Source organism: Streptacidiphilus cavernicola, assembly GCF_042510955.1.
In the GTDB taxonomy this organism is placed as follows: domain Bacteria; phylum Actinomycetota; class Actinomycetes; order Streptomycetales; family Streptomycetaceae; genus Streptacidiphilus; species Streptacidiphilus cavernicola.
This window is the reverse complement of sequence record NZ_JBHFAB010000002.1, coordinates 359,780-415,453: the sequence shown is the minus strand read 5'-3', so window position 1 is coordinate 415,453 and position 55,674 is coordinate 359,780. Positions and strand designations below refer to the sequence as shown.

Genomic DNA, 55,674 nt, shown 5'->3' with positions numbered 1-55,674 from the left:
CGTCCACGGCCAGGGCGCGGGCGCCGGCCTTCGTGACGTCGGCAACTCCGTCGGACCCGTCCGCCAACCGGAGCAGGCGCAGGACCTCGGCCATCCGGTCGCTGATCACCGGGCATCGAGATCCGGGCAGTTCTGAGGGACCGCGAGCGCAGTTCGGACCGGCGGCGCAGGCGCGAGCAGGGCGTTGGCTGTTCCGGTGAGGGCGAACAGACGCGCCACCGCCGGGGTCGGGTTCTCCAACCGCAGGCGTCCGCCCGCCGCGCCGGCCGACCCGGCGGCGGCCAGGAAAGCATTCAGCCCACCGATGTCGCAGAACGTGAGAGCTGACAGATCGACGGTGATGACGCGCGCTCCTGACCGCAGACAGGTCCCGACGGAGCCGATGAGCAGCGCCGTCGCGTCCAGGTCGAGTTCCCCGACCAGAGCGATGACTGTACCCCGCTCGCTGCTGTCGTGCCGGTACGCGCGCAACCGTGACGACCGCTCCCGGTGGGGCGGTGCCTCGGGAGGCACGGCGCTGGTCTGCCTGGTGCTGAACATCCAGATCTCCTCAGCCGTCGTCTGCGACGCAGCCGGGTCTGGGGCAGCGGGAACAGCACCGCGAGCGGCACTGGCACGTGGTTCTACGGACACAATAGTCCCGTATCCGCCCAACGGACCCGGTCCTGGACACGGTCAGGTGGGGATCGTGTCCGAGGGGGCCGGCGTGCTCCGTCCCACACGGTCGGCCGTCGGGCCGCCGACGTCCGTGCCGGGGTACGGTGTCCGCGGAAGCGCGTCAGTTCGGGTGCTGAGCACCGCGGCGGCGAGCAGGACGAGCAGGGGTCCGGTGCCGGGGTCGGTGGACTGGCCGCTGGTGAGCAGGCCGAGGCCCTGGCCGACCGTCCAGAAGAGCACGGCGAGGACGATGCCGCCGCACGCGGCCGCGGTGCGCCAGGGCCGGGGTGCCAGGGCCGCCAGGCCCACCGCTGCCATCGCCAGGGCCAGGGTGACGGTCACGGCGGTGCTGTTCGCAGCCAGGGCGGAGGTGAGCGCGCGGTCCAGTGAGGCCAGTGGGCCCGGTGCCTCCTCGGCCGCGGAGGTGACGGCCGGAAGGGCACCGTTGCCCGGCAGGACCTGCAGCAGGGCTCCGCCGATCCACAGCACGGCCCAGGCCGTTGCCGCCCAGGCGGAGGGTGCGACGTTGCTACGCCACCGTCTGGCTGGTCCGTCCTGCTGGGTCAGGCGTTCGGGCCAGGCCAGGAGCGCGGCCAGGGCGTAGAGCAGTACGGCTCCGGGCGCCCCGGTGAGCAGGAGCGTGTGGCCGCCGGCCAGGCCGCCCAGCCCCTCCCCGAAGAGCCACACCGCCAGGGCCCAGGCGATGGAGGCGGCCAGTGCCCAGCGTGCCGTGCGTGCCCACAGCAGTGCGGCCCCGAGCAGGAGCTGGCCGAGGGCGAATCCCGTGTTCAGTAGGACGGGTGCGGCGGCGATCATGTGCGCGGCCCAGTGCACGGCGGCGGCGACGGCGGCGGGCTGTCCGGTGGCGGCGGGGTCGAGGATCTGGTGGGCGAAGCCTTCGGTGAACATGTATGGCTGCAGTTGGAGTGCTCCGTCCAGCAGCCAGAGCACGCCCAGGGCGATCTGGAGGTGTCGGCGGGTCACGGTCGCGGGGCGGCCGTTCAGGGCGGCCATCACTTTCGCCTGGTGCTGGCGGGCGGTGCCGGGTGCCCGTCGGGGGCGTGGCGCGCCAGGAGGAGTCGCGGCACGACGACCAGTGGCGTCAGCGCGGCCAGAGCGGCGGCCTGGCCGATCACGGCCCAGACCTTGTCGGCGAACCAGACGGGTTCGTACATGTCCGGTAGCGGGCCGAGGGCTCCGGGGTCGGCGTAGCGGTAGAGCAGGATTGCCGCGAGGCCCGCGGCGGCGGTCACCCAGGCGAAGGCGTCGCCGGCCCGGTGCCGCCAGAACACCACGAGCAGCGCCGCGAGAACGGCGGCGACGGCCTCGACGCGGAACAGTGCGCCCTCGCTGACGACCGAGGAGGCGACTGGGGAGTACCGGTGGGCCAGAGCCAGATGGATGGAGGCGTCGACCGCGAGGCCCGCGGCCGCGGGGCTCCGCAACACGACGGGTGCGGTAGCCATGAGGGGGCCTACCCGACCGTCAGCGTGCCGTGCATGGACGCGTGGATGGTGCACACGTAGGGGTAGGCGCCGGCGGTGGCGGGTGCGGTGAACGTCGCGGACTTGCCGGGACTGACGGGTCCGGTGTCGAACTTTCCGCCGGAGCTGGTCAGGGTGTGGGTGGTGGAGTCGTGGTTGACGACGGTCACGGTCTGCCCGGGGCGGACGGTGAGGTCCGTCGGGCTGAAGGCGAAGCCGTGGATCACGATCTGTGCGGCAGCCGGGGCGGGGGTGGAGCTCGGGGCGCTCTGGGTACCCGCGGCCGTCGTCGGGGCGGGTGCGGTTGTGGTGGCCGTTGAGGAGCAGCCGCCGACGGCCAGCAGGAGTACGGCTGCCGGGAGCACGATTCGGGTCGGGAGTCTGGGCATGTCGCTGTCCTTGTCTGCGCGGTGGCTCGGGCTGTGCGGCTATTCGCTCCAGCAGCCGAGGATGTCGGTGGCGATCTCGTAGGACAGGTCGGAGCGGGAGAGCTGGTTCGGGCCGGAGGCGGCTGGCATGCCGGTGGCGTCGACCCGCAGGGTCTTGCCGTCCTTGAGGACGACGGTGGTGCCGCCTGCGGACTCGTACCCGGGGTTGCCCAGGGACTGGGCGGGGGTCAGCGGCGTGGTGACGCCCAACTGCTTGCGGAGCGCGTCGAAGTAGGCGGTCGCGGTCGCAGTGTCGGGGGATTCCTTCACCGACAGCACCAAGGGGCCGGTCGGGAGGTGGTAGGTGCAGGTGTAGAGGTGGTCGGCCCAGCTGCTGGTCGTGGCCGGCTTGGAACCCAGGGCGAGGATCTTCGTGACGTCCTGCTGGATCTCGGTCCCGCAGACCATCACGGCGGTCGCCGACGGGCCGGCAGCCTGCGTCGCCGTGCCGGGCATCTGCATGCCCGGCGACATCGACATGCCGGGGGGCATGGCGGTGCCCGGCGCCGACGGCGCGCTGGTGGGAGCCGGCGCACCGGTCGTGGCGGGGGTCGGGGTGTTCGTCGAGGCGCAGCCGGCCGCCGCCAGCGCCGTGAGTGCGGATGCGGCTACGAGGCTTCGCACGCGGTGGTTCCGTCGGGGGCCCTGCGGTCGGGCTCGGGTGTTCGCCCGTTGGCGGGTGCTCATCGTCTCCTCCTCGCGAAGGCGTGATCAGGCCGGGTGGGTGCCGGTGAGGGTGGCGTAGACGACGGTGTCGTCGAGGTAGTGCTGGGTGGCGTGATCGAACGGGCCGCTGCAGGTGATCAGGCGGAGCTGGGCATTGGTGGTGTTGCCGTAGACGGTCAGGGTGGGGAAGGCGTCCTTGGGGTACCGGTTGACGCCGTCGATCCGGAACACCGCCACCGTGCCGTCGCTGCGGCTGATGCTCACGGTGTCGCCGGGGCGTAGCGCACCGAGGTCGTAGAAGACGCCCCTGACTCCACCGGTGCCGTCGATGTGGCCGACGACGACTGCGGGGCCGATCTGGCCGGGCGCCGGTGAGTTGCGGTACCAGCCGGGGAAGGCGACGTTGGTCAGCGGCGGTACCTCCAGGGTGCCGTCGGGGTTCTGACCGAGTTTCAGCAGCGTGTGGTGCACGCCGATCGCCGGGATGCTGATCGCGACGGGAGTCGCTGCCGGGGCGGTCGGCACAGCCGACGAAGGCGGCACGGGTACTGCCGGAACGCCGGACGGGCCGGTTGTCGTGCTCGGCGTGCCGGCGGTGGCCGCGGGCGCTGTGGTCGGATCGGGAGCGGGGAGGCTGGTGGCTGGGAGCCCGGCCGAGGCCGGCGGCTGGGGCGCGGGCTGCTGGCTGGAGAAGCCGACGGCCAGCGTCCCTCCCGATGCCAGCAGGAGGACGGCGGCCGCCGACGCCAGCAGGCGCCGGCGGCCGCTACCGAACAGTCGTGTCAAACGAGACATGACTGTCTACTTCTCTACGCTGATCCGTCGACGCAGGACCAGGGCTCCACCGGCTGCCACCGCGAGGCCCGCACCGGCCGCGAACAGCCATGGGTCCTGGAGGCCGGAGGTCCCGCCGCCGCCGGTGTTCACCGAGCCGCCGGGAACCGAGGTCATCTGCGAGACGGCCAGCGGCCCGCACAGGGCCGGGGAGGTCGCGGCCAGCGGCAGCGAGGGGACGAGGTCGCTGGGCTCGGCCTGGGCCTTGGCACTCAGCGTCGTCGGGTCCAGCCCGTGGACGACGATGACGGCCTTGCCGGCCTTGATCGAGGCCACGGTCGCCGCGTCCAGGGTGATGGTGCGGGAGTAGTGGAAGGCCGCGCCGGACGGCGCGATCTTGATGTCGGTGCCGGCGGCCGGGCTGGTGTCACCGGTCAGGCTCAGCGTGGTGCCGATCCCACCGTAGGCGGCCCCGCCCTCGGTCGTGCTGATGACGCCGTCGCCGTTCTTGTCCGCCGCGGTGGTCGGGCACATGCCCATGCCGTTGATGTGGATGTGCTGCACGTGCGGGAACGGCGCCTTCATGAAGGTCGCCGCCAGTCCCTTGACGTCCTCGGTGACCACGGCCTTGTTCCCGGTCAGCTGGAGCATCAGCATGCCCGAGCCGCTGGCGTGGTTGAGCGGGTTCAGCGTCGCCATGTACGTGGTACCGCCGGCGGTCTGCGCGCTCGCGGTCGAGGCGGTGAACGCCAGCGGGATGGCCAGCAGCACTGCCGGGGCCGCCATCGCCAGGGCCCTGGTGGATATCTTCGTCTTGTTCGTCATCGTGCTCTCCTCCGGACGTGCAGGTGGTCGGACTTCTGATGACGACTCCGTATGCCGCTCCCTGGTGATCACCGCCCCTCGGCTCCGAGGATCGAAGCCGGGCGCTGTAGTGAGGGTGCGTCGTGTGCCGGAGTCAGCGACGGAAGAAGCCGGGCGCCGGGGTCCGGGGCGCGGGGGATCAAGCCTCTGTAAGGGCATTCGGATCCGATGGGGTGGCGGTTTGGTCGAGAGTTTCGGAGAGTGGTCCGGATCGCTGCGTGCCTGATCCGTGGTCGGGCACGCTGCCGCTGCGGTGGACGTGTCGGGGTCCGTGGATCGCGAGGCCGACGGGCGTCAGCGGGTGGTGCTGGCGAGTGCGGTCGTGAGGTCGGGCAGGATGGTGAAGAACACCTCTGTGCCGGTGGTGGCCAGGCGGCCGGCGAAGGAGCGGGGCAGCGGGCCCACCAGGGCGAGGCCGTGGGTCCCGACCCTGGTCAGGAGCAGGCCGAGGAGGGTCTAGGCGCCGTGCCCAGGTCAGGGAGGTCCACGACCAGTGGGCAGCCGCAGGTCCCGTGCGCCGCGGGCCGGCCGGTCAGCCGGCGAGGGGTGCGCGCATGGCCAGGAGCGCGGTGTCGTCGCTGGCCCAGCCGTTGCTGTGGGCGGACAGGGCGGCGGCGATGTGGGCGATGGTGTCGGCCGGGTCGAGACCGTGGGTGGCTGACAGGGCGCGTGCGAGTCCGTCCTCTCCGAACATCCCGCGCGGTCCCCGGGCCTCGGGTCGGGGGTGGGCCTCGGTGGCACCGTCGGTGTAGAGCAGGACCAGGTCGCCGGGGGCCAGATGAAATCCCGTGTCGGTCAGGTGCACCTCGGGCAGCACTCCCAACAGGGTCCCGGGGACGCCGAGCGGTTCGACCTGACCGTCCGCGCGGCGCACCAGGGCCGGGGGGTGGCCGCCCAAGCACAGGGTGCCGCTGACGCCGGTGGGGGTGGTGCGGAAGGTGGCGTAGGCGGCGGTCAGGAACCGGGTGCTGCGCTGGTCGATCATCGCGCTGTTGAGCCGGTCCAGGATCACCGCGGGGGAGAGGTGGTCGCCGGCGTCGGCGCGCAGGGTGTAGCGGGCCAGCGAGGTGACCTTGGCGGCTTCCACGCCCTTGCCGCAGACGTCGCCCATCACGACGGCCCACCAGGGGCCGGTGGCGTGGTGGAGGTCGTAGAAGTCGCCGACCACCGTGCCCTTGCCGACGCTGGTGGCGGCCAGGTAGGAGGCGGCGGCCTCCAGGCCCGGGACCGGGCGCAGGGCCGGGGGCAGGAAGCTGTCCTGCAGGCTGCGCGCGAGCTGGTCCGAGACGTGGAGGGCCGCTTGGGAGGTGGCCAGGGACTGGCGCAGGTGGATCTCGTTGCCGACCGACCGGGCCAGGGTCCCCAGGGTCGCCAGCTCGGCCGGCTCCCAGGGGTGCGGGGTTTCGTCGATGACGCAGAAGCTGCCCAGCACCTCGCCGCCGGGTGCCAGGATCGGGCACCCGGCCCAGGCGCCGATCTTCATCGGTCCCACCGAGGGGTGCTCACGGGTACGCGGGTCGTTTGCCACGTCGGCGACCACGAAGCGGTCGCCCAGGCCGACGACGAAGTAGCAGAAGCTCTCGTGGGCGGGGTTCTGCCGGTCGGCCAGGTCGGTGGCGTCCACTCCGACGCAGGACTTCCAGAACGAGCGGCGGTCGTCGACCAGGGTGATGAAGGCCCGGTCCACTCCGGCGACGGCGGCCGCGACCTGGGCCAGGTCGTCGAACGCGTCCTCTGGCCCGGTGTCCAGCAACCCGGTGGCCCGTACCGCCGCCAGACGGCGGGCGTCGGAGAGCACCGCGGGCAGGCCGTCGCCGCGCGTACCGCCGGGGAAATCCACCACCGCGCTCACCCTCACCCTCGCCCTTCCCATCCGGCCTGCTCTGGCGGCGCCTCTCGTGGCGCCGCCGGGTCAAGATACCCGAGCCCGATGACGCGAAGCGTCTCCTGGTACCCGGGAGTGACGTCCAGCCGCCGCGGGGAGTCCCCGTCAGGCGCTCATGGCGGTCGGACCGGACAACGCGAGTCCGGTGACGCTGCCTTGCATCGGGACCTCCCGGCCGACAGTCACCCGAGGTGACGTCCGCCCCACCCGCGGCACAGCCGTGACGGCGGCATGACGTCGGCAGGCACGATCGACGCTCCGTTGGGGTGAGCGCGAGTCCCGGTCAGGTCCAGGAGGCGGATCACGGCCGGTCCCGGGTCGTGCAGGCGCAGTTCGGCGCCCGCGGTGCGGTCCCGGGCAGCAAGGAGGAAGTTGAGTCCGATGACGTCGCAGAAGGTCAGCGCGGACACGTCCGCATCGATCACGCGTATTCCCGCGCGAAGACAGTCCTGTATCAGCGATCGCAGCGCGGGCAGGTCGTCCATGTCGATCTCGCCGGACAAGGTGACCACCGTGCGGTCGCCCTGGTCGACGCGGTCAACGACAAGTGTCCGGGCAGGGCATGGGAGCCTCGGTTCCTGCTGTGGCCAGGGAACCGTTACGCCGGGCCCACAAGGGCAGCACCCAGCGCGCGCCCCCGGCTGACGGAGTCGAGCGGGTCCCGCCGGGTCTGGGGCGTTACCCGGAGCATAACTCTGTCTTCTACCCAGCAACAGGAGGAAAGGTGGTCACATGCATGGCCGTTGTCGCACGACCGATGTGGGCTCCTGCCATTTGCCCAGTCCGGCGGCATCCTCGGAGCAGTCGAGGTGGCGGTGGGTAAGAGTGAGGAGGCTACGAGCGACGCGGGTCTCTGGTTGGGGGGTCTGTGCATCGCCTTGTAGGCGGGCCAGGGTCCTCTCGGCGGACTTCTGACCTGCCAGGCCCCGGAGCGAGGGCTGCAAACCAGTGGCCCAGGCTCCGCGGTGGGTTTACGCACCGCCGAGTGCTTCGGTGTCTGCTGACGGAGTTGTTCCGCCTGAGGACACTGCCGGTCGCGCCCTGGGCGACTCCTTCTCAGCCAGCTGGCGACGTAGCTGACTCAGACTGTCCCGGACACGGGATTTGAACGTGCCCACCGGGATGCCGAGAAGATCCGCGGCCTGGGCGTGGGTGCGCTCCTGATAGAAGGCCAGCTCCAGGGACTGGCGCCGGCAAGGGGACAGCTCCACCAGGCATCGGCGCACCTCCTGGTGCTCTAGGTGCTCCTCTACCTGTTCCAGGACGCTGTCGTGGGCCGGGCGGTGATCCCGGCTTGCGGCGAGCAGATCGCGCCGTACACCGGCCTGGTGCTGGCGCAGCCGGTCCACGGCGCGGCGGTGCGCGATGAGCAGAGCCCACCCGATCATGCTGCCGCGCTCGGGGCGGTAGCGCTCCGCCGTCGTCCACAGTTCCGCTATCACCTCCTGCGCGACTTCCTCAGCGAGGCCCCGGTCACGCATCACGCGCACCGCGCCCGCTCGTACCAATGGGAAAACGGTGGTGTAGAGCTCTGCGAACGCGTCACGGTCGCCCAGGGCCACGGCAGCCATCAGGCACTCCAAGCCGCCCGTGCCGCCGGTACCTCGGAGCCGTTCGTTCTGTCTTTCCATGTCCATCGACTCCAAGGACATCACAACCAGCCGGTTTCGGTGCCCGTCCGGGGCGCGGCACGCCGAGGAGACGGTGCGGTGTGCCAGCCGGTTAGCGCCCGCTGCAGGGTGAACGCGGGCGGCCCGGCGTAGATGCTCACCGGGTGGCGTCAGGTGAGGGGACCGGTGCGGGGGTGCGCTGGATGTCAGTGGTGCGTGGGAGGGTGACGAGTGGGGTACGAGTGGCGGCTTCCAGGGCGTGGGCGCGGTCGGTGTAGTCGCGGATGTGGGCGATCTGGCCGCCGTGCAGGTGGAACACCCGGTAGTAGAGGTCGGGCTGGGCGTCCCCGGTGGTGGGGTCGGTGATGTGCAGGGCCAGGATGATGGCGGCGGGCAGGCTGAGGGTTTCCTGGGCGCGGGTGCGCACTCCTTGGTCGTAGCGCACTCGGTACCAGGTCAGGGCGGAGGCGCGGCCGTGGCGGGCGAGTTCGCCGGGGCCGGTGGAGGCCCAGTGGACCCGGGGGTGGAACAGGTCCCGCAGCCGGGGGATGTCGGCGGTGTGCAGGGCCTCGCGCAGGTCGGCGGCGATGTCGGGGACGGGACGCGGGAGCATGGGCGGACTCCGGGGGCAGGCGGGAAGGAGCGGAGCGACAGGGTGGTGCGGGCCGGGTACGAGGTTGCGCGGCCGGTCCGGGACGAACCGGACGGACGGAGGGACCGGGCGTACCGGCCCGGCGGCTACGCCACGCTGCCGGCTCCGGACGTGCTGCTGGTCGCTGTGGAGGCGGAGTCGGGAGGCAGGGTGGGGTTGGGCAGCAGGCGCTGGCGGTGGTGTTCCTCGGTGAGGTCGTGTCGGCGGGCGTGAAGCAGGTCGGGCAGGGCGATCAGGCCCACGACCCGTCCCTCCGCGTCGACGACGGGTGCGCTGGTGAGGCGGTGTTCGGCGAACAGGTAGGCGACCTGCCGCAGAGTGTTGTGGGTGCGGGCGGTGGCCTGCAGCGGTCGGGCGGTGTGCCCGGCCACCGCGACCAGGGCGCTGTCGGCGTGCACGTGCAGGCGGCGCATGGTGGTCACCCCGATCGGTCCGTCGGGGCCCAGGACCGGGATGTGGGCCTGCCGCCGGGCAGCCGGGTTCCGGGCCAGCCGGTCCAGGAGCGCGCTGTCGAGGACCTGGTCGGCGCCCAGGGTGACGGGGGAGCGGTGCATGACCTCGTGGACGAAGAAGGTCTCCAGCGGGTCGGTGGAGTATTCGCGGGTCAGGTGCAGGCCGCGGCGGGCGATCTTCTCGGTCAGGACGGAGCGTTTGAGGACCAGGGCGGACAGCGCGTAGGCGGCGGTGGAGGCGATCAGCAGGGGCAGCATCGCGCCCCAGGCGTGGGTGAGTTCGAGGGTGAAGACGACGCCGGTCAACGGTGAGCGCATGACGCCGCCGACGACGGCGGCCAGTCCGCACATGGCCCAGAAGCCGGGAATCACGGTGGGGAAGAGCATGCCCTCCCAGGCGCCGAGCGCCCCGCCGATCATGAAGACGGGGGCCAGGACCCCGCCGGAGGTGCCCGAGCCCAGGGACAGGGACCAGATCAGGGTCTTGACCACGAGGATGCCGATGATCAGGGAGAGTGCGGCGCGCCCGGTCAGGAGCTGGTCGATGACGTCGTAGCCGACGCCCAGTGCGCGGGGTTCGACCAGTCCGCCCAGACCGATGACCGCGCCTCCGATGGCGGGCCACCACATCCAGTGGAAGGGGATTTTCGCGAAGGCGTCCTCGGCCCGGTAGACCAGCCAGGTCGCACCGACCGCCAGCGCCCCGCCGGTCAGCCCGACCACCGCGGCCAGGACCTCGACCGGGGCGGTCAGGTGCAGGCCGGTCGTGGTCACCGGGAAGACGGGTGCGGTGCCGAGCAGGAGCCCCCGGCACACGGTGGCCACGGCGACCGAGGCGGCCACGGGGACGAAGCTGCGCGGGCGCCACTCGAACAACAGCAGCTCGACCGCGAGCAGTACCGCGGCCAGGGGCGAGTTGAAGGTGGCGGCCATCCCGGCGGAGGCGCCGGCGACCAGCAGGGTCTTGCGTTCGTCCGCGGTCAGGTGCAGCAGTTGGGCGAGCATGGAGCCGATCGCGCCGCCGGTCATGATGATCGGGCCCTCGGCGCCGAACGGACCTCCCGTGCCGATGCTGATCGCGGCGGATATCGGTTTCAGGACGGCGACCTTGGGGGCGACGCGGCTGCCGCCGGTCAGGATGGCCTCGATCGCCTCGGGCATGCCGTGGCCGCGGATCTTCTCCGACCCGTAGCGGGCCATCAGCCCCACCGCCAGACCGCCGGCGACCGGGGCGGACAGCACCAGCCACCACGGGTGGTGCACCAGCCCCGGTGCGACCAGCGAGGCGTTCCACCGCTGGTAGAACACCAGGTTGGTGACCAGGCCGATCAGCCGCAACAGTCCCAGGGCCGCGACCGCTCCGGCCGCGCCGACCGGCAGCGCCAAGGCGGCGATCTTCAGCATCCGCGGGGTCACGGTGAAGTCCCCGAGGTGCGCGACGCTGTGCGCCGCCTTCCCGCTCACAGCGGCATCGGTCCGGGGAGCTCGGAGGCGTACGCCTCGCCGACCACCGTGTGGAACTGGCTCAGGGCCCGGGCGGCGTGCTCGCGCAGCACCGGGTCGATCTGCGACAGGATCCGTGCGAATTCCGCGTGCCGCCACGCCAGGACACCCTGCACCACGGTGGTGCCCCGGTCGGTCAGTTCCAGGGTGACCATGCTGCGGTGGTGCGCGTCCGTGCCGCGTACCACATGCCCCGAGGCGACCAGCCGCTCGGCCAGGCGCGTGACCGACGAGGGGCCCAGGCCGAGGGCGCGAGCGACCTTCGAGGAGGGGCAGCGTCCCAGATCGCGCAGGGCCAGCAGCACCCGCATCTGCGCCAACGACACGCCCTGCCCGGCCGCGTCCAGGCTGTGCAGGGCGACACCGATCAGGTCCCGTGTCGCCCGCTGGAAGGCCTGTATCTCCTCTTCGGTGGGCCCAGGCTCCTGAGCTGCAGTGTTTGGCATGACCGAAAGTATTGCATACGACAACACTTGTCAGGAGGTAGACTTGGGGGAGCATGGAAGCACGGAGCGCACCAGCTGTACGCCCCACGATTCGAGGGAGCCGCGCTATGGCCACGACCATCGCTGATCACCACGTGCCAGGTCCGGGGGACGAGCGCCGGATCCGGAGTATTCTGTTGGCCGAGGTCACCCACGGGGGCCTGCCCGCCTTGGCGTTGATCCTGATCCACGCCCGGCAGGGCGACCGGGCCGCGGCCGCCCTGCCGTTGGGCGCGCTGCTGCGCGCCGTACCCCAGGTGGACTGGCTCACCTGTCACGACCTGTTGCGCCAGGTCGGCCTGCACGACGACCAACTCCTGGGCGATCTCACCCCTGCCCAGCGCCGAGCCCTGGGCGAGGCTCTGAACCACGCCCCACGCCCACATCAGCCGGCCTGACCGCATTTCGTCCGTCAACGATCACAACGAGGGAGGCGGACCTGGTGAAGGTTCTTGTGGCGGGTGCCAGCGGATACCTGGGCCAGTACGTCGTACGGGCACTCCAGGCACGCGGCCACCAGGTCCGGGCGTTGGCCCGCAACCGCGAACGGCTGCGCCTGGTGGTTCCGGCGCTGGACGAGGTCGTCGTGGCCGACGCCACCGACCCCTCCCAACTGGTCGGCTGCTGCGAGGGCATCGACGTGGTGTTCAGCTCAATCGGACTGGTCGGCAGGCGGAGCGGTAAAACCTGCTGGGACGTGGACTACAACGCCAACCGCAACCTGCTCTACGAAGCCCGCAGAGCTGGCGTTGGCAAGTTCATCTACACCTCCGTGGTGCGCTCACCCGGACTGGAGAAGGTCCAGCTCGTCCGAGCCAAACGAGCCTTCGAGGTCGAACTCGAAAGCTCCGGACTGGACTTTACGATCCTGTACCCCAACGGCTTCTTTTCCGACATGACCGACTTCCTCGCCATGGCCCGCAGGGGCCGCGTCTATCTCTTCGGCAACGGCGGCTTCCGGATCAACCCGATCGACGGAAGCGACGTGGCCGGCGCCGCGGCCGACGCGCTCACCGCCGACATCCGGCACCTCGAACTCGGCGGCCCGCAACTGCTCACCCACGAGCGCATCGCCCAGGAAGCCTTCCACGCCGCGGGCAACCCCGAACGCATCACCCATATCCCTGCCTGGGCCCTGAAAGCCGTCCTGTCGCTGCTCCGCCGCACGACACCCGTGCGCACCTACGGGCCGATCGAATTCCCCCTGACCGTGCTCACCCAGGACGTCATCGCCCCTGCCTGCGGGCACCGGGAGCTAGCCGACTACTTCCGCTACGCCGTCGGGGCAGACACTGCGTCACGCTGATGACCGCGGGTCCTGAGGGCCGGCCCTTCTGGGGTACGGCTCGGACAAATCCCAGATGGGTCCGGGTGGCAGCCCGTCGGCGGGGTAGCCGCCTGTCAGCGTCCCAGGACGAACGGTGCGATTCGGGCGCAACTATTGATCGGACGATTCCATGACCAACGGCACCCTCCCCCCGGACACGGCCCGCTTCCCCCTGCACGTGCTGCGGGAGTACGCGCTGATCGCGGACGGGGAGCGCGGTGCGCTGATCGGTCCGCGCGGCGACATCGCGTGGCTCTGCGCTCCGCGATGGGACGCGGAGGCCGTCTTCTCCACGCTGATCGGAGGCGACGGCGCCTACGCGGTCACCCCGGCGCAGGAGCCGTTCGTGTGGGGCGGCTCCTACGAGGACGGGTCGCTGATCTGGCGCAACCGCTGGGTCACCACCTCCCAGGTGGTGGAATGCCGCGACGCCCTCGCCTTCCCCGGAGACCCCGCGGTCACCAGGATCCTGCGGCGCGTCCACGCCGTGGACGGTGAGACCCAGGTGCGCGTGATCCTGGATCCGCGCGCCGGTTTCGGTCGTTCCAAGCTGAGCAGGCTGCGGCGCCGGGACGGGCTATGGACGGCGCGCTGCGGACCGCTGCACCTGCGCTGGACCGGCGCCCCGGACGCGGCCGAGCGGGCGGAAGGCGGCCTGGAGACGGTCGTCACCGTCGCGCACGGCCGCTGTCACGACCTGGTCCTGGAGCTCTCCGAGCAGCCGTTGCCGCACGAGCCGCCGGATCCGGACGCCCTGTGGGCCGCTACGGCGGAGGCATGGAGGCGGGAGGTGCCGGTGATCTCGGGGACGATCGCGGACCGCGACGCCCGGCACGCCTACACCGTCATGCGCGGGCTGACCGCCGGCGGTGGCGGCATGGTCGCCGGGGCCACCACCAGCCTGCCCGAGCGGGCCGAACAGGGCCGCAACTACGACTACCGGTACGCCTGGATCCGGGACCAGTGCTACGCCGGGCAGGCCGTCGCCGCGGTGGGCCCGCATCCGCTGCTGGACAACGCGGTCGCCTTCGTCGCCGAGCGGGTCCTGGCGGACGGGCCCGGTCTCAAACCGGCCTACACCGCGGCCGGCGGCCCGGTCCCCGACGAGCGCAGCCTCGACCTGGCCGGCTACCCCGGGGGTGCGGACAAGGTCGGGAACTGGGTCAACGGGCAGTTCCAGCTCGACGCCCTGGGGGAGGCGCTGTCCCTGTTCGCCGCCGCAGCCGCCCACGACCGGCTGGACGGCGAGGACTGGCGGGCGGTGGAGACCGCGGTGGCAGCGATCGTCGAACGCGGCCAGGACCCCGACGCCGGCATCTGGGAACTGGAGGACCGGCGCTGGGCCCACTCCCGGCTGGCCTGCGTGGCCGGCCTGCGGGCGATCTCCGCGCACGCGCCCGCGACGCAGGGCGCGCAGTGGAGCGCGCTGGCTGACCAAGTCCTGGCGGACACCACCAAGGACTGCCTGCACCGCACGGGGCGCTGGCAGCGCGCCCCGGGCGACGAGCGCGTGGACGCGGCGCTGCTGATCCCCGCCGTCCGCGGAGCTGTTCCGGCCGAGGACCCGCGCACCCGCGCCACCCTGGCCGCGGTGCTGGACGAGTTGGGCGACGACGGCTTCGTCTACCGCTTCCGCCAGGACGAACGCCCGCTGGAGCAGGCCGAGGGAGCGTTCCTGCTATGCGGCTTCATGACCAGCCTGGCGCTGCACCAGCAGGGCCGCGAGGTCGAGGCCAACCGCTGGTTCGAACGCAACCGCGCAGCCTGCGGAACCCCCGGCCTGTTCGCGGAGGAGTACGACATCACCCAGCGCCAACTGCGCGGCAACCTGCCCCAGGCCTTCGTCCACGCCCTGCTGCTGGAAACCGCGCAACGCCTGGCCGCCCCGTGGCCCGGTCACTGACCACCCAAGGAGATTCCATGAGCAGTACACCCCAGGCCGCCCAGGTCGTCGTCGTCACCGGTGCCAGCGGCGGCATCGGACGTGCCACCGCGCAGGCCTTCGCCGCCCGGGGCGCGAAGGTCGCGTTGCTCGCCCGGGGCGAGGCGGGCCTGGCCGGCGCCTGCGCCGACGTCGAGCGCCTAGGCGGCCAGGCCCTGGCCATCTCGACCGACATGGCCGACCCCGACCAGGTCGAAGCCGCCGCCTCGCACGTCGAGGACGTGTTCGGCCCGATCGACGTGTGGGTCAACGTCGCCTTCACCTCCGTGTTCGCGCCGTTCACCGAGATCACGGCGGAGGAGTACAAGCGGGTGACCGAGGTCAACTACCTCGGCTACGTCTACGGCACCATGGCCGCCCTCAAGCGCATGAAGCCGCGCGACGCCGGGACGATCGTCCAGGTCGGCTCGGCCCTGGCCTACCGGGGCATCCCGCTGCAGACCGCCTACTGCGGTTCCAAGCACGCCGTCCAGGGCTTCCACGAAGCCCTGCGCTGCGAACTGCTCCACGACAAGAGCGGGATCCGCACCACGATGGTGCAGATGCCCGCGGTCAACACCCCGCAGTTCGACTGGGTGCTGTCCCGTCTGCCCAAGCCAGCCCAGCCCGTCCCGCCCATCTACGAGCCCGAGGTCGCCGCCCGCGCCGTCCTCTACGCCGCCGACCACCCCGGCCGCCGTGAGTACTGGGTCGGCGGAAGCACCATGGGCACCCTGATCGCCAACGCCGTCGCGCCGGGCCTGCTGGACCGCTACCTGGCCAGGACCGGCTTCTCCTCCCAGCAGGACGACCGGCCCCAGGACCCCGGCCACCCCACCAACCTCTGGGAGCCCGCCGACGGCAAGGGCGGACACGACTACACCGCCCACGGCAGCTTCGACGACCGCGCCACCAACCGCAGCCCCCAACTCTGGGCCTCCCAGCACCACGGCGTCCTCGCCCTTGGCGCGGCCGGACTCGTGGTCGCGGCGACGGTGCTCGCCGGTGCGCGAGGCCGACGGTGAGCGTCCTGGCCGCAGTGCGTGCCGGATACGGCTCCACCCAGCTGATCGCTCCCCAGCAGCTGTCTGCGCGGGTGACCGGCTACCAGCTCGATGAACGCGGCCTACTGGTCGCCCGCGTGCTGGGCGGACGCCATCTGATGCAGGCCGCGCTGTCCGCGCGCGCCCACAGCGGCCGTCCTCGCCCTCGGCGTCGAAGTCGACCTGCTGCACGCCGCAAGCATGATCGCTCTCGCCCTGGCTGATCCGCCCAGGCGCCGGACAGCGCTCACCGATGCCGCCGTCGCCATGGCCTTCGCCACCGCAGGCGCGCTGGCCGCACGCCAGACACCCCAGCCCCCGGTGACGCCGGCGGACAGACGCAGGCTGATCCCGCTCCGTGATCGCTGGGCACACTCCCTGGCCCGGTTCGTGGTCCCTGACGTGCTCCGGCCCGTCGACTGACCGGCACCTCTCCCTGCCCAGGACGTCACATCCTGGGCCAAACGGATGACCGTCCCATCCTGCCCCCCGGCGTCCCGCGTGCCGCGTCCGCCAACAGGACTCAGGATCGGATGGGACAAGGACGCCGACGGCACCAACGGCTACCTGCGCACCTGATCCCACCACACCCGATCGACCCGAAAAGGAGAGCATCCGTGACCGAGGAAATCTGGGGCTACGACCCGGCGCACTACACCGAGGGCACTGACCTGACCGGCTACACGGTGGAGGCCACCGACGGGCCCATCGGCAAGGTCGACGAGGCCACCTACGAGGTCGGCACCGCCCACCTCGTGGTCAACTGCAAGCCGTGGCTGATCGGCAAGCACGTCCTTCTGCCCGCTGGCCTCGTCACCGGCATCGATGCGAAGGACGAGACCATCCGCGTGGGCCGGAGCAAGGCCCAGATCAAGGGCGCGCCCGAATACCACCACCACAGTGCCCCGCCGCGCGACGTCATGGGAGGCCCGGACGCATCCCAATCTGATGTCATGGGCGGACCGGACGCCGCCTACCGTGATGCCCTGGGCACCTACTACGGACCCAACGTGTGACCTGCGGGCACGTCCCGGGGGACCGGCAGTGCTTCTGCGGGCGTCGTGACCGTTCGCCGCAGCCGGACCAGCCTGGCGTCGTGAGAGCGTGGCTACGATGTCCAGGACGCCCGGTCCACGGCTGCGGGAGGACGGATGCCCGGCGAGGACGCCTGTCCCCACGCCGACGGCGTCGGGACGTACAGGTTCTACGGCATGGACGGCCTGTTCGCAGCCCAGTTGATCGGTGTCCACCCCTCGTGCGACACAGTCGCCCGAGCCGCCGCCGATGAGATGGAGCGCCGCAGCGGCGGATCGCTCCTCATCGTCGAGATCCGTCGCCGCGACCCGGACGGCTGGGTCACCATCCAGCGCTGACCCGTCCACCTGGTGCTCTTGCCCTGCGCCCGGACCCGGGCTCGCCGGTGCGTAGCCGTCCCGTCGGCGGGGTCGACCACGGTCGAGTGCATGGTGGAACAGGCCTGGACGCTGGTGGTCCGGGTGTCCGGCGACGTGGACTGCGACTCCGCCCACACGGTCGCCGACGCGCTGGCGGCGTTCCCCGCCTCGCGGGCGATCGTGGACCTCAGCGGTATCGGCTTCGCCGACTGCGCGCTGGTGAACCTTCTACTCAAAGCCCGCCGGACGATCAATCACCTGGTGCTGGCCGGCCCGATTCCCGAGCAGGTCCACCGGCTGTTCCAGCTCAGCGGAACCGAGTCCGCCTTCACCGTCGCCCCCGACCTCGCCGCTGCGCGCACCCTGCTCATGGGCAGCGCCTACGACAGCGAGGGGCAGCCCCTGCGCCTGACGACCGACCCGTCGCCTGCGGCGTAGCGGCAAACGACCCCCTGGGGGCGGTGGTTGTGACCGAGACGGTCACAACCGGCCCCAGCCGCTGCCCAGAAGGCAACAATCGTGGGCAGCACGCCATGGTTGCCGGGTCCTACTAGGCCCAATACCGGTGACGTTGGTGTGGTTCGGTCGTTGTGCTGGGTGTGCCAAGACCTGGACAGGTGAAGTCGCGGGCGGACGATCGGTTCTCTGACCGGATCGCGTTGGGGGTGCTGACGCGTGCGTTCCCGCCGGAGTTGATTGACGAGGTCGTCGCCGATTGCGGGCGGGTCGAGCGGCGCAGTCGGCTGCTGCCCGCGCGGGTGGTGGTGTACTTCGTGCTCGCGATGTGCCTGTTCTTCGGTCAGGGCTATGAGGAAGTGGCCCGGCTTCTCGTGCAGGGGCTGGAGCGGGAGGGCCGGTGGGCCGGGGCCTGGCGGGTGCCGACGAGCGCGGCGATCGGCCGGGCCCGTCTGCGACTGGGGCCCGAGCCCTTACGCATGCTGTTCGGCCGGGTCTGTCGGCCGGTGGCAACCGCGGGGACCCGGGGCGCCTGGTACCGCCACTGGCGGCTGGTCGCAGTGGACGGCACAGTGTTCGACATTCCCGACACGGCCGCGAACGCGGAGCTGTTCGGGCGCCCGGCCACCAGCCGCGGCCAAGGAAGGAGCGCGTACCCCCAGGCCAGGGTGGCGGCCCTGGTCGAGTGCGGCACCCACGCGGTCTTCGCGGCCGACATCGGCCCGTTGTCCACGCACGAGACCGTGCTGGCCCAGCGGCTGTTCCCGGCACTGGAACTGGACATGCTGATGCTCGCCGACCGGGGCTTTTGCGGCGTGGACCTGTGGCGGGCCGCCAGGGCCGGCGGGGCAGCCCTGCTGTGGCGCATCAGAAGCGTGTGCGTGCTGCCGGTCCTGGACACCTTCGACGACGGCTCCTACCTCTCGGAGATCGTCGCCACCAGGGACAGGCACCGGCGGGCGGACACCGAGCGGGTACGGGTCATCGAGTACGCCCTGGGCCCACGCGGCAGCGACGGAACCGTCTACCGCCTGATCACCAGCATCCTGGATCCCGCCCAGGCCCCGGCCCACGAACTCGCCGCCCTCTACGCCGAACGGTGGGAGATCGAGACCACACTGGACGAACTCAAGAACCACCAGGGCAGACCCGGACTCGTACTGCGCTCCCAGCACCCCGCCGGGGTCGAGCAGGAACTCTTCGCGTTCCTGCTGGTCCACCACGCCCTACGCGACCTGATGCACCAAGCCGCCCTGCAAACCGGACACGACCCCGACCGGCTCTCCTTCACCCGAACCCTTCGCATCGTCCGCCGCCACGTCACCGGGCAGGCGGCACTTTCCCCCCTCCCGACTCACCCGATCCACCGCCCGAAGCCTGCGTGAGATCACCGAACGACTGCTGCCCACAAGGCGGTTGCGCTCCAACCCCCGCGTGGTGAAACGCAAAATGTCGAACTGGCCACTCAAACGCGCCCATCACGGCAACCCACCCCCGCCACACGCTCCCACCGTCCAACTCGTCGACCCAACCAGACCCAACCCCATTCACCGGAAAAGCACCTAAATCACCGGTATTGCTACTAGGCCGTGTTTCATAAGCGGCACTCAGCCTGCCGATGTCAGACCCGTACAGTCGCCCTCATGACGGCACCGGCGCTGCGGGCGATCGAATGGGACGGGACGTCGTGGGACGACCCGTCCGACGATCAGCTACACGACCTACTGGCCGACATGAGCTTGACCTGGCGGTTGGTCGTGGTCGAGCGACTCGACCTCGAACCGGCGGGTCAGCACTATATGCAGGGCTATCTCAACGATGATCTCAGCTGCCAGGTCGAATACCGCGACGGTGGCCCGGACAGGCACTTTTATGCTCATGCGCCACGCACGCACGAGGTGTTCGCCATGGATCCCGTTGCCGAGGTGCTTCAGGACTGGGCCCGCGGGCGGCCTGGCTGGCGTCAGGCACTTGCCTGGTCCCCGCTGCCCCACGGGGAACCAGTGCGATGACCCGCGTGCTGCGCGACGTCCGCACCGTGAGCGTCACAGTGCGCAGCATCCTCGTTGAGCTCAGGCTGCCCACCAGCGAGGGGGACCAGCGGCGGGTCCTGGCAGTCCTGACCTACCTCGACGCCCTCTGAGAGGTGCCGGGGTCGGCTGTGGACCGCAGATCCGGAACTCCGGGCCGACCCGGCAAGACCGAAACCCGCCCCCGCTCGCTGCAGCAGCGGCTGTGAGCGTTGAGACGGCGAGGGCCGCACCGCCCTGGGAGGGTGGCGCGGCCCCGCTTCCAGCGTGGTCGGCCGCCGTGTACGGCGGCCACCGGCACGCTCAGTTGTTCGCGTAGTACCCGAACACGTCGAAGACGACGTCGGCGGTCCCGGTCGAGCCGTTAAAGACGGCGACCTCCTGATGGGTATAGGAGGTCGGCAGGATCGCCAGGTTCGCGATCGTCTGCCAGGTGTTGAAGTTGAGGTTGGAGACGGTGGGCCGGCCGGAGCCGTCCGTCCCGTAGGGGTAGACGGTCAGGTATCCGGTGCCCTTGGTGTTCGTGACCGTGGTGTTGAGGACCAGAGTCGCGTTCGCCGGGAACGGGCTCTGGGGGGCGTCGCCGTTGTCGCCCTCCAGGAACGCCCGATCGGTCCCGCCGGCCGGGATCGTCCAGCCGAGCAGTCGTGTGTCCCACACGCGCGTCGGGGCGATGGGCACGTAGGCGCCGGGTGCGGTGGCGGTGAAGTAGCCGGAGACGTCGGCGAGCAGGTCGACCGGCGTGTGGCCGCCGCCGTTGTAGAGTTCGATCTTGCCGTCGGACGCCACGGGGACGATGACGGTGTTGGAGGCGACCTGGCCCTTGCCGTAGTCGAGGATCGAGGTGCCTGGGGTGCCGGCGCCGTTCGCCTCGGCCGCGATCCAGCCGCTCCCGGTGGTGTCGGCGACGGTGACGTGCACTGCCACGGCGGTCACCCCGGACGGGATCGCGTCGACCCCGGCCACGGTGACCGGGATACCGGTGGTCGCAGCGACCTGCGCCACCGGCGCGCCGATGCCCTTGCGGGTGTCGAGGATTCGCTTGAGGGTCGCGTCCGCGTATCCGTCGCCCGCGCTCTGCGCGAAGTAGCCGGAGATGTCCGCGATCATGTCGGTGGAACCGGTGCCCTTGTTGTAGATCGTGATTGACCCGTTCTTCAACGGCACGATCGCGCTGTTCGCCACCACCCGGCCGGCGGTGTAGTTCACGTTCGAGGTCGAGGTGCTGTTCCCGCCCGGGGCCGCGGCGAGGTAGCCGTTGCCGGTGTCGTCGGCGACCGTCAGGTTCACAGCCGCGGCGGTGGCGTCCGCCGGGATGCCATCGAGCCCGGCGATCTTGACCGTCACGTTCTTGCCCGCGGGCACCTTCGCCACCGGCGCCCCGATGCCCTTACGCGTGTCAAGCAGCCGGACCGGATTGAGCGGTATGTAGTCGGACCCGACCGTGGTGAACGAAGTCGTGGTGCTCATGCTCCCGCCGATGGTCAGGTGCGCGGTCTGGGTGATCGTGTAGGTGCCGGGCTCCGCGTAGGTGTGAAGCGTCACCGTGCTGCCGTAGGCGCTCGAGGCCGGAACGTTCTGTGAGAGGCCGTCGCCCCAGCTGATGGTGTAAGACACCGCGGGCGTCGGCCCACTGGACACGATGCCGGGATCGGTCCCGTCGGTCAACGTCTCGCCCAGGTAGTTGCCAAGGTTGATGCCGCGCGCGCCGATGGCCTCGGGGGGCAGATGCCCATAGGTGACGGTGTAGTTCGGCTGGAAGGCGCCGCGCGCGCAGTAGGCGGGCGTCCCGCTGCCGGTGACGGCGAGAAGGGGGTTTCCGGTGCACAGATCGCCGTACAGGTCGGTGGGGAGCATCCCGGGAGCGGAACCGTTCGCCGAGTTCCACTGCGGGACCGCGAAGGCTTTCACGGAGAGATTGCTCAAGGTCTCCGGATCGGTGTTGAGGTCGTGCTGTCCCTGCCCGGTGGCCTGGAACAACGCCGAAGCGCTGGAGTAGGTCGCCCCGCCCCACGAGTAAGCGTTCTGCATCACGCCCACGTCGTCCCAGTTGCCTGGGTAGACGAGGTTGTAGTCGAGGACGGTGCCGGAGCGCGAGTCGGCGGCCACGGCGATCGACGACGTGGTCGTCGATGCGGTGCCGGACAGGCCGGAGACGATGTTGTTCTCGATCGTCGCTCCGGTGGCGCCGGAGGCGAGACTGATCGGGTCCTCGTCGGCGTTCTGAGCGTAGAGGCTGTTCGAGGTGATGGCGGTTCCGGTTGCGCCGTTGACCGAGATCCCGAACGCGTTCGCCTGGATCGAGTTCGTCGAGAACACATCCCCGGAGCCGCCCCCGTCGACGAGGATGCCGCCGTTGGTGGCTCCGGTCATGATGCTTCGGCTCACCGTGATGTGGCTCGACCCCCCGGTCACGTGCACGGCGCCGGACGTGGAGTTCGACGCGCCGACGACTGCGGCGCCGTCGAGCGTGATGTGGTCGGAGGCCGTGATCTGCACCCCGCTCACACCCAGTTCCTGGGAGTGGGTCGAGCCGACGCCCTCGAAGCCTTCGAAGGTGACGTAGGAGGCGCCGTCGACGGTCAGGGCGGGGCCGGTCTGTCCCGTGCCGTCGACGATCGAGGCCAGCCCCCCGACCGCCTGGAAGACGATGGACGCCGCGGCGCTGCCGGTGGAGGTGATGTCCAGCGCGTTGCGGTAGGCGCCTTTGGAGATCTCCACGGTGTCGCCGGGCACGGCGGCGTCGGCCGCGGGCTGGATGGTGCAGAAGGGCGTGGCGGCACCGCCCGCGCCCGCGCCGGTGTCGGTGCAGCTCGTGTTCGAACCGTCGACATAGAGAACGGATGAGGAATCGGTCGGACTGTCCGCGTGCGCGGCGGCCGTACCGGAGACCAGCAAGGCCGAGGTCGCCAGCGTCACGGATATGACGCGGCCTGGTCGGAGCATCGCAACCCCCCTTGAAAATAAGGCTGCTGACTGAACGCAGCAACGACGCAAGGCTAGTGCTCCGACCGCAGAGGTTCACCTGGTTTGCTACGCACCGGCAGGCGGCCATGGCGAAGATTTGACAAACCAGGCGCTGGATTCGCGGCACCTGTACAGAATTCTCCCCGGGGAGCGGACGGAACTTGACCACGCGAGGCTGACACGAACACGAAACCTTCTCCTCACAGCAATGGAGGTTGTCCGTTTAGCCACGAATGGTGCAGCCGGCTGCGGCTGTCCGCAGCCGACGCTCAGGGCGGGTCGGGGACGTCGTCCAGGAGCTACGAGCCGTCGTTGCGGACGTTGTTCACGGCCAGCGAGACCGGACTGATCATCGAACCCCGATGACGCCAGCGCACGCCATCGCACTTTCAACGTCAGTGATCGGCGGGGACTTCTGTGCACAGCGCAGCGACCGTACCTGCGGAGCGGGGAGCAGGTCCCGGAATGAAGCCCACCGGGTGACCAACCGGCCGGAGGTCATCGACGGCTGCTTCGCGGGTACCGGCCTGACCCTGTCGGAGTGATCGTCAGAAACTGCCGAAGAAGCGATGCCACCAGCTGGGCCGCTGAACGTGCCAGGGCAGTCGGCTCGGCCCGTCGTAGTCGCTCTCCAACAGCTCATCGGCGACCACAACGTAGTCGAGTTCGACCAGCGCCCGGTTGACCTTGGCCAGGTCAGCGCCGTCCAACTCGCCCTCAGCCTGCGCCTTCTCGGTGCCGAGGAAGGCGCCGGGGTTGTCCGCGCACACCAGAGCCAGTGAGCCGAACTTGCTTACACAGACAACGATCCGGGTCCCGCACACAGTCGCGTCCCCAGGCACGACGACACGTCCGTACTCGCTGGAGTCCTGAGTGTCCCGCTCAGCCGAACAGCGAGTTGCGAAATCACCTTCGAGTCGGGCAACAAGACCGCCGATCCGGACGGCGCTCTCGCCACGGTCGTAGTTCTGCGGCCACTCCAGCCACTGCGGATCATCGAGCTCACGCAGCAATGCCAACAGATCCGCTTCGCTCTCGGTCATCTGGTTATCTTGCCGCGACACCCGCCCACCGAGCGGGTCGGGGCACCAACGCGCTCACCGTTCGTTCGCCCGACAACACCCATCCAAGTTCAGTATGTGCCTCACTGATATCTACGGGTCATCGAGGCACGTCAGGCACGTTCGGTAGTTCCGGCTGACGCTCAATGGTCGCTAGATCGGGTGTAGCAGGGGGACTTCCCCGAAGCTCCCTATAGCAGAGTGCGTGCGGCCCCCGTCGACGGTATCCCGACGGGGGCCGCACTGGTCCCTACCGTGGCGACCTTGATCCGGCGGATCTCGTTGCGGCCGTGGCCGGCGGTCCGGAGCCGGCCCTGCCGGGCTTGGACTGCCTGGGCCCGGGCGACGCTGGTCGGACTCCGTGGCTGCCCTTAGGCGCCCTGCGGGAGCAAATCGCTTTCACGGCAGGGTGGTTGGGATCCTCGCTGGTCAGAGCGCGAGTCGTCGCCTTGCGATCATCGAACTACTGTTCGATGATCGCAAGGTGAGCGATGTGCGGTCAGTGGCGGTAGGGGTAGCTGAGGCGGGTATGGACGGAGATCGTCCGGTGGCGCCCGCTTTGCGCCCGTTGCTGCCCTCCGGGGTGTTGCGGGCGGGAACCGTGGTCAGCGTGGACGATGCCGACCTACCGCTGCTGCTGGCGCTGGCCGCTGGGGGTGCGGCGGAGGATCCCTGGGCCGTAGTGGGCCTGCCGCACCTGGGGGCGCTGGCCGCCGCCGATTCCGGCCTGGACCTGCGGTCGGGGCTATGGGTGCCCCACCCGGGCCGGGACTGGCCGCAAGTCCTGGGGGTGCTGCTGGAGGCTGTCCCGCTGGTCCTGCTGGGCCCCTTGGGCCGGCTGGCCGACCGGACCGCGCGCAGGCTCGCCGCCCTCCAGCGGCGTACCGGCTCGGTGCTGCTGGTGGCCGGTCCGTGGCCCGGTGCGCATACCCGGCTGCGCGTGACCAAGTCCGCTTGGGAGGGTGTCGGTGCAGGTCATGGTGTGCTGAGCCGGCGACGGGTGACCGTGGCGGCCACCGGCCGCGGTCAGTCGGCGGCTGGGCGGTCCGCGGCGATGTGGCTGCCGGGACCGAACGGCGCTCCGGTTCCCGTCTCCGCTGCGGGAAGCCTGTTGGTCGAGCCGGTTGCCGGGGATCTGTCCGGCGTCGGGTGAAACGATCATGATCTTGTGTTGTTGGGTGCCCGACTGGCCCGTCCTGTCCGTTGGACGCCCTGCCGAGGTGCCGGTGGCCGTTGTGGCTGGTGGTCTGGTGGTGGCGTGCTCGGCGAGTGCCCGCGCCCGCGGTGTTCGGCGGCGGATGCGGGTGCGGGTGGCTCAGTCGCGGTGCTCGGATCTGCTGCTGGTCGACCGTGATGTTGAGCGGGAGGTGCGGTTGTTCGAGCCGGTGGTGCGCCGTCTGGAGCGCGACGCGGTACCGCAGCTGGAGGTGCTCCGGCCCGGTCTGGTTGCAATGGGTGCCCGCGGTCCGGCCCGGTACTGGGGCGGACTGCCGCAGGCGGCCGAGCGCCTGGTCCAGGTGGTGGCCGAGGTGGGTTACCCCGCGCAGGTCGGCGCCGCCGAGACCCTCTTCGCCGCCGCGCTGGCCGTCCGCCGCCCCTCCGGAGTCCTGGTCCCGGCCGGGGCCACCGCCTCCTTCTTGTCGCCCTTCCCGGTCACGGTGCTGGGACGCGGCACGCTGACCGACCTGCTGATGCAGGTGGGCATCGCCACCCTGGGAGACCTGGCCGCGCTGCCGGCCAGCCGGATCCAGGCCCGGTTCGGCAGCCAGGGTGTGTCGGCCCAATGCACAGCCCTGGGCCTGGAGGTCCGCCCCATCAGCGCCCGCGGCACCGAGGAGCACCAGGTCGCGGTGGAGTTCGAGGAGCCCGAGACGAGGGTGGACGCGTTGGTGTTCGGCGCGCTGGGGCTGGCCGACCGGCTGCACGGGCAGTTGGAGGCGAGCGGGCTGGTGTGTGCCCGGGTCGAGGTGCGGGTCGACCTGGCTGATCAGCGCAGTCTGACCCGGCTGTGGCGGCACGAGGGCCGACTGTCGGCCCTGGCCCTGGCGGAGCGGGTCCGCGGGCAGGTGCGGGCCTGGGCCGAGGGCGGCGACCTGGACACCGCCACCCCCGCGGCCGGGGTCACCGCTCTGGTCCTGCGCCCCGCTGGCCTGAGCGCTGCGATCGGCACCCAGACCGCGCTGTTCGGCGGGCAGTCCAGTCCAGTGGAATTGGAGCGGGCCGCCGCCCGGGTCCAAGCGCTGCTGGGACACCACGCGGTGGTGCGCCAGCAGGTAGGCGGCGGGCGTGGACCGGGGGAGCGGGTGACCCGGATCCCGTTCGGCGACGTGCCCGCCCGCCGCCTCCCGGAGGGGCCCTGGCCCGGCCGTCTGCCAGCCCCGCACCCGGCGACGGTGTTCGAGACCCCGCTCGCAGCCCAACTGCTCGACGCTGCTGGACGCAGTGTGCGGGTCTCGGGCCGGGTAGTGCTGTCGGCGCCACCGATACGGCTGGGGGTGCAGGGGTTCGAAGGTGCGGTGGTGACTGGGTGGGCGGGTCCATGGCCGGTCCTGGAGGGCTGGTGGGACAGGGACACGACCAGGAGGGTCGCCCGGGTGCAGGTCACCACCGCGGCCGGGAGGGCGTGGCTGGTGCTGGTCCAGGACGGGCGCTGGTGGGCGGAGGCCCACTATGGGTGAACCCCGTCCGGGCCGCCGCCTCCACCTGGCACCACCACCAGGACCGGACCCGGCTGCGGAGCCGGTGGAGTGGACCGAACTCCATGTGCACTCCGTCTTCTCCTTCCTTCAAGGCAGCAGCGATCCGCACCAACTGGTGGCGGAGGCCACCCGACTCGGCATCTCAGTCCTGGGTCTGACCGACCGCGACGGGCTGTACGGGGCGAGGCGGCTGGCCGAGTCCGCCCGCGCGGCCGGAATCGGCACAGTCTTCGGGGCGGAGCTGTCCCTGCCCGCGGACAGCGGTCTGGGGACCCCGGTGGTCCTGGCCCGTACCCTGGCCGGCTTCAGGTTGCTGTCCGCGGCGATCAGCTCCGCGCAGTTGGCCGGGTCCAAGGGCAACCCGGTCTACGACCTCGACGAACTCGCCTCGGCCGCCCGGGCCGGGCACTGGGCCGTGCTGACCGGCTGCCCCTCTGCCGAACATGCCGGTGCCGAACCGGACCTCGCCGCGGCCATAAGCCACCTGCGCGCCCTGGGTGAGGTCTTCGGTCCGGGCAGCGTGTACGCCGAGTTGGTCCACCACCACCTGCCCGCGGAGTCAGTGCGCAACGACGTGCAGTACGTCGCCGCCCGCAGAGTCGGCACCCCCGTGGTGGCCACCGGGGCGGTCCACTACGCCGCCCCCGCTCAGGCCCGCCTGGCTCAGGCCCTGGCAGCCCTGCGCCGCCGCCAAGACCTGGCGACGGCCGCCGGGCACCTGATGCCCGCACCCACCGCCCACCTGCGCTCCGGCACTGAGATGGCCGCCCTGCTCACCCGCTACCCAGGGGTAATGGAGACCACCACCGCCTTGGCGCGCTCCAGCGTGTGCGACTTGGCCGACCTCCATCCCGACTTGCCGGGATTCCCCGTCCCACCGGGCCACACCGAGGCATCTTGGCTGCGGCAGCTGGCCGAGGAAGGCTGCGCCCGCCGCTACGGCGACCGCGGCGACCGGGCCGCCCGCCCGGCCTGGACCCAGCTTCGGCACGAGCTGGACGTCATCGAACGCATGGAGATGACCGGCTATTTCTTGATCGTCCACGACATCTGCCAGGTCGCGGCCGACCGGGACATCTGGTTCCAAGGCCGCGGCAGCGCCGCCTCCTCGGTGGTCTGCTACACCCTGGGTATTACCGCCGTGGAACCGCTACCGCCTGATCGTCCTCGACGCCCCCGCTGTCCTGGTGCACGGGCACATCGAACGAACTGGCGACGTCGTCAACCTCATCGCCGAACACGTCCACCCCCTGGCCGCCCCGTCGGCACGTCGCCCACACCGCCGAGGGTAGGCCGGAGTTGACGCAACCTGCGACCAACCGGCAGGTGCGGTGGTGCCGCGGCGCACGCCAGTCAGCCGGAAAAGGGTGCTGCGCTCCCCCACCTGTAGCGTTGTCCGTGCCCGGCAACTGATTTCTGAGAGGGACGGCAACGTGGCACCCGAAATCTCCCCCTACGGCGCTCTGATCCTGGACTTCGCAGGGGTGCTGACTGAAGGAATCCACGAATCGCAGGTTGCCTGGTGTCGAGCCGAAGGGCTGGACGACGATGCCTGGCGAAGGACCCTGAACGATCATCCCCAGGGTCGTCAGCTGTACACCGAGCTGGAAATCGGCCGTATGGATCAGGTGCAGTGGAATGAGGCCACGGCCCCGCTGCTCGGGGTCGCCCCGGACAATCTGATGGGCCGGGCATGGGCCGAGGTCCGGCCAGCGCGGGCGATGATCGAGCTTGCCAAGGCAGCACGGGAAGCTGGCTTGAAGGTGGCCCTTCTGTCGAACTCTTTCGGGCTTTCTCCATACAACCCGTACGAGCATGTGGAGGTCTGGAACCTCTTCGACGTGCGGGTGGTGTCGGAGCTGGTAGGTCTGGCGAAGCCTGACCCGGCGATCTACCGGTTGACCCTGGATCGCCTGGACCTGCCTGCGGGCGAGTGCGTGTTCGTGGACGATCACCCCAAAAATCTCCCGCCAGCCGCGGCCCTGGGCATTACCACCGTTCTCGGAGACGGGTCACCCGAAGTGGTCGAGAGGTTGCGGACCCTGCTCGGGGTACAGACTCCGGTGGCCTGATCGGTTTCGCCCACCCCAGGACGGGCATCGCCGTGGTCTGGCTGACGAGTTCCAGCAGGAGGGGCGGCCGTGCAGGGCGACGCAGACTTCACCATCGGTAAGCGCATCAAGTTCTACCGCGAACGTCTCGGCATGAAGCAGAGGACGTTTGGCGAGTTGGTGGGCAAGTCTGCCAACTGGGCCTACAAGGTGGAGAACGACCTCCTGCCGATCGACCGTCTCTCCGTGATCATTGATGTCGCTCGGGCGCTCAAGGTCCGGGACCTCTCGGACCTCACCGGCGGCGTGTTCAGTGGGGCGGTCTCCGGACCCCACGATCAGCATGAGGCTGTGCCAGCGATCCGGGCAGCACTCTCTATGCCGACCTCGCTGCTGTCCGCCGGCTTAGACGACCTCGACCCGGGCAGCTTCGGCGAGGGGGTGGCCGATGCCTGGAGGGTCTACGAGACTGAGGAGAAGGACCGGTACGCCGAAGTCGGAAACCGGCTGCCCACTCTCCTCCGGCAAGGCTACGCAACGCTCCGGCGAGCGGGTGCGCAGAAGGAAGTGCAGCAGGTCACCCGGGAGATGCTGGACCTGTACGGGCTCCACCAGCTGTGGCTTCGCAGGGTGGGGGAACCCGTCCTGGCGCGGGTCGTCGCTGACCGCGGTGTCGTGCTCGCGGACGGGGTGGGTGAACCGGCCCTGCTGGCGGTGCCCACCTGGAATCTGGCGTGTGTCCTCACCTCGACCGGCCAGGTAGGCGACTGTGTTGACCTTGTACGGGAAACCATCGCCAGGTGTGCGCCCGGCGACGATGCCACGCCCGAACATCTGTCCGCCATCGGTGCCCGAGGCCGCCGTACCAGCCGGTCCAGGTCGTAGAAGATCACGCCGTCGATGACCCCGCTGGCCAGGTCTGCTAGTAGTTGGCGGAACTCGGGCCGCACCACGATCCAGTCGATGGAGCCGTCCTCCCTGAGCACCTTCCGCTTCTTGAAGGCCGAGGTGTCGTTCTCTTTGTAGACCTTGGCGAACTCGGGCCAGCGCAGTCGGCGCCGGGTGTCCTCGGCGTCCTCCTGCTGCCGGTCCACGCCCGCCTCCAACCCGAAGCGGTCAGAGGAGATGCGCAGGTACGCGCCCGGCCGCTGGGGGATGAATGCAACGAGATGGTCATGGAGGTTGAGGGTGACCTGGCCCTTGCGGGCCTCGACGGGCACTTCGAAGTCGTCCCAGACGCTGGTGGGTATGGACATGCGGTGTCGGCTCCAGTGACTCGGCTCCTTGCGTTACCGGGCACTCTCTGCGGACCTCCGGGGTTTGGTTGTGCCGCTGACCTGGTGATAAGGGGTGCAGTCGCGGCGCGGCATACTGTCGGCATGCGCATCGACTTCGACCCTCAGGCCATGGACAACGCGGCGTTCTACAGGCTGCTGACGGCGGTGGTCGTCCCACGCCCCATTGCGTGGGTTTCCACCGTTTCGCCATACACCTTTACGCCGAATCTCGCCCCGCACTCGTTCTTCACGGTTTCCTGCACCGCCCCGCCGATCGTCCAGTTCACCTCGGTGGGGCGGAAGGACACCCTGGTGAACGTCGAGGCGACGGGGGAGTTCGTGGTGAACTTCGCCTCCGAGCCGATGCTCCGGCAGGTCAACGACACCGCTACGGACTTCCCGCACGGGGTGGACGAGTTCGAGGCGGCCGGGGTCGAGCGTGAGGCGGCGCTGCGGGTCAAGCCGCCACGGGTGGCCGGGGCGCCGGTCGCGCTGGAGTGCAGGCTGCACAGCACGCTCTGCCTGGGCAACTCGACCGTGGTGTTCGGCGAGGTGCTGCACGCCGCGGTGCACCAGGACGTGCTGGTCGACGGGCACCCGGAGATCGAGCTGCTGCGCCCGCTGTCCCGTCTGGGCAAGAACGAGTGGGGCACCACCCCCGCGGAGGGGATCCGGGAACTGGCCCGAGTCAGTCACCGGGACTGGGAGCGCAAGCACGACCGCTGACCGCGCAGGCACGGGCGCTGACCGCCGCGGCGGGAGGCGGGCCGGAGGCGGCCCGGGAGGCGGCCCGGGAGGCGGGCCGGAGGCGGCCCGGGGCCGGGCCGGGGCCGGGGTGACCGGTCGGCGCCCGGCGGGGAGCCGTCGCCGCCCCTCCTGGTAGGGCGGCGGGGGCGCTGCTTGAGCCGACCGCGTAGGGTGGAGGGCCCCTTGATCGTCAGTCTGCCAGGAGATCCCAGATGAGCCAGCCCGCTGCCCCGGCTTCCCTCCCTGTCGGGGTCATCGGCCTCGGGGACATCGCGCAGAAGGCCTACCTGCCGGTCCTCACCGGCCTGCCCGATCTCGACCTCCGGCTGATGACCCGTGACCACGCCAAGCTCGACCGTCTCGGCGACGCCTACCGGATCGGTCCGGCTTCCCGCTTCACCGACCTCGCCGGGCTGATCGACAGCGGCATCCGGGCCGCGTTCGTGCACGCCGCCACCGACCAGCACGTCCCGATCGTCGAGCGGCTGCTGACGGCGGGCATCGACGTGTACGTGGACAAGCCCCTCGCCTACACCCTGGAGGGGGCCCGCCGACTGGTCGAGCTGGCGGAGGTGAGTGAGCGTTCACTGATGGTCGGCTTCAACCGGCGCCTCGCGCCCGGCTACGCCCAGTGCCTCGAACGTCCGCGCGACCTGATCGTGATGCAGAAGAATAGGGAGGGCCTGGCCGAGGCCGCGCGCACCCTGGTGTTCGACGACTTCATCCATGTCGTCGACACCCTGCGGTTCCTCGTGCCGGGGGAGATCACACACCGTCAGCTGCGATCGCGAGTGCACCAGGGGCTGGTCGAGCACCTGGTGCTGGAACTCTCCGGGGACGGGTTCACCGCGCTCGGCATCATGAACCGGGTCAGCGGCTCGGTCGAGGAGGTGCTGGAGGTCTCCGGGCGGAACTCCAAGCGCCAGGTGGTCAATCTGGCCGAGGTGCTGGACCACCGGGGCCAGCCCACGCTGCGCCGCCGCGGCGACTGGGTGCCGGTCGCCCGGCAGCGCGGGATCGAGCAGGCCTGCCTCCAGTTCCTCGACGCCCTGGGCAAGGGGCGGACGATCTCGGCCGCGGACGCGCTGCTGACGCATGAGCTGTGTGAGTGGATCGTCGGGGAGATCGAGCGGGTTGACCCCCAGGGAAACTGACGCACTGTCATGCTTCTTGGATGACGATAGGAACATCTGAGCAGCGAGCGGTCGGGGTCCCCGTCCGGGCACAGGCCCCGACCCCGGCCCGAGCCCGGGGTCGGACCCGGCTCGGCCGCACCCTCCTCGTCGCCGCGCTCGTCCTGGTTCCGGCCGTCACCATGACGGCCGGGCGGGCGAGCGCCGTCGGTGGCGCGACCGCCGCGGACCGGACCGATGCCGCCCGGCTGAAGGCCCGGTTCCCCGTGGCCGGGCTCGGCAGCGGGCGGGTCGGCACGGTGGTGGACGTCGGCTCCGGCCGCACGGTGTGGTCCTCCGCCGCCGGGACGGGACGGATGCCGGCCTCCGCCGAGAAGCTCGCCACCGCGGAGGCGGCGCTGACCGTCCTCGGCCCCGGCCACACCGAGCAGACCCGCACCCGCTACCACGCCGGGACGCTCTACCTGGTCGGCGGCGGCGACCAGGTGCTGACCGCGGGCGGCCTGAAGACGCTGGCCGCCGCCACCGCGAAGGCGCTCAAGCAGCGCGGGCTCAAGGTCACCGCGCTCCGGGTGGACGATTCGCTGTTCCCCGCCCCGACCGCGGCGACCACCCCGCCCGGCTGGCAGCGCGGCTACTACCCGCTCGAGGTCGCCCCGGTCCGGGCGCTGGGGCTGGGCGGCGCCCGGGTGAACGACACCGCGCTCGCGGCCGGAAAGCTGTTCGCCCAGCAGCTCGCCGCGGCGGGCGTCCGGCTTCCGTCGTCCGGTGCGCCCAAGCGGGGAACGGCGCCCGACGCCTCGGTCGCGCTGGCCTCGCACACCTCGGCGCCGCTGTCCCGGATCGTCGAGCACATGCTGAAGGTCAGCGACAACAACGCCGCCGAGGGGCTGCTGCGGCTCACTGCGCTGGGCCGCGGCAAGGCGGCAACCTGGAAGGAGGGGAGCGCGGTCGTCCGCTCCGTCCTGGCCGGGTACCGGGTTCCGCTCGCCGGGGTGCGGATCTACGACGGCAGCGGGTTGTCGCGCAGCGACCGGATGACGGCCTCGGCGCTGGTCGCCCTGGCCGCGCTCGCGGTGGACCCCCGGTACGCGGCGCGGCTGCGCCCGGTGTACGCGGGGCTGCCGGTGGCCGGACGGGACGGTACCCTCGCCGCCGGGATGCACCGCTTCAGCACCAGGCCGAGCAGCTGCGCGGCGGGGAAGGTCCACGCCAAGACCGGCAGCCTGCACGACGCCGACGCGCTGGTCGGGGTGACCTTGGGGAAGGACGGGCGCTGGAAGGCGTTCGCCTTCGTCACGAACGGCGACGTCCCGGCGACCCGGGCCCGGCAGGGGCTCGACGGCCTCGCCGCGACGGTCACCGGCTGCTGGTGACGGGCGGTGCCGATAGGATCCCGGGCACTACGGTGATCCGTGGCCCTCGCCGTCGGTGCGGTTGGTTAGGCTGGAGGTGCGCGCCCGCAGCCGGTGCTCGCGGGTGTGATCGAGGGGAGGGTGATGACGGACCGACCACGGGGCCTGATGGCCATTCATGCCCACCCCGACGACGAGGCGTTGTGGACCGGCGGGGTACTCGCCCAACACGCTGCCGAAGGCCGTCCCACGGCCGTTCTGACCTGCACCGACGGTGAGCTCCCTGACGGCGCGTCATTCGCCGGGGCGGGCACCAGGGTCAAGGAGCTGGGCCAGTCGCTGGCGCTGCTCGGCGTCGCCGAGTCGGGGGTGCTGCCCTACCGCGACTCGGGGCATCTCGGCCTGGGCCGGGGGAGCCTCTGCGAGGCCCCGTTCGACGACGTCGTCGGCGACCTGGTGGCCCGGATCCGCTCCTTCCGCCCGTCCGCCGTCACCACCTACGACGCCAACGGCATGTTCGGGCACCCGGACCATGTGCGGGTGCACCGCGCGGTCCTGGCCGCGGTCGAGGCCGCGGCCAGCCCGCACCAGTGGCCGCAGGCCGGGGCTGCCTGGGCGGTGGAGTCGCTGTGGCTGTCCACCGTCCCCGAGTCACTGGTCCGGACGCTGACCGGGCTGGGCCTGGAGTCCCCGCTGCCCTGCACGCCCGACGACCGGGTTGCCGCGTCCGTCGACGTCCGGCCCTGGCTGGACGTCAAGTGGGAGGCGGTGCGGGCGCACGCGTCGGAGTTCGAGCGGGGCGCGCGGATCGCGGCGTTCGAGGAGCCGCAGTTGCGCACGCTGTGCCTGGGCACCGAGTGGTTCCTGTACCGGCAGGGTCCCGGGGCGCGGATCGGCGCCACGGTCCGCAGCGCCCGACTGCTGGCGGACGCCCGCTGAGCCGACTACGCGGCCCGGTGCAGTCGGGGCTCTGGAGCCCGCTCGGCGACCGGCCCGGTGGAACCGCCGTCGCCCGCCGCGGACCGTTCCGCCGCAGGCTCCTCGCCGGAGCCCGAGCCGGAGGCCTCCGCGGAACCCCGCCCCCGCAGCAGCGCCCAGACCAGCCCCGCCGCGCCCACCAGCAGTAGCCCGGACAGCACCGCCGAGACGTTCATCCCGTGCACGAACGCCTGCTGCGCACTCCGCACCAGCGCGTCGCCGGTCGCGCCGGGGAGTGACCCGGCGACCTGGACCGCGCCGCCGAGCGAGTTCTCGGCCTCCCGCGCCGCCGCGCCGGACACGCCGGACGGCAGCACCGTCCCGGACCGGTAGACCGCCGCCAGCACCGAGCCGACCAGGGCGATCCCCAGCGCGGTGCCCAGCTCGTAGGCGGTCTCCGAGACGGCCCCGGCCGCGCCCGCCTTCTCCTGCGGCGCCGCGCTCAGCACCATCGTCGTGGACAGCGCGTAGACGACGCCCTCGGCGACCCCGGTGACCAGGAAGGCCACCGCGATCAGGGTGTACGAGGTCTCCGCGTGCACCCAGCCCAGCGCGCCCAGACCGAGGCCCATCGCCAGCAGCCCGCCCGCGAGGGCCGGCCGGTGGCCGCAGCGCCGGGCCAGATACGCCGCGCCGAGCCCGCCGGCCACCGAACCGGCGAATGCCGGAAGGTCGGCCAGTCCGGCCTGCAACGGCGAGTAGCCGCGGACCAGTTGGAAGTACTGGGACAGGAAGAACACCACACCGGCCAGGCCGATCAGCGCGATCAGCGCGCCCAGCGTCGCCGCGGTGAACCGCCGGTCGCGGAACAGCCGGACGTCCAGCAGCGGCACCGGCAGCCGCAGCTGCCGCCGCACGAAGCCGACCAGGCAGACCGCGCCGAGCACGGTCGCGGCCAGCACGAACGGGTGCAGCCCGTTGCCGACGGCGGCCTCCTTGATCCCGTAGACCGGGCCGACGATGCCGACCAGGGAGAGGCCGACGCTCGGCAGGTCCCAGGCCCCGGCGTTCTCGTCGCGGGACTCCGGCAGCAGCTGACGGCCGAGGACCAGCAGCAGGAGCACGATCGGGATGTTGATCAGGAAGACCGAGCCCCACCAGAAGTGCTCCAGCAGCAGCCCGCCCAGCAGCGGACCCACCGCCGCACCGGCGGTCGCCGCGGCGCCCCAGATGCCGATGGCACGGGCCCGCTCCCGGTCGTCCGGGAACAGGCTGCGGATCAGCGACAGGGTGGACGGCATGATGGTCGCCCCGGCGATCCCGAGCAGGGCCCGAGCGGCGATCAGCCAGCCCGCTCCGGGCGCGTAGGCGGCGAGCAGCGATCCGGCCCCGAACGCGGCGGTGCCGATCAGCAGCAGTCGGCGGCGGCCGATCCGGTCGCTGAGCGAGCCCATGCTGACCAGCAGTCCGGCCAGCACGAAGGAGTAGCTGTCGCCGATCCACAGCAGCTGGGTGGCCGAGGGGTCCAGGCTGCGGCTGATGAAGGGGATGGCGAGGAAGAGCACGGTGGCGTCGAGCGCCACCAGCAGGACCGCGAGGACCAGCACGGCGAGGGCGGCCCAGCGGGTGCGCGGGCTGCTGCCGGGGCGGTCGGTCACGGTGTCGGGATATCGGTAGTTGGAGGTGGTCTGCGGTTCGGTCGGGATGCTGTTCATCGTTCCTGGCTCTGGTTCTGGTTCTGGTTCTGGTTCGCGTTCTGGTACTGGCTGTGGTGCTGGTCTGTGCGGAGGGCGCCGCCGAGGAAGAGTCCGGTCAGCGCGAAGGTGCTGTCGCGGGGGGCGAGCCGCCCCTCCTGGACGGCCCAGCCGACGCCTGCGAGGAGGTCGAAGAAGGCCTCGCTGAGCCAGGCCGCCGGGAGCTCGACCCGGAAGCTGCCGGACTGCTGCCCGCGCAGGAACAGGGCGGCGACCCTGGCGTCCATCCGCTCCCAGGCCTCGCAGATCGCGGTGTCCTCGAACAGCCGGGTCTCACCGGTCAGGAAGGCCGCGACGGAGGCCTCGGGGATGACGGCGTCGGCGAGCCGCCGCACCGCCTCGACCGGGTCGCCCTCGGTGATCGCGGCCGAGTCCAGCGCGGCGGTCATCCGGTCCAGTGCGAACGTGGCGATCTCGTGCAGCAGGGTGTCCCGGCCGGGGCAGATCCGGTGCAGGGTGGCGCGGCTGATCCCGGCGGCGCGGGCGATCTCGTCCATGGAGGCGGAGGGTTGCCGGGAGAGAAGGCCGACGGCGGCGAGGAGTACTGAGTCGCGGTCCGTGGTCATGAGGCAATGCTAGCTCAGATGAGACATTCTTGTCTCAGATTATACGTGGAGGTCTCTTCTGGAACGTCAGTCGATCAGCGCCTCATAGGCGGGCCGCAGCAGCGACTCCAGGCTGCGCCCCCGGATCAGCACCCCGGACGCATCCAACTGGGACAGGGCCGTGGCGGTCGCGTCGGCCGAGCCGGCGTCGTCGTCGGCGGCGTCAGCCGCGGGCTCCCCCGCCCGCAGCGCCCGGTGCCGGCCGCCCTCGGACCAGAAGTCGTCCAGCCGCTCGCCCAGCGGTCGGCCGTCCTCCTCCGGCAGCGCGCCGCCGTCCTCGTCCGGGGCGGTGGCGGCGTGCAGGTCCTCGACGTGGCGCAGCAGCCGTTCCCGGCCCCGGCCGCGCCAGGCGGTGAGCAGGAACGGGTCGGCGTCGAACGCGTCGGCCAGCGCCGCCAGCACGGCGACCAGGTGCCGGCAGCTCGACCAGGCCGGGCAGGAGCACTCCAGGGTGAGATCCCCGGCCCTGGCCGGGAGCAGCGACAGACCTGCTCGGGCCAGCACCGCCTCCACCCGCAGCGGCACCTCGCCGTCGAGCAGCGCCTCGCGCACGGCGCGGTCGGCGGACAGCGCCTGCTCGGCCCTGGTCCACTGCCGGGCGTCGAACGCGGGCAGTTCCACCCACACGTCGTAGCCGCGCGGCCCGTCCGAGGCCGCGACCCGGGCCCCGGCCGAGCCCGCGGTGACCGTCAATCCGGACACTGCGGGTTGCGGCGGCGGCTCGTCGGCCAGCAGCTCCGGGGGCAGCACCCCGAGGCCCTCCAGCCGTTCCAGGAACCGGCGGGACCACCGCGGGGCGTCGCCCGCCGCCGGGTCGGTCATGTCTCGCTCACCGCGTCCTCCGTCAGTGCCAGCACCTCGCGCAGCGAGTCGGTCGACAGGTCGCCGAGCCAGCTCTCGCCCTCCTCCACCACCGCGTCCGCCAGCGCCCGCTTCTCCCGCATCATCCGGTCCACCCGCTCCTCCACCGTCCCCACGCAGACGAAGCGGCGGACCTGGACGTCGCGCCGCTGGCCCAGCCGGAACGCCCGGTCGGTCGCCTGGTCCTCGACCGCCGGATTCCACCAGCGGTCCAGGTGCACCACCTGGTTGGCGGCGGTCAGGTTCAGCCCGACCCCGCCCGCGCGCAGCGACAGCAGGAACACGGACGGGCCGTCCGGAGCCTGGAAGCGCTCCACCGTCTCGTCCCGCTGACGCCTGGTCATGCCGCCGTGCAGGAACAGCACCTCGCTGTCCAGCCGCTCGGCGAGGTAGGGCCGGAGCAGCGCGCCGAACTCGGTGTACTGGGTGAAGCAGAGGGTCCGGTCGCCGGTGGCGACGGTCTGCTCCAGGATCTCCTCCAGCCGGGCCAGCTTCCCGGACCGACCGGCCAGCCGGGGACGGCCCAGCGGGCCGCGTTCGGCGCTGTAGTGGGCCGGGTGGTTGCAGACCTGCTTCAGCCGGGTGAGCGCGGCCAGCACCAGTCCGCGGCGCTGCATGGTGTTCGCCCGGTCCAGCTTCGCCTGTTCGATCCTGGCCAGCAGATCGGCCACCACGGCCTGGTAGAGGGCCGCCTGCTCGGCCGTCAGATTGCAGAGCACGGTCATCTCCTGCTTGCGCGGCAGCTCCGCTGCGACCAGCGGGTCGGACTTCGACCGGCGCAGCACGAACGGGCGGGTCCGCTGCCGCAGTTCGGCTGTGGCCCGGACGCTGGCATTGCGCTCGATCGGCACCGCGTAGCGTTCCTTGAAGCCCTCGGGCGAGCCGAAGAGACCGGGGTTGGCGAAGTCCAGCACCGCGTGCAGCTCGGCGAGCCGGTTCTCCACCGGGGTACCGGTCAGCGCCAGCCGCTGGGCGGCCGGGAGCGCCCGCACCGCGCGGGACTGGAGCGTGGCGCCGTTCTTGATGTGGTGCGCCTCGTCGGCCACCACCCGGTACCAGGCGATGCCGCGCAGCGCGGCGAAGTCCCGCTGCGCCAGCCCGTAGGTGGTGATCACCACGTCGGCCCCGGCGACGTCCCGGCGCAGCCGCGCGCCGTCCGAGCGGCCCGAGCCGTGGTGCACGTGGATCCGCAGCATCGGCGCGAAGCGCTCGCACTCCCGGGTCCAGTTGCCGACCAGGGACATCGGACAGACGATCAGGGTCGGCCCGGGGGAGGGCAGTCCGGTCCCCCGCGAGGCCTCCGGCGAGGCCCCCCGCGCTGTCTCCCGCGCCGCCGCGTGCTCGACCGCGAGCAGGGCCAGGGTCTGCACGGTCTTGCCGAGGCCCATGTCGTCGGCGAGCACCCCGCCGAGGCCCAGCCGGGTCAGGAACACCAGCCAGGACAGCCCGCGCTGCTGGTACGGGCGGAGCTCCGCGCCGAAGTCCGCCGGGACGGCGACCGGTTCGAGCGCGAGCGGGTCGCCTGCGTCGGTCGTGCTGCTGTCCGCTGCGTCGTCCAGCGCGTCGGCGGTGGCTCGGACCCGGCGGAGCAGTTCGCCGAGGCGTCCGTCCGCCTCGGCCAGCATGATCGGCAGGCCGGTCCCCGGCTCGGTGCCGTCCAACGCGAGCCGGAGCAGTTCCCCGGCCGACATCAGCCCCGCGCTCTGCTGGTCCTGCTCGGCCAGGAAGGCCGCGGCGGCGGCGATCCTGGCCGGGTCGGCCTCGAACCACTGGCCGCGGACCTTGACCAGCGCCTGCTTGCTCTCCGCCAGCTCCAGCATCTCGCCGTCGGTCAGCGGTTCGCCGTCCAGCGCGGCCCGCCAGCGGAACTCGACCAGGTCCTCCCGGCCGACCAGGCTCTGCCGGTCGACCACCCCCTCCTGCACGGTCGCGGCGGTGTGGGCGCTGAGCGCGAGTCCCAGCGCGGGGCGACGGCTCCACCAGGACGGCAGCAGGACGCCGAACCCGGCGTCGGCGAGGAGCGGGGCGGCCTCGCGCAGAAAGCCGAGTGCGCCGGAGCGGTCCAGGTCGAGGCCGTGCGGACGCCGGGACAGCAGGGCAGGCTCCAGCAGCGGGGAGCGGCGTGCCGCCCGCTCCAACTCGGCGAGGAAGGCCGCCTCCGGACGGTCCACGAGCCGGCGCAGCGGGGCGGCGGCGGGACGGTCGGCCCAGAGGTCGGCAGCCTCGACCAGGACGGACGGTTCGTCGACCGCTTGCAGGCCGAACTCCAGTCGCCAGCGGTCGGCGTCGGTTTCGGCGTCGGTGTCGGTGTCGGTGTCGGAGGCCAGGTTCTCGTCCCCGAAGGGTTCCACCAGCCGGAAGCGGAGCCGCAGCGGACCACGGATGCTGGTGGCCGAACGGCGCCACTCGGCGAGGCGGTGCTGAAGTACCGTCAACTCCGCGGAGTCCGGGGGCAGGGCCGTGCCCTGAGCCGGGGCGCCCGCGTCCGTGGCCGGTCCCAGGGCGTCGTCCGGCGTTGCGAGCACCGGGTTCTCGCTGGTCAGGGCGACCAGCCAGCGCTCGGTGGCAGTCGCCGCGGGTCGGACCCGGCCGCGGGTCCGCGGCAGCAGGGACGGCCCGTCCGCCAGCACCGCCCTGACCTCACGGTCCACCAGGCACGCCAGGAGATCCGCCACCAACTCCGCCCCACTCGGCACCCCGAGCCGAGCCCCGCTCGCGGTTCCACTTCCGGCTCTGTCCCCGGCGGCCTCCCGTCGCGCGCCGCCGCGGCAGAGCGGGGGGCAGTCGGCGGCAAGCGCGGCGGCCTCGCGGTGGGCCGGGCCGTCCAGGGCTGGAAGCCAGAGGGCGCGGGGTGAGGCGCTGTCCGGTCGCAGACCGGGACCCGGATCCGGGCCCAAGGCCACATGCGGGAGCACCCGTCCGTGCCTGACCAGGCGCCAGGCCAGGTCGTGGACCTGGGTGAGCCAGCGCAGCGAGGCTCCGTAGGGGGCCTCCACCAGGCCGGTGCCGGGCAGTTCCGGTTGCAGCACCGCCTGTCCCGGGTCGAACAGTTCGCCGAGCAGCTGCGCCGCCAGGTCCGGGTCGAACAGCAGGACCGGCACCCGCCACTCGCGCAGTCCGACCGCAGGCTGCCGCTGCCGGGGGTCGGACAACACGGCCAGCGGTCCGACCAGTTCGGGCGACGCCGAGACCGTCCCGTCCGCCGCCGTCGGCAGGAGCAGGGCCGCCTCGCCCTCCTCGGCCCGGTCTGCCAGCCATCGCAGCCCCGGGCCGACCGCGCCCAGCAGCTCTGCCGGCACCGACGGCTCGGCGCCGTAGCGGCTGTCCGCGCGGGGCCGGCCGTCCTCGGCCCACAGGGCGAGCCGGTGTTCGGCCCGCCGGATCTGCCAGATGCCGTGCAGTACCCACATGGTCAGTGCCGCTCCCGGAAAATGGCTGATGGGCCCGAGGAGGAAGGAAACCCCCTCGGACCCATCAGCCTACGGAGCAGCACTGACAGCGGCCGTCACCCTGTGGTCCCGGCCCCCGGCCCTAGCTCTGGTTGTAGAAGCCCGAGGCGTCGTCGGAGCCGTCGATGACCATGACCTCGACCTCCGGCGGCGCCAGCAGGAACACCCGGCGGGCGATCCGCTCGATGCTGCCCCGGGTGCCGAAGGTGAGCCCGGACGCGAAGTCCACCAGGCGCTTGGCGTCGCCGTCCGACATCTCGGTGAGGTCCATGATCACCGGGGTGCCGACGCGGATGTGCTCGCCGATGACCCGGGCCGACTCGAAGCCGGTCGGGCGCACCGAGGTGATCTGCGGCGCCTGCGGAGCGGGGACGAGCTCGGGGGAGTCCCACGGCTCCTCGTAGTCCGGTACCGCGACTGGATACGTCCCGGAGGGCGCCAGCCATCCGCGGTAGTCGTCACGCAGTGCTGCTCCCATGCCGTGCCTCCCCATCCGTACTGCTGCCCCGTGTGTGCGCACGATGGTGTTCGTGCGTGCGTGCCGTGCTGTCCCGCTGTCGTGCCTTTTGCGCGTGCGGTGTCTCGTCCAATGTTTCTGGACTGTCCCACCGCGCTGTCCGAGTATCGCATTGATCACCGACATAGCACCCGTACGGGCGTGTCGGCGCGCCGTTTGTCTCAACTCATCCGGCGTTCCGATCGGACATGCTGTCGAATCGTCAGCTTTCGTTCGAACGGCTATTCGAATACCTGGTCACTGGATCTGCTGAGTTCCCACAGCTCCGGTTTTGGCACGTCAGACGGGGGCAGTATTGTCCGATCCGCTTCGATCGAAACGCTTTCCCCGACTGCTTCTGCCGACCCTCGGACACCATCATTGCGGGTTTTGACAATCCGAGGCCACCGGATTTCATACTTTCGCGGACTGTTGCCCGGCTGTGACGAGATCCGGAAGAATACGGCACCCTTCCCCTGGCATATTCAGTTACCCGGCGTGCCGACCGTGTCACCGCTGGTCACCTCCGGGCCCCGGATCACCCGCCCGGCCGGGGCGAGCACCCCGGCCCCGGCGATCAGACCCGCCGTCAGCACCGTGACCACGGCGAACGACACCGACAGCGAGCCGGTCGCCTGGGCGATCGTGCCCACCGTCGCCGGGGCGACCAGCCCCGAGGTGTAGGTGACGGTGGCGACGCCGGCGATGGCCCGGCTGGGGTTCTCGCCGCTGTGCCCGGCCGCCGCGAAGCAGAGCGGGACGACCACGGCGATGCCGATGCCCAGCAGCGCGAAGCCGGCGATGGCCGGTGCCGGGGTGCGGGCCGGCACGATCAGCAGTCCGCCGACCAGGGCGACGATCCCGCCCAGACGCACCGTCAGCACCGGGCCCAGCCTGCGCACCGCCATGTCCCCGGTGAGCCGGCTCAGCGCCATGGTGGCGGCGAACGCGGTGTAGCTGGCCGCGGCCAGCGCGGCCGAGGAGTGCGCGGTGCCGTGCAGGTAGACGCCGCTCCAGTCGCCGCTGGCCCCCTCGGCGAACACCGCGCAGAAGCCGACCAGGCCGATCGCCAGCGCCGACCGCGGCGGCAGGGTGAACCGGGGCGGCGCCGCCTCCTCCGGCTCGGGCCGGACGTCCAGCAGGCCGCGGCAGGCCAGCAGGCCGAGGCCGACCAGCAGCGCGGCCATCGCGCCGAGGTGGATCCGGGCGTCCCAGCCCAGCGCGGCGGCGAGCACGCCGATGCCGGAGGCGAGCAGTCCGCCCACGCTCCACATGCCGTGCAGTCCGGACATGATGGAGCGTCCGTAGCGCCGCTCGACCTCCACCCCCTGGGCGTTCATCGCCACGTCCGCCATGCCCGCGCTGGCTCCGAACAGCAGCAGGCTGAGCGCGAAGACCGGTAGGTTGGGCGCCAGCGCGGGGAGTGCCAGCGACGCGCACCACAGGGTGAGCAGCAGTCTGACGGCCGCCTTGTGTCCGCGCGCGTGGACCACGCGTCCGGCGAGCGGCATCGCCAGGAAGGAGCCGATGGCCGGGGCGACCAGGGCCAGGCCCAGTTCTCCGGTGCTGAGGTGCAGATGGTCCTTGATCCAGGGGATCCGGGTGGCGAAGGTCCCGGCCACCGCGCCGTGCAGCGCGAACACCGTGGCCACGGCGCGGCGGGCGCGTCTGACGTTCTGCTCCATGATCGGATCCCCCCGGGGGCGCGTAAGGAAGATCAACCTATCGTCGCAGCCCAGATGGCCGGAACCCGACCCCTGGGGCCTCGCACATGCGGGGCCCTGTCCCCCCGATGGCTTGCCTGTGCGATGCTACGAGTGACGAGGAGACAGCAAGTGCGGCAGGATGATCGTCATGTGAACAGCTACCGGATCGGTGAGGCCGCAGCCCTGCTCGGCGTCAGTTCCGACACCATGCGCCGCTGGGTCGACGCGGGGCGGCTCGTCGCCGAGCGCGACGAGCACGGCCACCGCATCGTGCCCGGCGCCCAGCTCGCGGCCTTCGCCCGGGAGCTGGCGCGGCCCGAGAACGCCGCGGCGGAGGGCATCCCCTCCTCCGCGCGGAATCGGTTCCGCGGCATCGTCACCGAGGTGATCCTCGGCGACGTCGCCGCGCAGGTGGAGATCCAGGCCGGGCCGTTCCGGGTGGTCTCGCTCATCAGCCGGGAGTCGGCGGTGGAGCTGGGACTGGAGCCCGGGGTGCCCGCGGTGGCTGTGATCAAGTCGACCAACGTGGTCGTCGAGCTCTCCTGACCATCACTCATACTCTTCCGGGGGTCCCCCATGACCACGTCCGTTCGCCGCTCGCTCGCAGCCGCCGCCGCGGCCTCTGCCGCCTTGCTCGCGCTCACCGCCTGCGGGTCGAGCAGCAGTAGTACGCCCGCCGCGTCGGGCTCCTCCTCTGCTGCCGCCGCGTCCGACTCGTCGTCGGCCGCCCCGGCGATCACCGGCAAGGTGACGGTCTTCGCGGCGGCCTCGCTGAAGAACACCTTCACCAAGTTCGGCAAGGAGTTCGAGGCGGCCCACCCCGGAGTGACCGTCACCTTCAGCTTCGGCGGCAGCGACACCCTGGCCGCGAGCATCGTCTCCGGCGCCCCGGCCGACGTCTTCGCCTCCGCCAGCACCGCGACCATGACCACGGTCACCAAGGCCAACGACACCTCCGCCGCGCCGGTCGACTTCGCCAGGAACAGCCTGGAGATCGCCGTGGTCCCGGGCAACCCCAAGGGCATCACCACGCTGTCCCAGCTCGGCCAGAAGTCGATCAAGGTGGCGCTCTGCGCCAAGACCGTGCCCTGCGGCGCCGCCGCGGTGAAGGCCCTCGCCGCCGCGAAGATCGCGGTCACCCCGGTCACCTACGAGCAGGACGTCACCAGCGCGCTGACCAAGGTCGAGCTCAAGGAGGTCGACGCCGCGCTGGTCTACAAGACCGATGTGCAGGGCGCCGGCGGCAAGGTGGTCGGGGTGGACTTCCCGGCCGCCCAGCAGGCCGTGACGGACTACCCGATCGCCCCGCTCGCCCACAGCTCCAACAGCGCGGCGGCGGCGGCGTTCACCGCCTACGTCCTCTCCCCGGCCGCCCAGCAGGAGCTGGCCGCCGCGGGCTTCCAGGCCCCGTGACGCACGCGTCCGTGACCGGGCGGTCCACGACCCGTACTGTCGCCCCGTGACCCGCACCGATCCCGGCTCCGCGGCCGGCCCCGACCTCCTGGTGAACGCCCCGGCGACCAGGAGGCGGGTCGGCCGCCGGGCCGGCGCCGTTCCGGTCGCGCTGCTGCTGCCCGCCGTGATCGGCCTCGCCTTCCTGGTGCTGCCGCTGCTCGGGCTGCTGGTCAGGGCGCCGTGGAGCAGCATGACCACGGTGCTGCGGGACGGCACCGTGCTGCCCGCGCTGCGGCTGTCGCTGCTCACCGCGACCGCCGCCACCGGCGTCTCGCTGCTGCTCGGGGTGCCGATCGCCTGGGTGCTGGCCCGCACCCGCTTCCCCGGACTGCGGCTGCTGCGCACCCTGGTGACGGTCCCTCTGGTGATGCCGCCGGTGGTCGGCGGGGTGGCGCTGCTGCTGGCCTTCGGCCGCAACGGGCTGCTCGGACGGTGGCTGGACTCCGCCTTCGGGATCACCCTGCCGTTCACCACCGCGGGCGTGGTGGTGGCCGAGGCCTTCGTCGCCATGCCGTTCCTGATCCTCAGCGTCGAGGGCGCGCTCAGCGCCGCGGACTCCCGCTACGAGGAGGCCGCGGCGACCCTCGGCGCGTCCCGCTTCACCGCGTTCCGGCGGGTCACCCTGCCGCTGGTGGCGCCCGGCATCGCCGCGGGCAGCGTGCTGGCCTGGGCGCGGGCGCTGGGCGAGTTCGGCGCGACCATCACCTTCGCCGGGAACTTCCCCGGCACCACCCAGACCATGCCGCTCGCCGTCTACCTGGCGCTGCAGGACGACCCGGCCACCGCGATCGCACTCAGCCTGGTGCTGCTGCTTGTCTCGGTGCTGGTCCTGGTCGGCCTGCGCGGACGCTGGACCGGAGGCCCGGCATGACCGTTCCCTCGCACGCCCCGGACGACACCGCCGAGGAGGGCCTGCGGGCCCGGCTCGTGGTCGAGCGGGCCCCGCGCTCCGGCTCCCCGCAGGGCTTCCGACTGGACGTCAGCCTCAGCGCCCGGCCCGGCGAGGTGCTGGCCCTGCTCGGCCCCAACGGGGCGGGGAAGACCACCGCGCTGCGCGCGCTGGCCGGGCTCACCCCGTTGACCGCGGGCCGGCTCACCCTCGACGGGCGGACCCTGGAGCAGCCCGACGCCCGGCTGCGGATCGCCCCCGAGGACCGCCCGGTCGGTGTGGTGTTCCAGGACTACCTGCTGTTCCCGCACCTCAGCGCGCTGGACAACGTCGCCTTCGGGCTGCGCACCCGGGGCGCCCGCAAGGCCGCCGCCAGGACCGAGGCGGTCGGCTGGCTGGAGCGGGTCGGCCTGGCCGACCACGCCTCGGCCCGCCCGCGCGCGCTCTCCGGCGGCCAGCAGCAGCGGGTCGCGCTGGCCCGCGCGCTGGCCCCGCGCCCGCGGCTGCTGCTGCTGGACGAGCCGATGGCCGCGCTGGACGCCCGCACCCGGCTGGACGTCCGCTCCCAGCTGCGGCGCCACCTCGCGGCGTTCGACGCGGTCGCGGTGCTGGTCACCCATGACCCGCTGGACGCCATGGTGCTCGCCGACCGGCTCACCGTGATCGAGGACGGACGGGTGGTGCAGGACGGCCCGCCCGCCGAGATCGCCCGGCACCCGCGCAGCGACTACATCGCCCGGCTGGTCGGCCTCAACCTCTTCCGCGGCACCGCGGACGGCCACGACGTGCTGGTCGACGCCCCGGCGGGGGCCGGACCGGCGGACGGCGGACCCGGCGCCGGGATCAGGATCGCCACCGCCGACAGCGCCGCCGGGCCGGTGTTCGTCGCCTTCCCGCCCGCCGCGGTCACCGTCCACCGGACCAGGCCCGAGACCAGCGCCCGCAACGTCTGGCGGGTCACCGTCACCGGCATGGAGCTGCACGGCGACCAGGTCCGGCTGGACCTCGCCGGGGAGCTGCGGCTGACCGCCGACCTCACCCAGGGCGCGGTCGCCGAACTCGGCCTGGTCGAGGGCAGCGAGGTGTGGGCGGCGGTCAAGGCCACCCAGACGCACGCCTATCCCGGGTGAGCCGGGGCGGCATCCCGCAGGATGGGGGTACCCGTCCGTTGAGGAGAGCCGCATGGTGGACGCGAGCAGGGCCGACGCGCTGCGCGGCGTCCCGGAGACCATGCTCTGGACGCTGCACCACCGCGCCGCCGAGGCCCGCCGCCCGGACACCGTGCTGCCGGACCCGCGCGCGGTGCGCCTGGTGGAGGCGGTCGACTTCCCCTTCGTGGAGCGCTTCGGCCATCCGCACACCGTCGTCGCCCAGGCCGTCGCGCTGCGCGCGGGCTGCTTCGACGCCGTGGTCCGGGACTTCCTGCGGGCCTGTCCCGAGGGCACGGTGGTCTCGCTCGGGGAAGGCCTGGAGACCGCGTTCTGGCGGGTCGACAACGGCACGGTCGACTGGCTGACCGTCGACCTGCCGGAGCCGCTTGCGCTGCGCTACGCCCTGCTGCCGCACGGCCCCCGGCAGCGCACGCACGCCGGGGACGCCCGCGACCTGTCCTGGACCCGGGAGGTCGACCGGTCGAACGGCGTGCTGGTGCTGGCCCAGGGCCTGCTGATGTACTTCCGGCCGCCGGAGGTCCGCGAGCTGATCGCGGGCTGCGCCGAGGCCTTCCCCGGCGGCAGCCTGGTGTTCGACGCGGTGCCGAGGTCCGTGGTCGGCGTGGGACGGGCGCACCCGCGCCGGGTGTCGGGCCGCTACCGGCTGCCGCCGATGCCGTGGCGGATGGACGCCGCCGACCGGCCCGCGCTGCGCACCGCGCACCCGGGCGTCGCCGGGGTCGCCGACCTCCCGCTGCCGCCGGGGCGCGGCCTGCTCGGCGGCCCGCTCCGTCCGGACCGGATCCCGGTGCTGCGGGGCAAGCGCCCCTCGGTCACCCTGCTGCGGTTCGCCGAGCGGCCCGCCGTCGTCGGCTGACCGGCACCGTTCCCCGGCCGGTCGTGACCGGCCAGGCGCCGGACCAATCCAGCCACACCCCGGCCCCGAATGATCCATGTGGGGAGACCGGGTGCGGGTGGCGCGAGAGCCGTCCGCCGCGAGCGCAGGGGTGTAGCGGGTATGACGGAGAACGTCGAGCTGACGACGCCCGGGGGACGGTCGGCACGGCACGCCGGACCGGGGCCGGTCCGGCAGCGGGACCGCCGCGGCGGCCCGGCCAGGATCGCCGTGGTCGGCAGCGGAGTGGCCGGCCTCACCGCCGCGCACGAGCTGACCGGGAACGGCGCGCGGGTCACCCTCTACGAGGCCGACGGCCGGCTCGGCGGACACGCGCACACCCAGGACGTCCGCGCCGCCGACGGCACCGACCTGGCGCTGGACACCGCCTTCCTGGTCCACAACGAGCGCACCTACCCGCGCCTGCTGCGGCTGTTCGCCGACCTGGGGATCAGCACCCAGGACTCCGAGATGAGCATGTCCGTCAGCTGCCGCGGCTGCGGCCTGGAGTACGCCGGGGCGCGCGGGCCGTCCGGGCTGACCGCGCACCCCCGCTCCCTGTTCCGGGCCCGCTACCTGCGGATGCTGGCCGAGGTGCCGCTGTTCCACCGCCGCGCCAAGGCGCTGCTCGGCTCCACCGACCCGGCCGCGGACCAGCTGACCCTGCGTGAGTTCCTGACCAGGGGCGGCTTCTCCGGCTACTTCACCGCCCACTTCATGACCCCGCTGGTGTCCGCGGTCTGGTCCTGCGCGCCGGACCTCTCCCGGGAGTACCCGGCCCGCTACCTGTTCGCCTTCATGGACAACCACGGGATGCTCTCGGTCACCGGCTCGCCGACCTGGCGCACCGTCACCGGCGGCTCCCGCACCTACGTGGAGCGGCTCGCCGCCCGGCTGTCCGCCGTCCACACCGCGGCCCCGGTGCGGGCGGTCCGCCGGCACGCCGACGGCGTCACCGTCAGCGCCGCCGGCCTGGCCCCGGTCGACTACGACGGCGTGGTCCTGGCCACCCACCCGGACCAGGCGCTGCGGATCCTCGCCGACCCGACCGCGGACGAGACCGAGGTGCTCGGCGCGTTCAGCTACTCGCACAACCCGACCGTGCTGCACCGCGACCCCTCGGTACTGCCGGACGCCCCCCGGGCCCGCGCCTCCTGGAACTACCGGATGGCCTCCTGCGTGGACCGCTCCGACCAGGTCAGGGTCAGCTACCACCTGAACCGGCTGCTGCGTCTGGACACCCCGGAGGACTACCTGGTCACCCTGAACGAGGACCCGCACGACCCGGTCCCGGAGGAGTTCGTGGTCTCCCGCACCGTCTACCGGCACCCGCTGTACAGCCGTGCCTCCCGGGCCGCGCAGCTGCGGCTGCCCGGCCTCAGCACCGGGCGCACCGCCTTCGCCGGGGCGTACCACGGCTGGGGCTTCCACGAGGACGGCTGCCGTTCCGGCGTCGAGGCCGCCGCCGCGCTCGCGGCGCTGGTCCGGTCATGACCGCGGGGACCGGCGCCACGCCGGCGGACCTGGCCGCGCCGCCCCGGGAGAGCCTGCCGGGGCCCTGGGGCGCGGCCCTGTACGACTGCCGGATCGCGCACGTCAGGACCAGCCCCGCGCGGCACGCCTTCACCCACCGCACCTACCTGTGGCTGGTCGACCTGGACCGGCTGCCCCGGCTGCCCGCCGTGCTGCGCCCGCTGGCCCGCTTCCGGGCCGCGGACCACCTCGGCGACCCGGCCCGCAGCCTGCGCGACAACCTGGACCGCTACCTCGCCGCCCAGGGCGTCGACCTCGGCGGCGGCCAGGTGCTGATGCTGTCCCACGCCCGCTCGTTCGGCCACGTCTTCAACCCGCTGACCCTCTACTGGTGCCACGACCGGGCCGGGGAGCCGGTCTGCACCGTCGCCGAGGTCTGCAACACCTACGGCGAACGGCACTGCTACCTGCTCCAGCCGGGACCGGACGGCCGCGCCGACACCGCCAAGGACTTCTACGTCTCGCCGTTCTTCCCGGTCGACGGCCGCTACCGGATGGCCGTCCCGCCGCCGGACCGGCGGCTGCGGCTGACCATGCACCTGGAGCGCGCGGGCGGACGCCCGTTCACCGCCACCGTGCACGGCACCCGCACCCCGGCGGGCCCGGCCGGGCTGCTCCGCGCGGCCCTGCGCCACCCCCTGTCCACCCTCGCGGTGAGCGTGCACATCAGGATCCAGGGCATCCGCCTCTACCTGCGCGGCATTCCGGTCCAGCCGCGCCCGCGACACCCCCACCAGGAAGGAGTCTCCGCACCATGACCCAGCCCAGTACCCGGCCGACCGCGCGGACCTCGACAGCGCCCGTGCCGTCCGCCCCCCGGCACCACCCGGACCCGCAGCGCTGGCCCGACGTCGCCACCGTGCCGACCTCGGCGGTGCGCGCGCTGGTCGCCCGCGCCCTGCTGCGCAGTGTCGCCCGGCGGGTCGGGCTGCGGGTGGAGCTGCCCGACGGCGGGCTGCTCACCCGTACCGCGCCGCCGGACGGCGCGCCGGTGCTGCGGCTGCGGGACCCGGACGCCTTCTTCCACCGGCTCGGCGCCGGCGGCCTGATCGGCTTCGGCGAGTCCTACCAGGCCGAGGAGTGGGACTCGCCCGACCTGATCGCCATGCTCACCGCACTGGCCAGCTCCGCGCAGACGCTGGTGCCGCCGCGGCTGCAGTGGCTCCGCCGCTGGTTCACCGCCCGGCAGCCGCTGGAGCAGCTGGGCACCCCGGAGAACGCCCGCCGCAACATCCAGTCCCACTACGACCTGTCCAACGACCTGTTCGCGCTGTTCCTCGACCCGACCATGACCTACTCGTCTGCGGTGTTCCCGAGCGATCCGGGCGGCGAGCCGCTGGCGTCCTGGGAGCTGCTGGAGCGGGCCCAGCACCGCAAGATCGACCGGCTGCTGGACCTGGCCGGGGTGCGCCGCGGCAGCAGGGTGCTGGAGATCGGCACCGGCTGGGGCGAACTGGCCCTGCGCGCCGCCGCCCGCGGCGCCGAGGTGGTCACGCTGACCCTGTCCGAGGAGCAGAAGCAGCTGGCCGAGCAGCGGATCGCCGAGGCCGGCCACGCCGCCCTGGTCGACGTCCGGCTCTGCGACTACCGCTCGGCGACCGGCAGTTACGACGCGGTGGTGAGCGTGGAGATGGTCGAGGCGGTCGGCCGTCGCTACTGGCCTGCCTACTTCTCCACCCTGGACCGGGTGCTGGCCCCCGGCGGCCGGATCGCGCTGCAGGCGATCACCATGCCGCACGACCGGATGCTCGCCAGCGAGCACACCTTCACCTGGATCCAGAAGTACATCTTCCCCGGCGGCCTGCTGCCCTCGGTCGAGGCGGTCCAGGAGACCCTGGCCGCGCACACCGGGCTGCAGCTGACGGAGCGCCAGGGCTACGGGCGGCACTACGCGGAGACACTCCGGCTGTGGCGCGAGCGGTTCGCCGCCCGCGCCGGGGAGGTGGACGCGCTCGGCTTCGACGGCGTCTTCCGCCGGATGTGGTCGCTCTACCTGGGCTACTCCGAGGCCGGTTTCCGCAGCGGCTACCTCGACGTCCAGCAACTCCTGCTCACCCGCACCGGGGAGGACCAGCAGCGATGACCAGTACCCAGACCCGACCCCCGGCCGCCCGCTCCGGCCCGGCCGGAACCACCGCGGGCCGGCTGGCCGCGCTGCTCGGATCGTTCCTCGGCGACCCGCTGCCGGTCCGGATCCGCGCCTGGGACGGCAGCGAGAGCGGCCCGGACGACGCCCCCACCGTCGTCCTCAACTCCCGCCGGGCGCTGCGCCGCCTGCTCTGGTACCCGGGTGAGCTCGGCCTGGCCGAGGCCTACATCGCCGGGGAGCTGGACATCGAGGGCGACCTGGGCGAGGGCCTGAGCCGGGTCTGGCGCAGCGTCAGGGAACGCGGCGCCGCCCCCGCGCCGACCCTCGGCGACCGGGCCCGCGCGGTCGGCCTGGCCGCCCGGCTCGGCGCGGTCGGCCCCCGTCCGGCGCCCCCGGCCGGACGGGCCGACCTCAGCGGCGCACTGCACAGCAAGGCCAGGGACCGGGCCGCGATCCACCACCACTACGACCTCTCCAACGACTTCTACGCACTGCTGCTCGACCCGTCGATGGCTTACTCCTGCGCCTACTGGACCTCCGACCGGCCCGGCTACACCGTCGCCGACGCCCAGCGGGACAAGCTGGACCTGGTCTGCCGCAAGCTCGGCCTGGCGCCCGGAGCCCGGCTGCTGGACATCGGCTGCGGCTGGGGCTCGCTCACCCTGCACGCCGCCCGGCACTACGGCGCGCACGTCACCGCGATCACCCTGTCCGCCCAGCAGCACGCCTTCGTCACCGCCCGCGCCGCCGAACTCGGCCTGGACGACCGGGTGGACGTGCAGCTGCGGGACTACCGCGACGTCACCGAGGGCGGCTTCGACGCGGTCAGCACCATCGAGATGGGCGAGCACGTCGGCGAGGCCGAGTACCCGGCCTTCGCCCGGGTGCTGCACGACCGGCTGCGCCCGGAGGGGCGGCTGCTGGTGCAGCAGATGTCGCGCCGTCACCGCGCGCCGGGCGGCGGCGCGTTCATCGAGACCTACATCGCGCCGGACATGCACATGCGCCCGGTCGGCGAGACCGCCGCGCTGATCGAGGACGCGGGCCTGGAGGTCCGCCAGGTCGAGGCGCTGCGCGAGCACTACGTCCGCACCTGCGCCGCCTGGCGGGAGACCCTGGAGCAGCGCTGGGACGAGTTCGCCGCGCTGGTCGGCGCGGAGACCGCCCGGGTCTGGCGGCTCTACCTGGTCGGCGGCGCGCTGGCGTTCCAGGAGCGGCGGATGGGCGTGGACCAGATCCTCGCGGTCCGCCCCACCGAGGACGGCGTCAGCGGCGCCCCGGCCACCCCGGTCGACTGGTACCGGGCCGGAGAGCCGGGCGCCCGGTGAGCGGTGTCGACGGACCGGCTCTCCTGGTCGCGCTGGCGGCGGCGCTCGGCGCGGCCGTGGCGGTGCTGCTGCTCACCTTCGCGGTCGCGGTCCGGCTCGGCCTGCACCGGGTGGTGGACGTCGCCTGGGGCCTGGCCTTCTGCGCGGTCGCGGTCACCGGCTACGCGCTGTCGGCCGGGCACGGCGACCCGGGCCGACGGCTGCTGGTGCTGCTGCTGGTGCCGGTCTGGGGGCTGCGGCTGGCCGGGCACATCTGGTGGCGCGGACGCGGCCACCCGGAGGACCCGCGCTACGCCAGGATGCTCGCCAAGGCCCCGCCGGAGCGCCGGAACCGCTACGCGCTGCGGATGGTCTACGGGCTGCAGGCGGCGGTGGTCTGGCTGGTGTCGCTGCCGGTGGTCCTGGCGCTGTTCCTGCCCCGGCCGCCGGGCGTCCTGGCCTGGACCGGGACCGCGCTCTGGGCGGTCGGGCTGTTCTTCGAGGCGGTCGGCGACCACCAGCTGAACCGCTTCCGGGCCGACCCGGCCAACCGCGGCCGGGTGCTGGACACCGGCCTGTGGCGCTACACCCGGCACCCCAACTACTTCGGCGACGCCTGCGTCTGGTGGGGCCTGTTCCTGCTGGCTGCGGACGCGCCGATCGGCTGGGCGACCGTGGTGTCCCCGCTGCTCATGACGTATCTGCTGGCCAACGGCAGCGGCAAGCCGATGCTGGAGCGCCAGCTCAGCTCCAGCAAGCCCGGCTACGCCGAGTACACGGCCAGGACCAGCGGCTTCATCCCCCTGCCGGTACGCGGCGGACACCGCCGCTGACCGCACCACCCCGACCGCACCACCCGCCGCCCGACCCGCTGCTCGGAATGTGAACGGAAGGACCCGCAGTGCCCGAAGGCATCGCTCTCGCCCTGCTGACCTGCGATCTACGGCTGCACGACAGCCCGGTCCTGCACGCCGCCGCCGCGCACCGCGGCGCCGTCCCGGTGTTCGTCCTGGACGACGCCATCCACGGCGGCGGCCTCGCGCCGTCCAACCGGTCGGCGTTCCTGGCCGACTGCCTCAGCGACCTGGACGCCTCGCTGCGCCGGATCGGCAGCAGGCTGGTGGTGCTGCGCGGCGACACCGCGACCGAGACCGCCCGGCTGGCGCAGCGGGTCGGCGCGTCCGCCGTACACACCGCCGCGGCGGTCAGCGGCTACGGGCAGCGCCGCGAGGCCCGGCTGCACAGCGCCCTCGGCGACCGGCTGACCGTGCACGACAGCGTCACCACCACCGTCGCGCCGGGCGAGGTGCTGCCCGCGGGGAAGGACCACTACGCGGTCTTCGGCGCCTACTTCCGCCAGTGGTCGCTGATCCCGCGTCGCGAACCGCTGCCCGTGCCACGGCGGTTGACCACCCCCGACAGCGCCCGCGGCCTGGACCCGGCCGAGGTCCGCGAACTGCTCACGGCGGGCGGCGGGGCCGCGCCGGGGCTCGCCCCCGGCGGCGAGACCGCCGCCAGACGGCGGCTCAGGGCCTGGCTGGGCACCGGCCTGGACGGCTACCCGGAGCAGCAGGACGACCTGGCCGGCGACCACACCTCCCGGCTCTCGCCCTACCTGCACTTCGGCTGCCTCTCGGCGACCGAGCTGGCCCACCTCACCGCCTCCGGCGGGTCGCCCGGCGCCGACGCCTTCCTGCGCCAGCTCGCCTGGCGCGACTTCAACCACCAACTGCTGGCCGCCCGTCCCGATGCGGCCAGGCACGACTACCGCGGTCGCGGCGACCACTGGCGGCACGCCCCGGCCGAGTTGGACGCCTGGCGCCGGGGCCGCACCGGCTACCCGGTCGTGGACGCGGCGATGCGGCAACTGCTGCACGAGGGCTGGATGCACAACCGGGCCCGGATGTTCACCGCGAGCTTCCTCACCAAGACCCTCTACCAGGACTGGCGCGCCGGCGCGGACCACTTCAACCGGCACCTGATCGACGCCGACGTGGCCAACAACCAGCTCAACTGGCAGTGGGTAGCCGGAACCGGCACCGACACCCGCCCCAACCGGGTGCTCAACCCGCTGCGCCAGGCCCAGCGCTTCGACCAGGACGGCGACTACGTCCGGCGCTGGGTGCCGGAGTTGGCGGAGGTCGCCGGATCGGCGGTGCACCGCCCCTGGCTGCTGCCGGAGGAGCAGCGGGCCGCCCTGGACTATCCGGAGCCGATCGTCGACCTCAACGACGGCCTGGCCAGGTTCCGTGCGGCGCGCGGTATCTGAGGGTCCATCGACTACTGCCGTCTCGCCGGGCTCACGGGGGCTCAGCGGGACGGCAGTTCCAGTTCCAGGCCGCCCGGGTCGCCGCCGCGCAGCGCCAGTGCCGCCGACACCTCGTCAGGAAACGGGCACAGCCCCAGCATCGCCGCCACCAGACCGGTGCTGACGGTCTGCCAGTCGACCCGGCGACGGCCGAGCATGGCGTGGTTGGAGCCGCGCACGGCGAAGCCGGCCGCCTCGGCGCCCGCCGCGCGGGCGTTCGCCGCGAAGGCGCGGGTCTCCCGGGGGTCGGTCACCCGGTCGGCGACGTCGTGCAGGGTCACCAGGCGCCTGCCCGCCAGCTGGGTGTAGGGCTCGCCGGGCGGGCACCAGGGCGCCAGCGCCAGCACCCCGGTCACCTGGTCCGCGCCCGCGACCCGCAGCGCCGCCCTGCCGCCCATCGAGTGGCCCAGCAGCACCACCGGGACCGGGCCGAAGGCCGCCGCCACCTGCTCCAGCGCCGCCGCCGCGTCCACCGCGGCGTCGGCCCGGTCGCCGTTCCAGCCGCGGACCCGGTAGACCACCTCGCCGACCGCGACCCGCTCGCCGTGCAGCGCGGTGACCAGCGCCGAGACGAACGGGCGCATCCGCAGCCGGGCCAGGCTCCAACGGCGCAGCCGCTGGGTGCCCTCGGACCGGCCGCCGTGCAGCACCAGCACCACCGCCCGCGGCTGCCCCGGCGCGCCGCGCCAGCGGACCGCGGTCCGATCGGCGGCGGGGCGGTGTTCGTGCCCGCGGCTGTGTCCGGCTCCGTGCTCGCGCCCGGTCCCGTGGCCGGTCTCCTGCGTGTACGCCACTCCCTGCGTCCCCTCCCTCGTTACCGCTCCCGAACGCGCCTCCGGAGCCCGACCGCAGGCCCGGTTCAGGCCCGGCTCAGGCCCAGCGGTGCTCCGCCACCCCGGCCGCCGGGACCTGGACGGTCGCGTCGGCCGTCGTCTCGTCGCGCCAGACCGTGTAGCGGCCCGCCGTCAGCGGTGAGATCACCGCGCAGTACACCGTACGTCCGGCCAGGTGCCGGGGGCGCACCGCGGCGTGGGTGCGCGGCGCGGCGGCGTCATCGACCGGGCTGACCTCGATCTCCAGGCCGTCCTGCTCCGGGCCGGTGTGGATGATCAGTGCGCCGAGGTCGCCGCCGATCTCCAGCACCACGCTGCCCTCCCGGGACGGCGCGGGCAGCGGGGCGTGGGTGTGCGGGTGGGCGGGAGCGTCGGTGTGGCTGTGGCCCTCCGGGTCGGGGTGCGGGTGGGTGTGGGCCGGGCTGTGGGTGTGCGACACGGGGTGACCTCCGGGAGGGCGGGAACGGGCCCGGCGGGCCCGGCCCGGGGGGGCGGCGGGCCGCC

Annotated in this window: 55 protein-coding genes and 1 pseudogene (1 of these 56 running past the window's edge); 31 read left to right on the top strand and 25 right to left on the bottom strand. The window is 72.4% G+C overall.

What is annotated here, in order from left to right; translation table 11 throughout:
• The 14 genes from ACEZDE_RS04115 to ACEZDE_RS04050 all read right to left on the bottom strand — a co-directional run.
• Positions 1-94, bottom strand: the 5' portion of a protein-coding gene (locus ACEZDE_RS04115; protein WP_380532211.1) for an ANTAR domain-containing protein. 626 nt of this gene lie to the left of the window's left edge; the window shows 94 of its 720 coding nt (coding positions 1-94); it begins with the start codon at positions 92-94; its stop codon lies beyond the left edge, outside the window.
• An 11-nt stretch (positions 95-105) separates the two neighbouring features.
• Entirely contained in the window at positions 106-540 is a 435-nt protein-coding gene (locus ACEZDE_RS04110) for an STAS domain-containing protein (RefSeq protein WP_380532208.1), read from the bottom strand.
• A gap of 135 nt (positions 541-675) precedes the next feature.
• On the bottom strand, positions 676-1,671 hold the full coding sequence (locus ACEZDE_RS04105; protein WP_380532205.1) for a hypothetical protein: 996 nt from the start codon (positions 1,669-1,671) through the stop codon (positions 676-678).
• A complete protein-coding gene (locus ACEZDE_RS04100; RefSeq protein ID WP_380532202.1) occupies positions 1,671-2,123 on the bottom strand; it encodes a hypothetical protein in 453 nt (150 codons plus the stop codon). Before ACEZDE_RS04100 ends, ACEZDE_RS04105 begins: the two co-directional genes overlap by 1 nt.
• A gap of 8 nt (positions 2,124-2,131) precedes the next feature.
• Positions 2,132-2,530: a cupredoxin domain-containing protein gene (locus ACEZDE_RS04095; RefSeq protein WP_380532199.1), complete on the bottom strand. Its 399-nt coding sequence runs from the start codon at positions 2,528-2,530 to the stop codon at positions 2,132-2,134.
• Between the two features lie 39 nt (positions 2,531-2,569).
• Positions 2,570-3,193 (bottom strand): hypothetical protein, encoded by a 624-nt coding sequence (locus tag ACEZDE_RS04090; RefSeq protein WP_380532196.1) that lies wholly within the window; start codon positions 3,191-3,193, stop codon positions 2,570-2,572.
• Positions 3,194-3,280: 87 nt separating this feature from the next.
• Positions 3,281-4,030, bottom strand: a complete 750-nt coding sequence (locus ACEZDE_RS04085; RefSeq protein ID WP_380532193.1) for a class F sortase — start codon at positions 4,028-4,030, stop codon at positions 3,281-3,283.
• A gap of 6 nt (positions 4,031-4,036) precedes the next feature.
• Positions 4,037-4,834, bottom strand: a complete 798-nt coding sequence (locus ACEZDE_RS04080; RefSeq protein WP_380532190.1) for a hypothetical protein — start codon at positions 4,832-4,834, stop codon at positions 4,037-4,039.
• Positions 4,835-5,405: 571 nt separating this feature from the next.
• The gene (locus tag ACEZDE_RS04075) at positions 5,406-6,746 is read right to left on the bottom strand and encodes a PP2C family protein-serine/threonine phosphatase (protein WP_380532187.1); all 1,341 of its coding nucleotides are present in this window, start codon (positions 6,744-6,746) and stop codon (positions 5,406-5,408) included.
• A gap of 194 nt (positions 6,747-6,940) precedes the next feature.
• Positions 6,941-7,270 (bottom strand): STAS domain-containing protein, encoded by a 330-nt coding sequence (locus ACEZDE_RS04070; protein WP_380532184.1) that lies wholly within the window; start codon positions 7,268-7,270, stop codon positions 6,941-6,943.
• 459 nt (positions 7,271-7,729) lie between these two features.
• Positions 7,730-8,329, bottom strand: coding sequence for a sigma-70 family RNA polymerase sigma factor (locus ACEZDE_RS04065; protein WP_380532182.1), 600 nt, complete (start codon positions 8,327-8,329; stop codon positions 7,730-7,732).
• 196 nt (positions 8,330-8,525) lie between these two features.
• The gene (locus tag ACEZDE_RS04060) at positions 8,526-8,981 is read right to left on the bottom strand and encodes a hypothetical protein (RefSeq protein WP_380532179.1); all 456 of its coding nucleotides are present in this window, start codon (positions 8,979-8,981) and stop codon (positions 8,526-8,528) included.
• Positions 8,982-9,106: 125 nt separating this feature from the next.
• Positions 9,107-10,876, bottom strand: coding sequence for a chloride channel protein (locus tag ACEZDE_RS04055; protein WP_380532359.1), 1,770 nt, complete (start codon positions 10,874-10,876; stop codon positions 9,107-9,109).
• 56 nt (positions 10,877-10,932) lie between these two features.
• Complete coding sequence (locus ACEZDE_RS04050; RefSeq protein WP_380532176.1) at positions 10,933-11,421, bottom strand: MarR family winged helix-turn-helix transcriptional regulator; 489 nt, start codon at positions 11,419-11,421, stop codon at positions 10,933-10,935.
• Positions 11,422-11,528: 107 nt separating this feature from the next.
• On the opposite strand from ACEZDE_RS04050, the gene ACEZDE_RS04045 reads away from it, so the two are divergent.
• From ACEZDE_RS04045 to ACEZDE_RS03995, 11 genes are all read left to right on the top strand, one after another.
• Positions 11,529-11,858, top strand: a complete 330-nt coding sequence (locus ACEZDE_RS04045) for a hypothetical protein (protein ID WP_380532173.1) — start codon at positions 11,529-11,531, stop codon at positions 11,856-11,858.
• A 44-nt stretch (positions 11,859-11,902) separates the two neighbouring features.
• Positions 11,903-12,766 (top strand): SDR family oxidoreductase, encoded by an 864-nt coding sequence (locus ACEZDE_RS04040; protein ID WP_380532171.1) that lies wholly within the window; start codon positions 11,903-11,905, stop codon positions 12,764-12,766.
• A 151-nt stretch (positions 12,767-12,917) separates the two neighbouring features.
• Positions 12,918-14,690 carry a glycoside hydrolase family 15 protein gene (locus ACEZDE_RS04035; RefSeq protein ID WP_380532168.1) on the top strand — a complete coding sequence of 591 codons (1,773 nt, stop codon included), beginning with the start codon at positions 12,918-12,920 and terminating at the stop codon, positions 14,688-14,690.
• A 17-nt stretch (positions 14,691-14,707) separates the two neighbouring features.
• On the top strand, positions 14,708-15,733 hold the full coding sequence (locus tag ACEZDE_RS04030) for an SDR family oxidoreductase (protein ID WP_380532165.1): 1,026 nt from the start codon (positions 14,708-14,710) through the stop codon (positions 15,731-15,733).
• A gap of 219 nt (positions 15,734-15,952) precedes the next feature.
• Positions 15,953-16,174 carry a hypothetical protein gene (locus tag ACEZDE_RS04025; protein WP_380532162.1) on the top strand — a complete coding sequence of 74 codons (222 nt, stop codon included), beginning with the start codon at positions 15,953-15,955 and terminating at the stop codon, positions 16,172-16,174.
• A 194-nt stretch (positions 16,175-16,368) separates the two neighbouring features.
• A complete protein-coding gene (locus tag ACEZDE_RS04020) occupies positions 16,369-16,767 on the top strand; it encodes a PRC-barrel domain containing protein (protein ID WP_380532158.1) in 399 nt (132 codons plus the stop codon).
• A gap of 135 nt (positions 16,768-16,902) precedes the next feature.
• Positions 16,903-17,124 (top strand): hypothetical protein, encoded by a 222-nt coding sequence (locus ACEZDE_RS04015; protein WP_380532155.1) that lies wholly within the window; start codon positions 16,903-16,905, stop codon positions 17,122-17,124.
• Between the two features lie 90 nt (positions 17,125-17,214).
• A complete protein-coding gene (locus tag ACEZDE_RS04010) occupies positions 17,215-17,583 on the top strand; it encodes an STAS domain-containing protein (RefSeq protein ID WP_380532152.1) in 369 nt (122 codons plus the stop codon).
• A gap of 152 nt (positions 17,584-17,735) precedes the next feature.
• Positions 17,736-18,986: an IS4 family transposase gene (locus tag ACEZDE_RS04005; RefSeq protein WP_380532149.1), complete on the top strand. Its 1,251-nt coding sequence runs from the start codon at positions 17,736-17,738 to the stop codon at positions 18,984-18,986.
• A gap of 258 nt (positions 18,987-19,244) precedes the next feature.
• A complete protein-coding gene (locus ACEZDE_RS04000; protein ID WP_380532146.1) occupies positions 19,245-19,613 on the top strand; it encodes a hypothetical protein in 369 nt (122 codons plus the stop codon).
• Complete coding sequence (locus ACEZDE_RS03995; RefSeq protein ID WP_380532143.1) at positions 19,610-19,744, top strand: hypothetical protein; 135 nt, start codon at positions 19,610-19,612, stop codon at positions 19,742-19,744. The genes ACEZDE_RS04000 and ACEZDE_RS03995 overlap by 4 nt, the downstream gene beginning before the upstream one ends.
• A 190-nt stretch (positions 19,745-19,934) precedes the next feature.
• Here ACEZDE_RS03995 and ACEZDE_RS03990 read toward each other — a convergent pair whose 3' ends face one another.
• Together ACEZDE_RS03990 and ACEZDE_RS03985 are read right to left on the bottom strand one after the other, a co-directional pair.
• Positions 19,935-22,550: a right-handed parallel beta-helix repeat-containing protein gene (locus ACEZDE_RS03990; RefSeq protein ID WP_380532140.1), complete on the bottom strand. Its 2,616-nt coding sequence runs from the start codon at positions 22,548-22,550 to the stop codon at positions 19,935-19,937.
• 596 nt (positions 22,551-23,146) lie between these two features.
• The gene (locus ACEZDE_RS03985; protein WP_380532137.1) at positions 23,147-23,641 is read right to left on the bottom strand and encodes a hypothetical protein; all 495 of its coding nucleotides are present in this window, start codon (positions 23,639-23,641) and stop codon (positions 23,147-23,149) included.
• A gap of 628 nt (positions 23,642-24,269) precedes the next feature.
• Between ACEZDE_RS03985 and ACEZDE_RS03980 the strand changes: the two genes are divergently transcribed.
• From ACEZDE_RS03980 to ACEZDE_RS03960, 5 genes are all read left to right on the top strand, one after another.
• Positions 24,270-24,812: a hypothetical protein gene (locus ACEZDE_RS03980; protein ID WP_380532134.1), complete on the top strand. Its 543-nt coding sequence runs from the start codon at positions 24,270-24,272 to the stop codon at positions 24,810-24,812.
• Positions 24,813-24,819: 7 nt separating this feature from the next.
• Complete coding sequence (locus ACEZDE_RS03975) at positions 24,820-26,337, top strand: DNA polymerase Y family protein (protein ID WP_380532131.1); 1,518 nt, start codon at positions 24,820-24,822, stop codon at positions 26,335-26,337.
• Positions 26,330-27,661 (top strand): PHP domain-containing protein, encoded by a 1,332-nt coding sequence (locus ACEZDE_RS03970; RefSeq protein WP_380532128.1) that lies wholly within the window; start codon positions 26,330-26,332, stop codon positions 27,659-27,661. The genes ACEZDE_RS03975 and ACEZDE_RS03970 overlap by 8 nt, the downstream gene beginning before the upstream one ends.
• A 130-nt stretch (positions 27,662-27,791) precedes the next feature.
• Positions 27,792-28,430: an HAD-IA family hydrolase gene (locus ACEZDE_RS03965; protein ID WP_380532125.1), complete on the top strand. Its 639-nt coding sequence runs from the start codon at positions 27,792-27,794 to the stop codon at positions 28,428-28,430.
• Positions 28,431-28,499: 69 nt separating this feature from the next.
• Positions 28,500-29,294 (top strand): helix-turn-helix domain-containing protein, encoded by a 795-nt coding sequence (locus ACEZDE_RS03960; RefSeq protein ID WP_380532371.1) that lies wholly within the window; start codon positions 28,500-28,502, stop codon positions 29,292-29,294.
• Between the two features lie 26 nt (positions 29,295-29,320).
• Here the strand turns inward: ACEZDE_RS03960 and ACEZDE_RS03955 are convergent.
• Positions 29,321-29,665, bottom strand: a pseudogene (locus ACEZDE_RS03955) (hypothetical protein); the annotation flags it as partial.
• A gap of 123 nt (positions 29,666-29,788) precedes the next feature.
• Here ACEZDE_RS03955 and ACEZDE_RS03950 point away from each other — a divergent pair.
• The 4 genes from ACEZDE_RS03950 to ACEZDE_RS03935 all read left to right on the top strand — a co-directional run bounded on the left by ACEZDE_RS03950 (position 29,789) and on the right by ACEZDE_RS03935 (position 33,860).
• Positions 29,789-30,412 (top strand): flavin reductase family protein, encoded by a 624-nt coding sequence (locus ACEZDE_RS03950; protein ID WP_380532123.1) that lies wholly within the window; start codon positions 29,789-29,791, stop codon positions 30,410-30,412.
• 233 nt (positions 30,413-30,645) lie between these two features.
• Positions 30,646-31,587 (top strand): Gfo/Idh/MocA family protein, encoded by a 942-nt coding sequence (locus ACEZDE_RS03945; protein ID WP_380532121.1) that lies wholly within the window; start codon positions 30,646-30,648, stop codon positions 31,585-31,587.
• Positions 31,588-31,607: 20 nt separating this feature from the next.
• On the top strand, positions 31,608-32,942 hold the full coding sequence (dacB, locus tag ACEZDE_RS03940; protein ID WP_380532119.1) for a D-alanyl-D-alanine carboxypeptidase/D-alanyl-D-alanine endopeptidase: 1,335 nt from the start codon (positions 31,608-31,610) through the stop codon (positions 32,940-32,942).
• Positions 32,943-33,065: 123 nt separating this feature from the next.
• Positions 33,066-33,860, top strand: a complete 795-nt coding sequence (locus ACEZDE_RS03935; RefSeq protein ID WP_380532117.1) for a PIG-L deacetylase family protein — start codon at positions 33,066-33,068, stop codon at positions 33,858-33,860.
• A gap of 5 nt (positions 33,861-33,865) precedes the next feature.
• Here ACEZDE_RS03935 and ACEZDE_RS03930 read toward each other — a convergent pair whose 3' ends face one another.
• The 6 genes from ACEZDE_RS03930 to ACEZDE_RS03905 all read right to left on the bottom strand — a co-directional run bounded on the left by ACEZDE_RS03930 (position 33,866) and on the right by ACEZDE_RS03905 (position 42,689).
• A complete protein-coding gene (locus ACEZDE_RS03930; RefSeq protein WP_380532114.1) occupies positions 33,866-35,554 on the bottom strand; it encodes an MFS transporter in 1,689 nt (562 codons plus the stop codon).
• Entirely contained in the window at positions 35,551-36,159 is a 609-nt protein-coding gene (locus tag ACEZDE_RS03925) for a TetR/AcrR family transcriptional regulator (RefSeq protein ID WP_380532111.1), read from the bottom strand. Before ACEZDE_RS03925 ends, ACEZDE_RS03930 begins: the two co-directional genes overlap by 4 nt.
• A 66-nt stretch (positions 36,160-36,225) precedes the next feature.
• Positions 36,226-37,020 (bottom strand): hypothetical protein, encoded by a 795-nt coding sequence (locus tag ACEZDE_RS03920; protein WP_380532108.1) that lies wholly within the window; start codon positions 37,018-37,020, stop codon positions 36,226-36,228.
• Positions 37,017-40,469: an SNF2-related protein gene (locus ACEZDE_RS03915; protein WP_380532105.1), complete on the bottom strand. Its 3,453-nt coding sequence runs from the start codon at positions 40,467-40,469 to the stop codon at positions 37,017-37,019. Before ACEZDE_RS03915 ends, ACEZDE_RS03920 begins: the two co-directional genes overlap by 4 nt.
• Positions 40,470-40,590: 121 nt before the next feature.
• Positions 40,591-40,986: a cell division protein SepF gene (locus tag ACEZDE_RS03910; protein ID WP_380532103.1), complete on the bottom strand. Its 396-nt coding sequence runs from the start codon at positions 40,984-40,986 to the stop codon at positions 40,591-40,593.
• Between the two features lie 503 nt (positions 40,987-41,489).
• Positions 41,490-42,689, bottom strand: coding sequence for an MFS transporter (locus ACEZDE_RS03905; RefSeq protein ID WP_380532100.1), 1,200 nt, complete (start codon positions 42,687-42,689; stop codon positions 41,490-41,492).
• A 171-nt stretch (positions 42,690-42,860) separates the two neighbouring features.
• On the opposite strand from ACEZDE_RS03905, the gene ACEZDE_RS03900 reads away from it, so the two are divergent.
• The 11 genes from ACEZDE_RS03900 to ACEZDE_RS03850 all read left to right on the top strand — a co-directional run bounded on the left by ACEZDE_RS03900 (position 42,861) and on the right by ACEZDE_RS03850 (position 54,298).
• Positions 42,861-43,256: a TOBE domain-containing protein gene (locus tag ACEZDE_RS03900; RefSeq protein WP_380532356.1), complete on the top strand. Its 396-nt coding sequence runs from the start codon at positions 42,861-42,863 to the stop codon at positions 43,254-43,256.
• 30 nt (positions 43,257-43,286) lie between these two features.
• Complete coding sequence (gene modA / locus ACEZDE_RS03895; RefSeq protein WP_380532097.1) at positions 43,287-44,123, top strand: molybdate ABC transporter substrate-binding protein; 837 nt, start codon at positions 43,287-43,289, stop codon at positions 44,121-44,123.
• A 46-nt stretch (positions 44,124-44,169) separates the two neighbouring features.
• Positions 44,170-45,036 (top strand): ABC transporter permease, encoded by an 867-nt coding sequence (locus ACEZDE_RS03890; protein WP_380532094.1) that lies wholly within the window; start codon positions 44,170-44,172, stop codon positions 45,034-45,036.
• Positions 45,033-46,184, top strand: coding sequence for an ABC transporter ATP-binding protein (locus tag ACEZDE_RS03885; RefSeq protein ID WP_380532091.1), 1,152 nt, complete (start codon positions 45,033-45,035; stop codon positions 46,182-46,184). The genes ACEZDE_RS03890 and ACEZDE_RS03885 overlap by 4 nt, the downstream gene beginning before the upstream one ends.
• A gap of 52 nt (positions 46,185-46,236) precedes the next feature.
• Positions 46,237-47,082, top strand: a complete 846-nt coding sequence (locus ACEZDE_RS03880; RefSeq protein WP_380532088.1) for a class I SAM-dependent methyltransferase — start codon at positions 46,237-46,239, stop codon at positions 47,080-47,082.
• 141 nt (positions 47,083-47,223) lie between these two features.
• Entirely contained in the window at positions 47,224-48,594 is a 1,371-nt protein-coding gene (locus ACEZDE_RS03875) for an NAD(P)/FAD-dependent oxidoreductase (protein WP_380532085.1), read from the top strand.
• Positions 48,591-49,391, top strand: a complete 801-nt coding sequence (locus ACEZDE_RS03870; RefSeq protein ID WP_380532083.1) for a DUF1365 domain-containing protein — start codon at positions 48,591-48,593, stop codon at positions 49,389-49,391. Before ACEZDE_RS03875 ends, ACEZDE_RS03870 begins: the two co-directional genes overlap by 4 nt.
• Entirely contained in the window at positions 49,388-50,716 is a 1,329-nt protein-coding gene (locus ACEZDE_RS03865; RefSeq protein ID WP_380532080.1) for a class I SAM-dependent methyltransferase, read from the top strand. The genes ACEZDE_RS03870 and ACEZDE_RS03865 overlap by 4 nt, the downstream gene beginning before the upstream one ends.
• Positions 50,713-52,050, top strand: a complete 1,338-nt coding sequence (locus tag ACEZDE_RS03860; protein WP_380532077.1) for a class I SAM-dependent methyltransferase — start codon at positions 50,713-50,715, stop codon at positions 52,048-52,050. The genes ACEZDE_RS03865 and ACEZDE_RS03860 overlap by 4 nt, the downstream gene beginning before the upstream one ends.
• On the top strand, positions 52,047-52,862 hold the full coding sequence (locus ACEZDE_RS03855; protein ID WP_380532074.1) for a DUF1295 domain-containing protein: 816 nt from the start codon (positions 52,047-52,049) through the stop codon (positions 52,860-52,862). Before ACEZDE_RS03860 ends, ACEZDE_RS03855 begins: the two co-directional genes overlap by 4 nt.
• 68 nt (positions 52,863-52,930) lie before the next feature.
• Positions 52,931-54,298: a cryptochrome/photolyase family protein gene (locus tag ACEZDE_RS03850; RefSeq protein ID WP_380532070.1), complete on the top strand. Its 1,368-nt coding sequence runs from the start codon at positions 52,931-52,933 to the stop codon at positions 54,296-54,298.
• A 41-nt stretch (positions 54,299-54,339) separates the two neighbouring features.
• On the opposite strand, the gene ACEZDE_RS03845 is transcribed toward ACEZDE_RS03850, so the two are convergent.
• Together ACEZDE_RS03845 and ACEZDE_RS03840 are read right to left on the bottom strand one after the other, a co-directional pair.
• Positions 54,340-55,131, bottom strand: a complete 792-nt coding sequence (locus tag ACEZDE_RS03845; protein ID WP_380532067.1) for an alpha/beta fold hydrolase — start codon at positions 55,129-55,131, stop codon at positions 54,340-54,342.
• Between the two features lie 76 nt (positions 55,132-55,207).
• Entirely contained in the window at positions 55,208-55,609 is a 402-nt protein-coding gene (locus ACEZDE_RS03840; RefSeq protein ID WP_380532064.1) for a hypothetical protein, read from the bottom strand.
• Positions 55,610-55,674 lie beyond the last annotated feature (65 nt).

What these genes read in the sequence shown, in the direction of transcription:
- ACEZDE_RS04110 (WP_380532208.1), bottom strand. Translation starts at nt 540, where the DNA reads ATGTTCAGCACCAGGCAGACCAGCGCCGTGCCTCCCGAGGCACCGCCC.
- ACEZDE_RS04025 (WP_380532162.1), top strand. Translation starts at nt 15,953, where the DNA reads ATGATCGCTCTCGCCCTGGCTGATCCGCCCAGGCGCCGGACAGCGCTC.
- ACEZDE_RS04100 (WP_380532202.1), bottom strand. Translation starts at nt 2,123, where the DNA reads ATGGCTACCGCACCCGTCGTGTTGCGGAGCCCCGCGGCCGCGGGCCTC.
- ACEZDE_RS03905 (WP_380532100.1), bottom strand. Translation starts at nt 42,689, where the DNA reads ATGGAGCAGAACGTCAGACGCGCCCGCCGCGCCGTGGCCACGGTGTTC.
- ACEZDE_RS04055 (WP_380532359.1), bottom strand. Translation starts at nt 10,876, where the DNA reads ATGCTGAAGATCGCCGCCTTGGCGCTGCCGGTCGGCGCGGCCGGAGCG.
- ACEZDE_RS03930 (WP_380532114.1), bottom strand. Translation starts at nt 35,554, where the DNA reads ATGAACAGCATCCCGACCGAACCGCAGACCACCTCCAACTACCGATAT.
- ACEZDE_RS04035 (WP_380532168.1), top strand. Translation starts at nt 12,918, where the DNA reads ATGACCAACGGCACCCTCCCCCCGGACACGGCCCGCTTCCCCCTGCAC.
- ACEZDE_RS04030 (WP_380532165.1), top strand. Translation starts at nt 14,708, where the DNA reads ATGAGCAGTACACCCCAGGCCGCCCAGGTCGTCGTCGTCACCGGTGCC.
- ACEZDE_RS03925 (WP_380532111.1), bottom strand. Translation starts at nt 36,159, where the DNA reads ATGACCACGGACCGCGACTCAGTACTCCTCGCCGCCGTCGGCCTTCTC.
- ACEZDE_RS03975 (WP_380532131.1), top strand. Translation starts at nt 24,820, where the DNA reads ATGATCTTGTGTTGTTGGGTGCCCGACTGGCCCGTCCTGTCCGTTGGA.
- ACEZDE_RS04050 (WP_380532176.1), bottom strand. Translation starts at nt 11,421, where the DNA reads ATGCCAAACACTGCAGCTCAGGAGCCTGGGCCCACCGAAGAGGAGATA.
- ACEZDE_RS03910 (WP_380532103.1), bottom strand. Translation starts at nt 40,986, where the DNA reads ATGGGAGCAGCACTGCGTGACGACTACCGCGGATGGCTGGCGCCCTCC.
- dacB (WP_380532119.1), top strand. Translation starts at nt 31,608, where the DNA reads ATGACGATAGGAACATCTGAGCAGCGAGCGGTCGGGGTCCCCGTCCGG.
- ACEZDE_RS03995 (WP_380532143.1), top strand. Translation starts at nt 19,610, where the DNA reads ATGACCCGCGTGCTGCGCGACGTCCGCACCGTGAGCGTCACAGTGCGC.
- ACEZDE_RS03885 (WP_380532091.1), top strand. Translation starts at nt 45,033, where the DNA reads ATGACCGTTCCCTCGCACGCCCCGGACGACACCGCCGAGGAGGGCCTG.
- ACEZDE_RS03915 (WP_380532105.1), bottom strand. Translation starts at nt 40,469, where the DNA reads ATGTGGGTACTGCACGGCATCTGGCAGATCCGGCGGGCCGAACACCGG.
- ACEZDE_RS04095 (WP_380532199.1), bottom strand. Translation starts at nt 2,530, where the DNA reads ATGCCCAGACTCCCGACCCGAATCGTGCTCCCGGCAGCCGTACTCCTG.
- ACEZDE_RS04080 (WP_380532190.1), bottom strand. Translation starts at nt 4,834, where the DNA reads ATGACGAACAAGACGAAGATATCCACCAGGGCCCTGGCGATGGCGGCC.
- ACEZDE_RS04000 (WP_380532146.1), top strand. Translation starts at nt 19,245, where the DNA reads ATGACGGCACCGGCGCTGCGGGCGATCGAATGGGACGGGACGTCGTGG.
- ACEZDE_RS03875 (WP_380532085.1), top strand. Translation starts at nt 47,224, where the DNA reads ATGACGGAGAACGTCGAGCTGACGACGCCCGGGGGACGGTCGGCACGG.
- ACEZDE_RS04075 (WP_380532187.1), bottom strand. Translation starts at nt 6,746, where the DNA reads ATGGGAAGGGCGAGGGTGAGGGTGAGCGCGGTGGTGGATTTCCCCGGC.
- ACEZDE_RS03970 (WP_380532128.1), top strand. Translation starts at nt 26,330, where the DNA reads ATGGGTGAACCCCGTCCGGGCCGCCGCCTCCACCTGGCACCACCACCA.
- ACEZDE_RS04085 (WP_380532193.1), bottom strand. Translation starts at nt 4,030, where the DNA reads ATGTCTCGTTTGACACGACTGTTCGGTAGCGGCCGCCGGCGCCTGCTG.
- ACEZDE_RS03920 (WP_380532108.1), bottom strand. Translation starts at nt 37,020, where the DNA reads ATGACCGACCCGGCGGCGGGCGACGCCCCGCGGTGGTCCCGCCGGTTC.
- modA (WP_380532097.1), top strand. Translation starts at nt 43,287, where the DNA reads ATGACCACGTCCGTTCGCCGCTCGCTCGCAGCCGCCGCCGCGGCCTCT.
- ACEZDE_RS03945 (WP_380532121.1), top strand. Translation starts at nt 30,646, where the DNA reads ATGAGCCAGCCCGCTGCCCCGGCTTCCCTCCCTGTCGGGGTCATCGGC.
- ACEZDE_RS04060 (WP_380532179.1), bottom strand. Translation starts at nt 8,981, where the DNA reads ATGCTCCCGCGTCCCGTCCCCGACATCGCCGCCGACCTGCGCGAGGCC.
- ACEZDE_RS03865 (WP_380532080.1), top strand. Translation starts at nt 49,388, where the DNA reads ATGACCCAGCCCAGTACCCGGCCGACCGCGCGGACCTCGACAGCGCCC.
- ACEZDE_RS04065 (WP_380532182.1), bottom strand. Translation starts at nt 8,329, where the DNA reads ATGGCTGCCGTGGCCCTGGGCGACCGTGACGCGTTCGCAGAGCTCTAC.
- ACEZDE_RS03860 (WP_380532077.1), top strand. Translation starts at nt 50,713, where the DNA reads ATGACCAGTACCCAGACCCGACCCCCGGCCGCCCGCTCCGGCCCGGCC.
- ACEZDE_RS04010 (WP_380532152.1), top strand. Translation starts at nt 17,215, where the DNA reads ATGGTGGAACAGGCCTGGACGCTGGTGGTCCGGGTGTCCGGCGACGTG.
- ACEZDE_RS03870 (WP_380532083.1), top strand. Translation starts at nt 48,591, where the DNA reads ATGACCGCGGGGACCGGCGCCACGCCGGCGGACCTGGCCGCGCCGCCC.
- ACEZDE_RS03950 (WP_380532123.1), top strand. Translation starts at nt 29,789, where the DNA reads ATGCGCATCGACTTCGACCCTCAGGCCATGGACAACGCGGCGTTCTAC.
- ACEZDE_RS03985 (WP_380532137.1), bottom strand. Translation starts at nt 23,641, where the DNA reads ATGACCGAGAGCGAAGCGGATCTGTTGGCATTGCTGCGTGAGCTCGAT.
- ACEZDE_RS03935 (WP_380532117.1), top strand. Translation starts at nt 33,066, where the DNA reads ATGACGGACCGACCACGGGGCCTGATGGCCATTCATGCCCACCCCGAC.
- ACEZDE_RS04015 (WP_380532155.1), top strand. Translation starts at nt 16,903, where the DNA reads ATGCCCGGCGAGGACGCCTGTCCCCACGCCGACGGCGTCGGGACGTAC.
- ACEZDE_RS04045 (WP_380532173.1), top strand. Translation starts at nt 11,529, where the DNA reads ATGGCCACGACCATCGCTGATCACCACGTGCCAGGTCCGGGGGACGAG.
- ACEZDE_RS04105 (WP_380532205.1), bottom strand. Translation starts at nt 1,671, where the DNA reads ATGGCCGCCCTGAACGGCCGCCCCGCGACCGTGACCCGCCGACACCTC.
- ACEZDE_RS03880 (WP_380532088.1), top strand. Translation starts at nt 46,237, where the DNA reads ATGGTGGACGCGAGCAGGGCCGACGCGCTGCGCGGCGTCCCGGAGACC.